The sequence below is a fragment of the Pedobacter cryoconitis genome (assembly GCF_014200605.1).
GTDB classification, from domain to species: Bacteria; Bacteroidota; Bacteroidia; order Sphingobacteriales; family Sphingobacteriaceae; genus Pedobacter; species Pedobacter cryoconitis_B.
Genome location: NZ_JACHCE010000001.1, coordinates 1,095,758 through 1,153,428, shown reverse-complemented (window position 1 = coordinate 1,153,428; position 57,671 = coordinate 1,095,758). Strand labels below are relative to the sequence as shown.

Sequence of the window (57,671 nt, the reverse complement as noted above, 5' to 3'; positions counted from 1 at the left end):
GCAGATAAAATCGTTAATAGTAATTGGTCTGATCATTTTAGAGATTTGGTACAAAGATTCGTAAATATGATCAAATTCTGGAAATTACCTGCTTATCCCTATCAAAGATTAGTTATACTTTACAGTACTGTCATAACTATCATCTATCACTTTATCCTTCCACTCCTGTTTTCTTTCTTCCAAAATCTTAGCAATACTTTCTGTAGTGATACCGGCAGTTCTGTTATATGCGGCAATATAGACTGCTAGTTTTTCTTCTACAGATTTAACACTATTTGTAAAATCCACAAAGTCTTTAATCATCCGTTTACGGCCGGCAGTTGAAGAAAATAAAATATCATTATATCTAAAATACCTGTGTGCCAGATCATTTCTCCAGGCTAACACTTCTCTGAACTCTTCCATATCAATATCATTAATATGATAAGCTTCCTGTAATAAAGTAGTCATCACCCCAATCATTTGTTTACTATGATCATATTTAGCCCATATAGCTTCATAGGCTTCCTTTGACTCAGGTTCATTCTTTACGATATCATCAATAGCCAACATATTGATTCCCTGCTGTTCAAGGGCTTGTCCCATATAAATAGCCCTGCCATAATGGGCATAGAGCAATAATGCCTGTTCGCTTTCTTTTAAATCGTATTCTGCTATTGCTTCCTGATAAGTTGTATGTTTCATTAATCTGTTTTTATAGGTTATTTCTAGTATAACGGCTGCATCGGCTATTATGTTCTGTGTTACTCAATTTTTTATATCTTCGGTTATACAAATTCTAATCATTCCAGCATGAAATTAACGTTTACCTCTTTCTTGTTATCTGCCTGTTTATTTTCTGTTGCCAGCACAAAGACTTCTTTTAATCAAGCAGCTGCGCCTTTTACAAAAACGCCGGTCCTATTTATAAAACCACCCGTTTTTATCAAAAAAAGTCAAACTGAATCAACAGTAGATCAAAGAGTTGAACTGGTAAGTATTATATTCAGGCTTGCAGGTAACCCCGAGTATAATATGAAATTTGCCAAGAATTACATCAAAGATATCCATGATTATTTTGACAAATACAAAAACGAACCGGTCATCAATTTTGCAAGAGAACTTAGCCAGGAAAAGGGCATGGGTTTTTCCAGGGTCATGTTTCTAGTGGTAAACCTTGAATTTAAGGACAACAAGTTTTCTCTGATCAAAGTATCAAAGAACAGTATGGATGGGAAATGGGCTATGGACGATGCCGTAAAATTTGTAAACCTGCTTAATGATTTCTATAAAATCTCTGCTTTTGATATCTTCTTCAAAAATCATCAGGAAAATTACAAACAGGCAACTGATCAATTTAATAACATAACAGCCAGTTTTGATACAGAATGGTATTTAAATTATTACGGTGAACACAGCGTTGATTACAGAACTGTTTTGGGGCTTGCCAATGGTGGTGCCAATTATGGTCCGGACGTATTCCCTGCAGATCAGAAAAAGATTGTCTATGCAATTATGGGTTCATGGATTTTTGATGAGGCAGGAAATCCTGTGTTTTTAAAAAATGATTATTTGCCTACACTGGTACACGAATTTAATCATTCCTTTGTTAACCACATTCTCGATGAGGATGACAATGCAAAATTACTTGCTGCCAGTAGTGAAGTTCTTTTAGATGCCCAAAGAAACGAAATGAAACTTGAAGCCTATGAGGATTGGAAAAGTTTAATCAATGAATCGCTGGTAAGAGCATGTGTTGTCAGGTATCTGATTGATCATAAAAACAATCAGCAGGTTATAAAAGACGAAATTCTGTTACAAACCAATAAAGGTTTCATCTGGACAAAAGAACTGGTTTCTCTGCTGGGAGAATATGAATCTTCGAGAACCCAATATCCCGATTTTAAAAGCTTTTATCCCCGTATCATTACTTTTTTTAATGAAACGGCCCGGGATATCAGCAAAATAAAAGCAGCCTATGTAGACAGACAGCCAAAAGTAACCACTATATCTCCTTTTAAAAATGGCGAACAGGACGTTGCCCCTTTAACAAGTGAAATCGTGATAAATTTTGACAGACAAGTAACCGGTAAAGGTTCTATACGTTATGGTGAATCAGGAAAAGAACATTTTGGAGTTACCAAAGTCGTTGGTTACCTGAATAACAACAGGTCCTGCAGGTTAGCACTGGAATTAAAACCTGATACAACTTATGAATTTATACTATCCGGCGATAAATTTAAATCTGCCACAGGATATTCACTTCAGGATTATTTAATCAAATTCAAAACTAAAAGCAATTAATGTTGTTCTTTCCGCCATGCGCTCCATGCTCCTGTACTCCATAAAGCCCAGATCACCAGTACAGGCTGAAATACTAATCTGATCCCACGGAGTAAATCAGAGTTCAAACCGAAAGCATTAATATGGTTCACATACTGAGAGATATTTCCAGGAAAAACAAGTACAAAAAACAGGGCAACTATCCATCCAATCTTTACACGCTGGCTACTCCAGAGCAGCAAAGCAAGACCAAAAGAAATCTCAACAATTCCGGACAGGACAACCACTAAATCTCCGTTTAAAGGAATCCATGCAGGAACCTGCGCCAAAAACTCAGTTCTTGCCCAGCTCAGATGCCCTGCGCCTGCAATAATAAGTATTAATCCAAGTAATAAACGACCAATAGTTTGCGCTGTATTAACCTTTCTTTGTTCCATTTTGCATTAAATTAATCGCACAGGAAGAACATCAGGACTCTCAAAAAGTTTTGCCCCCTTGCATTTAGGCTGCCGCTTCTCCCCCTTTAATTTCCTTCCGTGTTTTTATTTTCAGAAGCACATAAGATAACAGCGCATAAAAACAAAGCTGAACACATAAGATCGTTGTATAATCACTGATATCGCCCAGTGTACCACTTTGAAATAATAAAATCCTATACCCATTTACAAAGGGCATCATAGGAAAAACATAAGCAAATACCCTCGCTGCCCATCCTGTCTGATCGAAGGGCCAGCTATAACCCGAAACGATATAGACTGTCATAGACAATACCATTAAAAACTGTACTGCCCTCAGTTGCGTCTTAAAAATAACACTTGATACCATTCCCATAAAGGTGGCAGCGGCGATAAACAAACAGAAAATCACTGCTGCATCTAATATATGTTTAGGAAAGGGCTCTCTGAAAATCACATAAAAACAGGCCAGGATACCCGCCAGACCAATAGAAATGATCCAGTAAGGAATAACTTTGATTGTCATCATCATAGATACAGACTTGCTCTTTTGAAATAATTCGCTAAAAGTACCAGCCTCATATTCGGAGGTAAAACTCAAAGCCATCACCACAATAGTTACTGTCTGCAGAATAATAGCCAGATAAGAAGGCCATGAATAAATCATATAATTGGAGGCCGGATTATAGAGCTTAAAAATATTAGAATGAAAAGCCTCATACTGATTTGACGCTACCGCAGCAGGTAAGCCCTGTTTTTGCATAGCCCCTATTTTTATGCCCGCATTCAATGTTCCGCCGGCAGTAAGCAAAGCTCTGGTCACATAACTGGAAGTCATTAAATTTGCATTATTTACATAAGCATTGATTTCAGGGTTCCTGTTTTGTAACAGATCAGCTTCAAACCCATCCGGAATAATAACCGCAGCCATGGCTTTATCATTCATTAAAACTGTCCGCATCTCGACATTCTCGTGTTTAACAGCTACCACCTTCAACACATCCATATCATTGAGCATATCTATAAACCGGGTGCTCATAGCAGAATTATCCTTATCTACGACCATCACAGGCAGATCAGTAAACTTACCTTTCTGATACATTGCACCAAATATAATCCCATACAAAACCGGCCCGCCTATAAACAGCATCACCATAATCGGATTGTTCTTAAACAATCTGAATTCCCTTCCGGTTAATGATAACAATCTTTTAAGTCTGCTCATGATAATTCTGCTGTGGCCTGTGTTTCTTTTGGTGCCTTAAGGCTTTTTCTGATCTTCAACTTGAGCAGTATAAAACTCAATAAGAAATATATCCCTATTAAAATGAGCTGATGCTGAATAAAAGGCATCACATCATGGATATTTGCCCCTTCCAATACTAAAGCCCTTAAACTTTTCAGGTAAGGCGTTAAAGGGATTATTTTACTAAAACCTTCCAGAATTACAGGGGCCTGATCAGCAGGCCATGTAAAACCAGACACCGTAAATGCTGGCGAAGCGATACATAAAAGTAGTTCTGTAGCTTTCAGCTGAGAAGGAAAAATCAGACTATATACCCCACCTAACAGGCAAGTACTGATGACCATTAAAATTTGTGATAAAAACAAGACCCAAGGATTTACCGGATGGGGTAATTTAAAATAAATGCTGAATAAATAGAAAACCAGTAAGGTAAGCATAGAGAGGATCAGATAAGGAAACATCTTCACTATGATCAACTGAAAAGCCGAAGTTGTGCGCCCCAGCAGACCCGCTTTATTAAAAGTATTATTTTCTATTTCCTGCGAAAAACTAACAGCCATTGCCAATAAAAGCAATTGATGCAGAATAGAAAAGATCAGTGCCGGCCATAAAAACACCAGGTAACTTTGTCCCGGATTATACAGCTGAAATAAATTGAGCTGAAAAGGCTGTATTCTTTGTGCAGCAATCGTTGCCGGTAAACCCGATTTTTTCATTGCTTCTATACCAATTCCGGCATTCAGCGTCCCATTACATTGCGCAACTGCAGTCCCTACCGCACCTGCAGCAACAGTATTACTCATATTCAGATAAGTATTCACCTCGGGGCTGCGTTTATTAAATACGTCCGATTCAAACCTTGCCGGGATCACCACAATGGCAATAGCACGGGTATCAAGCATCGTTTGATCCAGATCTATTGTTTCATGTTCTACCTTTAAAACATGCAGGGTTGGATGTTCAGCAAACATATCAATCAGCTTATTGCTCATTGGGGTGTTATCTTTATCTACCACTACAATTTTCAGGTTTTTCACTGCCCCATCCATATAAACATTGCCTAATAAAAAAGCAAGAATAACAGGCATGATCAGAAATGCGACCACAAATATTTTGTTGCTCCAAAACAGGCCAAACTCACGTTTAACCAAAAAGAAGAAGTTATTTATCCGTTGGTGCATCAGGCTTATTGCTATGAATTTATTTAGAAGTTACAGCTGTGCGGGGTAATAAAACAGCCGCATTAAAAAGCAGTAATTCAGACTTTTTAATATCCTCAGGAACCACTTTTATTTCATAAACAGCCTCATCCATTTTGTAATCAGGATAAGCTGTAGTAATATCCGCATATTTAGGCATTTGTTTGATAATGGACACTTTACCTTCAAATGTTTCCTGGTTATAAGGAACTTTCACGGTTACATTCAGCCCCTTTTTGATTTGTGAAATCTGACTTTCCGGCACCGTAAAACGGAACCAGGTACTGCTTGGAATATAACCGCTAAAAATGGCATAACCTGGCGTAGCCAGTTCTCCTTCATGCAAAGTAATCGTTTCTACAGCCATATCATTAGTTGCAATGATATACCTTTCAGAATAAGCAACTTCTGCTTCCTGCAACACTCCTTCTGCCTGTTGCTGCTGTCCCTTAGCCGCTTCTTTTGTCTCAAAACGAGGTCCCTTTTTCGCTTCATTCAACTCGGCTGTTGTAGCCTCCAGCTGTGCTTTAGCACCCTGGTATTTCGCAAAAGCCTCATCATAGGCCTGAGGAGCCATCATGCTGTCGGCATACATGGCGCTGGCACGCCTGAATGATTTCTGTGCAAAAGCAAATTGCTCCGACGTCGCTTTATATTTAGCCTGGATCTGTTTCAGCTGATTTTGCGTAGCCCCGTTATCTGCCATCGTATTTTGTGCAGATGCAGCTTTAACCACACCATGTGCCTGAGCAACTTTCGCCGTCACTTCCGGTAAGTTTAACATAGCCAGTGTATCTCCGCGCTTCACCAAATCACCTTCCTTCACATATATTTTTAATATCCGACCCGCCACTTTAGTCGTAAAAGCTATCGTTTCTCTTTTTATTTTTCCTTCAAAGGCATTATCCAATTTTTTCTGGCTACAAGAGGTAACACCAAAGAAAATCAGACTTAGCGGCAATAAGATTCTGGTATGGTTTATCATCATAAAATATTTAAATCCCTATTTGAATTTGTCTATAGTCAGGTTTCCCGCTGCTTTATGTACTTCAACAGCTGCACGTCTTTGATTAAATACAGTCTCCAGATAGCCTAATTCTGCTTTTTCACTATCGGTTATTGCAGCAATAAGATCGGCAGGTTTGATCAGTCCTGTTCTGAATTCTTTAGTCGCTATCGTCAATGCATCAAATGATACTTCTTTCTCTTTTCCTTTTGCAGCAATCTGAGCACTGGCAATACTATAATCAGTATTCGCTTTAATCAAACCGAGTGACAACAGTTCTTTAGCCTCTTCCTTTTTATTTCTTACCTGCTGTAATTCGATCTTTATTTTTTTGATCTCATGCTTACTTTCAAATCCGTCGAAAATATCCCACTTCACGCCAACTCCGGCAATAAACATGGGGAACATTTGTAATTTGTTCATTTGCAATTTCACATCACCAGTATTTGGCCCTAATGTGCCCGCCTTGTTTTGAAAAACAAGATTAGATAAGTTCATATAAGATACAGAACCAAAAGCAGCGGCTGTCGGGACCAGGTGATTTCTTTTAGCCTTTAGCTGATAATTATAGGCCTTATCCTGAGCTTCAAGTGCCGCAAACTCAGGGCGGTTACTCACATTCTGATTAGGGACCACATTTAAATAAGGTACCAGACTGTTATCAATCAGCCGGAGTGTATCTATCCCGATTCCGGTCAGTTGCTCCAGGCGTTTAAGCACTAAATTTCTCTTTCCATCATACTCTGCAAGTTTTGCCAGTAATTGTGCCCGGGCTACTTCAATCTTTTTATGTTCATATTTAGTAATTAAACCATAAGAAAGGGCTTTATCTGCAATTTTAGATTGCGCCTGGAGCTGTTTATCACTATAATCGAGTACCACTTTACTCTGTTTAAGCAAAGCCAGCATATCGTAAGTTTCACTTACTTTCCCTATAATTTCCTGGCGGTCATTTTCTAAGATTACTGTTTGCGCCTTCATCTTTTCAGTTAATGCCTTTTTATAATTACCAATCTTAAATCCATCAAAAAGTAATGCTTTTACACTTACATTAGCTAACCAGGTGTTATTGTGCATATTAAAAGTTCCGTCCAGCGCCGGGACAGGAATATTTAAGATAGGAAATGTCGAAGAAGGCAAACTGGCATTAATCGTACTGTTTAAGTACGCATAACTCGCCAGACTGCTTACACGAGGTAAATAAGCATCCGATAAAGCCTGTCTGGAATCTTTACTCTGTTCAACATCAAGCTGTTTATTGGCCAGTTCCACGTCTTTATTGACTGCACGCTGCATCAGCGTGGCCAGATCTGGTACTTGCTGGGCCCGAACTGCCGGCAATGCAATAAATGAGACCAGCAAAAAGCAGGAAAATAGGATTTGGTAATAGTTTCTCATATGGAATCTCGGCGATAATTCTAATTTACATCTTAATTAACCCATTTCTATGGATTAATGTTTTAGCTTAAAAACTATCGTTTAAAGTTTTTTCTATTTTAGGTAATAAATTAAAGGCATCTTGTGCAACCTGAGGAACTGGCCTGGCCAGTTTACGCAGTTTGGTATCAATCCATGAACCTTCCACAGTAAGAATTGCCCTCACTTTATCTTTATCATCCGTAAATTCCTGCAGAATGGACCATTTAGCCCCATCAGCACTCATTTTCTCCACTTTAATATTGATAAAAATGATATCTTCAGACTTGATTTCCCTCATGAATGTACAGGACTCTTTGAAAATTACCGGTCCAAAATGCTGTTCCTGCATCACCGTCATCGTCAGGCCAAGCTCGCCTAAAATCTCTAAACGGGATTGGGCAGCCAGGTCATAATAACTACTGTGCCTGAGGTGAAAATTCGGATCTAAATCTGCCCAGCGTAACGCTAATCTTTTTTGGAAATGTACCATGATCTCTCTGATTTTTTATATTCTCAAAGATACCTGAAGCAGTTTTTTAATATACTGACCTATGTTAGGAAATTGATTTACGCAACCTGCTTAAGCTCTCGGGATGAATACCCAAATATCTGGCTATCCGGTGAACCGGGATTTCTTTAATCATTTCCGGTCTGTATTTAATGAGTTCAAGATAGCGCTGTTCCGCATTTTTTGTCAGCGCATCTTTTTCCTTTCTCACCCTTTTCATATAAAGCGCTTCGGTAGCCAGTCTGCCAAACTGATTAGAAAGCAAAGATGTTTGATAGGCCTCATGTAACTGCGCATAAGGAACAACCTCAACAATACAATCTGTCAGACAATACAGATAAACATCAGAAGCTTCTTGCGATAAAAAGGAAGTATAGGAAGAAACCAGGTCGCCGGAGAAAGAAAAATCAATAATTTTATTACCGGTTTCCGCCTCCATTCCTATTTCTATAATCCCCTGCTGCAGAAAATAAATGTTCCTTTCTACCTGACCTATACTGGTAATCACAGACTTTTTAGCATACTCTACAGTCACTGTACGAAAGGGCAAACTTCCATCAGTATTTAACATTTTGCAGATGTATTCATTCAAAGTCATATTCAATAATCGTGTTTATTTTTACAAGTTTAAACTATTTATTGTTTCAGCTGTTCAAATTCCTGCTTATCAATTTAAATAATCAGATCAATGGACAATCAAACTTATCAACTGATCAATGCTTCAAGAACCGGAGATATTGCTCAATTAAAACAGCTCTTAGTAAGCCATCCGAATGTAAATGTGCAGGACGAGAAAGGATATTCACCATTAATTATTGCAGCCTATAACAATCAATACGAGGCCGCTAAATTATTAATTGAAGCAGGTGCCGATATAAATTTTCAGGATTTCGGCGGTAATACCGCATTAATGGGAGTTTCTTTCAAAGGTTATCCCAATATAGCCGAACTGTTAATTCATCACGGCGCAGATCTGAATCTTCAGCATGGTAACGGAGGAACAGCATTGATGTTTGCTGCTATGTTTGGAAGAAATGAATTGTTAAAATTGCTCTTAGAACATGGAGCTGATAAGACCATACTTGATTCCAGGGGATTATCCGTATTTGATCTTGCAGCACAGCAGGGAAATGATATTGCCATTTCCCTGCTGGAACAAGATGTAGCTTATAAAGGAAACTAAGCAGGTATTTTTGCTGCTTTTTCACGTTCCCAGAAACGATGCTGCTGTATTGCTTTTTCAAAATCTTTTACAGTTTTGTCCAGTACTACTCCAGCATCGTTTTTACCTTTAACAGGTATTTTAGAAAGCCCTAAAAACTGAACGCCTTCTTTAGTCGCTGCAATAGCTTTACAATGTCTGAAAGCCTCTTCAACAAAGTGAATTGCATCAGCTTCCGCACTCAATGCATCAACAGATTTTTTACCTCCAGGCACATATACCGCATCAAATAAAACAGATGCAGTTGTCAAAAAGGTAAAATCTACTTTAACAGGTTTACCTGCATCATCATTGATATGCCCGTTATGTGTAGCCACAATTTTTGTCATTGCCCCTGCGGCCTCTAAAGTTTTCTTATAATTATCAAGTTCAGCACCGTTTACACCATCAGTTGCCAGGATTGCGATCTTTCTGCTTTTAATCGTATTTTTTGGCGTATCCTTCATACTAAGTGCTGCGCTCGATTTCAAAGTACTTTTCACAATCTTCGGTTCATAACGCTGTTGATCACCATCAGCAGGAACTCCATGATTAACCGGTTTTTCAGGCCCTGAAGGTACAGCAAGACCTAAACCTTCAGCTACACGTTTAGCCAGGGTAAGATCAATCTGTGTTAAAATGCCAAGCATACGTTTTCTAACCGCTTCAATTTCTACTTTTCCAAGTTCAAACTGCAGGGCCTCAACCAGGTGATTCTTTTCTGTTTCAGACTGGCTATTAAAGAAAAGTGTTGCCTGGCTAAAATGATCAAAAAAACTATCACTGCGTTCTCTGATTTTCTTTGCATCAATCCTTTCCTGATAAGAACTGAAACCACCCTCAGCAACTTTTGCCTGTAGCGGCGAATTTCCACCAATACTATTTGGCTGATAACTGGTACGACTGGTATTAATCGTTTGGCGCATATGCCCGTCTCTTTGATTGTTATGCACCGGCGATATGGGCCTGTTGATTGGGATCTCATGGAAATTCGGTCCTCCTAATCTCGAAAGCTGTGTATCAGTATAAGAGAAAAGGCGTCCCTGCAAAAGCGGATCGTTAGTAAAATCAATACCAGGAACCAGATGTCCGGGGTGAAAAGCAACCTGTTCAGTCTCTGCAAAGAAGTTATCAGGATTTCTGTTCAGCGTCATTTTCCCTATCCTTTGTACCGGCACAAGTTCTTCAGGAATCAGTTTAGTCGGATCTAGCAGGTCAAATTCAAATTTATTTTCATCTTCTTCCCGAACCACCTGAATCCCTAATTCCCATTCAGGAAATGCCCCTGCTTCAATAGCTTCCCAAAGATCACGGCGATGAAAGTCGGGATCATTACCTGAAATTTTCAAAGCTTCATTCCAAACTACAGAATGTACCCCTAATAATGGTTTCCAGTGAAATTTAACAAAATGAGATTTACCTTCTTCATTGATCAAACGGAAAGTATGCACACCAAAACCTTCCATCATTCTATAACTGCGTGGAATAGCCCTGTCAGACATTAACCACATAATCATATGTGAAGATTCTGGCATGAGCGAGATGAAATCCCAGAAAGTATCATGAGCAGATGCAGCCTGGGGCATCTCGTGGTGAGGTTCAGGTTTTACCGCATGGATAAGGTCAGGGAACTTAATCGCGTCCTGAATAAAAAACACAGGCATGTTATTTCCTACAAAATCATAAATGCCTTCCTGCGTATAAAATTTCACAGAAAAACCCCTTACATCTCTGGCCAGATCCGTAGAGCCTCTGGAACCTGCTACCGTTGAAAACCTGACGAAAACCGGGGTTTTAATACTGGTGTCATTCAAAAACCCAGCCTTTGTGTATTCAGACTGCGATTTATATAACTCAAATACACCATGGGCACCTGAACCTCTCGCATGTACAATACGCTCAGGAATTCTTTCATGATCAAAATGAGTGATTTTTTCCCTAAGAATAAAATCTTCCAGTAATGTAGCGCCACGTTCACCAGCTTTCAGTGAATTCTGATCATCATTAACTTTTAGTCCCTGATTAGTAGTTAACAACTGATCCGACCCATCCTCTTTATGAATTAAGAGGTCTTCATTCTTTGAAATTACTTTTGATACTGTTGGTTTTTTCATAAGGCGATATTTTTATCATTATTAATTATTGCAGGAATGGTTTCAATCCGCTGGACAAGCCTTAAAAACTTAGTTTTGGCTTATTTTGAACCGGAACAAACTGCCACCTTAAATGTTTATGATAATTGATAATCAACTGTATTATATAATTAACTTACTTATCGCTGAAAACCACAAAAGGTGTATTTGTGATCTTTCCTTTGGAATAAATCCCGGACTCATATCCCTGTTTAAATATTTTGTAATCCTTTTTAACCCTTTTGGAATAATTAAAGGCATAATCAATCAGTTGCTCCTGCCAGTCTTGCTGCTGACCGAATTCAATCAGCTCATCAGCTATTGCTGAACCTTTTCTACCCGAACTTCTGAGATGAGAATAAGCAGTTAAAGAAGCCATATCGTCAATCACCTGGTAAATATCCCTGTACTGATCCTGGATCAAACGGAACTTAATCTTATCTTCAGTAGGCTGCATTTCTTTAATCACATAACTATCTCCCTTAAAATTAGTATGGCTCAGCAGCGCACAAGGCATATGCTGACAAAGCTCCTGTGCAAAAACCACCCTTTCAGACTCTGTGGCCCATATAGGCTGCTTTACCTTAACAAAAGGGATCAATGCCGATGGCTGTGACTGTTTCATATCAATAATCAGGTACTTACCTCTTTTCAACTCACTCTCCAATAAAAACATAAACCTTTTTGTACCCACACTGCCCGTACCTGCAAGCCGGAATACCGCATCTTTAACTTTATAGTTATAAGGGCTTTTATTGTGCAGTTTAATCCAGTCTGTTAAATGACCGGTCAATTCCTTTTTAAACTCTTCTTCCAGCTCAAAATGACGCTCATCCTTAAGTGAGATAACCACCTTTCTTTTTCTGACTTCAGTTCGTTTCTCCAGAATCCTCGACTGCTTTCTTTTACAAACTGCCTGTAAAAACGTATTTACAATGCCCTTTGCTATTCTGGGTTCAATAGCCAGGGCTTTACCCGTAGTCAGAACCACAGCATAGTTCTTTAGAAAAACCTGCACCATATTCATCGCTTTAACCTCTTCCAGCTCCAAAAAATCAAAGCAAAGAAAGATACTGGTCAGCATCCTGACCAGCTCGAAGGCAACAGGTGCAAGCAATGCTTCATCAAAATCATTCAGATCAAAATACACCTGATCATTGTCAGCTTTATAGCTGCCAAAATTTTCTACATGCAGGTCACCGCAAATCCAGGCCAGAGGCGATGCAGGAAGTTGTTTGAACAGCTTCAGGTCCTGATAAAAGAGTTCACAGGTCCCTCTGAAAAACCGGAAGGCATTTTCACTCATGGCTGTGTACTTTAATTGTACCATTTCGGCCAGCAGCCCTTGATTAGAGCCAATTATTCTTTCGGATAAGCTCATAGCTTAACACCCTTTTTTTTATCTGACATGATTTAAAGATTGATTAGCTGTTAACCATCAGATTCAAAAATGGTTTTGAAATTAGCCGGAAATAAACATAAATAACTACAAATCAAAGCGTTTAACAATTCCGCAAGCCAATATTGAGTTCAAATAAGCAGCTACGAAATGCTTTAAAGGATAATCTTAAAACCCGAAAGATTAACAACTTATACGTTCGAACTATAAATACACAAAAAAAGCACATATATTTGGAGTCAAATTTTACAATTATATTTTTATGGCAAAGGCATCCGAAATCAAAGTAGGAAATATTTTACGTTTCAACGGCGAACTGGTAACAGTTACAGAAATCCTGCATCGTACACCAGGTAAAGGTGGGGCTTTTTATTTAGGAAAGTTTCGCAATATTAAAACCGGGAAAATTGTAGAGGCCCGTTTAGCAACTGACGAGCAGGTTGAAATTTGCCGTGTAGAAACCAGCGATTTCCAATACTTATATGAAGAAGGTGACTATTTTGTCGTAATGGACAATGTTACTTTTGAGCAGTTTAATGTTGCGAAAGCATTATTCGGACCAGCTGCAAAATTCATCAAAGAAGGAATGGATGTAATCGTTTCTTTTGAAAGTGAAGAACCAATTATGGCTCAGGCACCAAACTTTGTGGAATTAGCAATTACTTATGCTGAACCAGCGGTTAAAGGTGATACTTCTTCTGGTGCATTGAAATATGCTACAACAGAAATTGGAATAGAAATTAAAGTACCATTGTTTGTAAACGAAGGTGATAAAGTAAAAGTAGATACCCGTACGGGAGAATATGTTGAACGTGTGAAATAAAATAATTCACCATTCAGCTTCATAAAAAAGCTAAAAAAAAATACCCGGTCCTGAAAGACCGGGTATTTTTTTTTTAGCACTAATGCCAGGCAAACAAGCCGCTGCTTTTAAATCTGCTCCATTACCTGTTCTTTCCCATCTGCAAAGAAACGTTTATGCGAAACTTTCATCGGGTTAAAATCATATTCGACCATAGTTCCATTATTAGGGTTCCCATACAGATCAAAAATTATTTCTCCCAGCAGTTTGCCATCCGGACCAAAATATTTGGCTTTACCTTCATGAAAATAGTCTTCCTGTCTGATCCCTTTCAGATTACCATCATAAATTATTTGTTTAACCCGTTCTTCTTTTTCAAATACTGTAATCAGATCGTAAAGCGTCGGGCTACCTTCTATTTCTGTTCCTTTATAAGTATAAACTGTCGCAGTCTGTTCCTCTCCATCTTTCATAAGTGCATCCTGTCTGAGTCTTCCATCTTCAAAATATGTTTTCGCAGAACCGTTCAAAACCCCATTTTTAAAGATTGACGTTCCACTAATCTTTCCGTTCTCTCCAAAATATTTAACTTCCCCATCAAACTTTTCTTCAGTTTTAGATAAAGAAAGCCCTTCAAACTGTAGTTTACCTGATTTATAATAATCCTTAAAAAGATATTTTCCATTGACCGCTTTAGGTTCAGGCCGGTAATAAACCATATCCTCTTTAGCAACAGGGTTCCAGTCTTCATCAAAATATTGAGTCTTTACCTGGGCAAAAGTATTGGTCACTGCAAATAGCAAAAAAAGCAAAATCGTATTCTTCTTCATAAGGTTAAATTTAATCTATAAATTTATAAAAATCTTAGTAATTCAGCCTTAAAATGGAGATAACAACTCATCAGGTTAATCAAACTCAAATAGCAGAAGTAATTTCAGATGGGATTCTGATTCAAACGCCCGAAGACGGACTTCAATTGTTAGTAGACCTCTACTATCAGGATTTTGATAAGATCATTGTCCGGGAGCAAAATATTACCCCAGCTTTCTTTGAGCTGAAAACAGGTATTGCAGGTGAGATTCTCCAGAAATTCTCTAATTACAGGGTAAGGCTTGTGATTATTGGAGACTTCGCAAAATATCCTGGTAAAAGTATTCAGGATTTCATTTACGAAAGTAATAATGGAAGACAAATCAACTTTCTGGATTCTCTGGAAGAAGCCCTTGAAAAACTCTCCGGATAATATAATAATTACCTCAATTCATGAGCTGAATTAGGAAAAATCCTGTAGTTTTAGGGCGAAAACTAAACAACAGAACCTTAAAGTCCTGATATATTAAAAATATTAGATGTTAACAGTAGAAAAAATTGGCGGCACTTCTATGAGTGCCCTGCAAGATGTTATTAAAAATATAATTCTGTTTGAGCGCACAGGCGATCAGTTATACAATAGAATATTTGTCGTATCTGCCTTCTCTGGCGTCACAGACCTTTTGCTTGAAAATAAGAAAACCGGCGCTCCGGGTGTTTACCACCGTTTAGCCAAACACCAGAATTTTCACCGGCCTTTAAAAGATTTGATTGCCAAACTCAAAGCAATCAATAAAAAATATGTGGAGCTTGGTTTAGATCTTGCCGTAGCAAATCAATTTATTGAAAATCATGTCAATCAGGCGCAGAAATATTTAGAGAACCTAGCGAACATACTCGCTTCGGGTTATGTAAGTAAAGAAGGAATATTACAGGCTGCACGTGAAATCCTTGCTTCTATTGGTGAAAGTCATTCGGCTTTTAACTTTACCAATATCCTGCAGAACATGAACATCAATGTTTCACTCATTGACCTGAGTGGGTTTGATGATCACCGCGCTTTTACAATTGATCAGCGTATCAGACATGCTTTTAAAAATATAGACCTTAAACAGACCATTTGTATTGCCACAGGATATGCCAAAGGTACCGAAGGTATTATGCGTGAATTTGACAGAGGTTATTCGGAAGTTACTTTCAGTAAAATAGCCGAATTTTTAAAACCAGCAGAAGCAATCATCCATAAAGAATATCACCTGTCTACTGCAGACCCGGCTATAGTGGGTCTGGAAAACTGTACCCCGGTAGGTTTTACCAATTATGACATTGCCGACCAGCTGGCTGATGTAGGCATGGAAGCGATCCATCCTAAAGCCTCAAAACCACTGGAAGTGAGCGGTATCAACCTGCGGATTAAAAATACATTTGAGCCTTCTCATCCCGGTACACTGATTACCCGTGAATTTGTTTGTGAACATAAACGTGTAGAGGTAATTACCGGAACAGATAAATTGATGATGATTGATGTTTATGATCCTTCAATGGTAGGCAATGTAGGGAGTGACTTGCAAATTATGCAGGCATTTTACGATCATAAAGTTAGTTATACCTTTAAATCAACCAGTGCAAACAGTATATCTATTGTGATCTGGGCACGTGATTTTAATAAAAAACTAATCAATAAACTGGAAGATGAATTTGAAAAAGTAACCATAGAAAAAGTAGCTATGGTTTGTCTGCTGGGTACCAATATGGATCAGCCTGGCTTATTGGCTAAAAGTGCCTATGCTCTGACCGAAAAAGACATCAACATTAAGAGTGCTGGTTTCGCTTTGAGAAAAGTAAACATCCAATTTCTGATCGCTCCTGAGCATTTCAAAACTGCTATCGTTGCTTTAAACAAAGCCATGAAGTAATTTTCACATGCAGTAATCCTCAAAAGAATTAAAGACCACGTTCCACAGGATAAAAATCCTCACGAACGTGGTTCTTTTACAACAAACTAAACCCTAATTCAAAGTCCATTGACTACTCTCAGCAGTCGCATTAATACTGGTTGACTGTGCAAAACCACTCTGATTTTCCAGATTCAGGTAAGTGCCCTTCCATTCACTCTTGATTCTTTTAAAACCATTAGAATCTTCAATCACCCAGTAACTGCTGTAAAAAGTATCAGGAATTACTGAACTCTCCGCATAACTATACAAATGCTCAATATTCAGGTAATGACCTGTACTCACATTCTTGATCCGGGTATGTCCGTTTACCTGCTCTAAAGACCATTTAGCACGGGCATCCGTATTAGAAGAGCCGTATTTAACCTGTCCGTTATCTTCAAACAAAAAAGTATTTAACCATTTGTTTTTGATTGTAATCCCTGTTCCTGCAGGTGGTTGCGGCGTAGTTCCTCCGCCAATGCTATTCAGTATACTTTCAGCATTGCTGACCTGTTGTTCAGCAAAATAATTAAAAGCCTGGTTAAGCTGCTGCTGAATACCAGAATTCCCTTTATATTGTTTACGATACTGATATAAACGGTAAATCTGTTCCAGTTCATGCTGACCATAAGATACCCCAAGCTTTTGCTGCATGGTGGTCAGGAAACCATAACCAAATTCGGCTGTAGGTTCAATCATAGTCCCCTCTCCGTAGTCATTCCAGGTTGCAAACTGAATGATCCCTACACTAGAAGCCAATGCTTTATCGAGCAGAGAGGAGAAAGTACCCGTGCCATTATAAGCAATCTGCCAGGTTGGCCCGTCGGCTCCCCCGGCCTGATAAAAAGATTTAAAACCAGGATAAACCACACCAATCGAAATTGGAAAATTAGCCGCCTGCGCATAATAATTGTTAACCACTGTAGGATGATCCTGATAAATCCATGGAAATTCACCGCCTGCATTGTTTGCCCCTACCTGATTTGTATTTCCATACAATGGAATCACCTTTGGTTTAGGGTTCAGACCGGTAAGGATCTGGTTCCATTCTGCAGGCTGATGAAAAGTAATCGGCCCAAAATTTAAGACTACAGGTACATTATTCACTTTCAGATAATTGCTCTGATTAAAGTAATTATTCTGCATATATATAAAATCACCATTAGCTCCGCTGGTTTGTCCGGCATCCCAGTTCCGGTCTTCCTGAACGATACTGAATTGTAATCCTAATGCATTTAGCTTAGCAATCAATGAATTAGAATTTGCCAGATTATCCGGATAATCATAACGTACCCTTGTACCCGGCCAGTCGATCATTACCCCGTCCACCCCCGAATACTTCATCAGCAATAACTGATACTCAATAATATCAGGGTCTCCCGATGCATAAGGCCCGGTTTGGGGATAAGCATAAGCTGCGATCTGACGTTTACCATTCACAATCACATCCGGATTTTGTGTGTTCATTTTCCAGTGATAACCCCATGCGCCTTTAGAATCCGGGGTTTCGAACCAAGGCATCCAGTGCATAAAGATTTTCTTGGAAGTAGACTTTGAGATTGCATTCGCTGCCGTGAGCGATTTCGTTTGATTTGCACCCGGTTCATCTTGCTGTTGAGGTGCCGACTTCTTACAGCCCAGCAAGGCCATAACTGCCAGTAAGCAGATAGTTAATTTTTTCATAAGGAGAATATTTGGTTAATATATCCTGAGCATCAAATAGCTTCAGACATTTCTACAAATGACAGCAGTATATTCAACTAATTAAAGGAATCTCAGCTTCGCAGGAAATAATATAAATCTACTTTCAAAAAAAAACAAAATAATCAACTCATAATCAATCATTTAAACCAACAAAAAACACCAACAACACATTGAAGAATATAAATCTGAATTGCCCCCCCGGATAGAAATAAGCCCACAAAAAAAAGAATTAAACAAATAATTTATCAAAACCGAAATGCCCGGACAGCTATTTAGCTGGTTATGTATAAATGATTAATATATTAGCGCATTGCTTTAATCCAAGAAGCAGTAAAACAGAAAAAACCAATTATAAGCTTAACTCTCTTTAAACAGTATGAAATCCCTGGTACTTAATTTATTTTTATTATTTATCGGCTGCCTTAGCTGTGCTGCCCAGTCTCATGAAGGGGAGATAGAAAAACTTAAGCTGGTTCTAAATGACAAAGCTCATTTTGACACGCAAAAACAAAAACGTATAGATCAGCTGAAAGCTGCACTCGATAGAGATCCTGAACTGGATCTAAATGCAAAATATCTCATTTATCTAAAATTATATAATGAATACAAATCCTTTAAATACGATAAGGCCTTTTATTACGCTCATCAATTACAAAAGGTAAGTAACCAGTTAAAAGATCCGGCAAAAATTGCCTATGCCAAATTAAAGCTAGGCTTCATCCTGCTTTCTTCCGGTATGTTTAAAGAAACCTTTGACTCACTCAGTACATTAAGGATCAAACATTTACCAGATTCAGTAAAAAGAGAATATTACTTTCTCACCGCAAGAACTTATTATGATCTGGCCGATTTCGATAAAGATGATTATTATACAAGGATTTATAATACAAAGGCCAGTTTATATGTCGACTCTGCTATCCGGCTTTGCGATATCCATGCTTTTGATTATACCTATTACAGCGGATTAAAATTGATTAAAGCAGGTGACCTCAATAATGCAATCCTCAAATTGAAATCCCTCATCAGCAGCAATAAACTTTCTGAGCATCAGTACGCCATTGCAACTTCTACGCTGAGCGATATATATATTCAAAATAATAACCCCGGTATAGCGATCTCCCTTTTAGTAGAAGCCTCTATCGCTGACATCAAATCATCTACTAAAGAAGCCGCAGCCATGCTAAATCTGGCACAGCTGCTAAATAAAAGAAGTAATATACAAGATGCCTATCTTTTTATCAGAGAAGCAATGGATGATGCCGTTTATTATGGTGCAAGACAGCGTAAAGTACAGGTAAGTGCTATTTTACCCGTCATTGCCAGTGCCAGGATCTTACATGAACAGGAACAAAAAAGGATGTTGTTCTTTTACTCTTCCCTGTTAACCCTTCTTTCTATCACTATTATCGTTTTTGCTGTAATCATTTATAAACAGCTGAAAAAGATTAAAGCGTCAGATAAACTGATCGTCCGGTCCAATGCCGAATTAAGGCTGACTATAGAAAAACTAAATGAGGCCGAAAAAATCAAAGAAGAATATATAGGCTATTATCTGAATGTGATCTCTGATCATATGAACAAACTGGAAAAGATCAAGTTTTCTATTGAACAAAGACTAACCACTAAAAAGTTTGATGAGATCAAAATACTGGTTGGCAATATCAATCTGAAAAAAGAAAGGGAAGAGTTGTTCAGTAATTTTGATAAAGCATTCCTGAAGCTCTTCCCTAATTTCGTGACCGAATTTAACGCGCTCTTCCCCGCAGAACATCAGGTAAAACTTTTACAGCATCAATTACTAAATACAGATCTGAGAATTTTTGCCCTGATTCGTTTAGGGGTAAATGACACCGATAAGGTAGCCCGTATCCTGGAATATTCTTTAAGTACGATTTATAATTACCGCACAAGGATCAAGAATAAATCTAATAATCCAGACGGTTTTGAGGCTGCAATTATGGCAATCAGGGCAGTATAAACGCGCTTCTTTTTTGTATTTACTTTATATTTTTCGCGTTTACACAATATATCAAAACACTGATATACAAAATATTAAACCAAAAACAAGTCCATATTTCTTTATATTCTGATTTGAACGCTTGTCACAGCGTAAATAAACTTCTCTCTTTGAATTGCCAGAAACTTCATACCGCATGAATAACTCTGGCGCGCCAAACCAAATATAAACAACATTCATGGACGTTACTCAGGACATAAATAATCTGTCTGGCCTTCCCGGCTATTGGTCGTCCGCGTAAATACAAATTACACGACAAAAATCAACGCTCAAAATCTATTCAAACATCCAAAAACCAAACCAAATGTATCACAAACAATTACTTAAAAATCTATTTTTAGGCCTTTTCGTATTGCTCTGTAGTTTTACCGCCATAGCTCAGGACATCACTGTGTCCGGTAAAGTAACAGACGAAAACCGGCAGCCGCTTACCGGGGCGACCATACAGATCAAAGGCACAAAAAAAGGGACCAATGCAGATGTTAACGGGAATTATTCTATTGCTGCAGCTCCGGGTGATATCCTTATTTTCTCCATCATTGGTTATACCAAAATTGAAGAACCTGTTAACAAACGCACTACGGTCAATATTCAGCTTATACCCGATCAGCAATCCCTGAATGAAGTCGTGGTAGTTGGTTACGGTACACAAAAACGTAAAGACATTACCGGTTCTGTCGGATCAGTTAAAGGTGATATCTTTAAAAATCAGCCGATCACCAATCCAACCGAAGCTCTTCAGGGCCGTATAGCCGGGGTAGACGTGGTCAAAAGCTCTGGTGCACCAGATGCAACACCTACCATTGTGATCAGAGGATTAGCTTCCCTGAACCAGCCTAATCCTTTATACATTGTTGATGGGGTCCGCGTGCCGGACGGTAACAATATCAACGTACAGGATATAGCGACTATAGACGTTTTAAAAGATGCCAGTTCTGCTGCTATTTATGGTGCAGCTGCAGCCGGCGGGGTTATTGTGATTACCACTAAAAAAGGAACCAGCAGTACCCCTACCATTAACTTTAGCGCCCGCTATGGAATAACGCAGCCTAAACTGGTCAAACTGCTTAATAAAAGCGACTTCATCAGATTAGAAGACATCATCAACCCCACTTATTTTAAAAACACAGACGGTACGCCAAAAGCAGGTATAGATACACTGGCCAACAGCGATTGGGTAAAAGCATTGTATAGAAATGCTTATGAGCAGAATTATAACCTTTCCATTGCTGGTGCCACCCCCACCCTGAATTATCTCGTTTCTGGTTTTTACAATAAACAGAAAGGTATTTATATCAATAACTACTCAAACATTGCAGGTGCAAGGATCAACACAGATTACCAGTTAGCTAAATGGCTGAAAGTAGGTGAGCAATTAGCACTCTCCCAAAGAGTAACAGCCCCTCCGGTAGGCAGTGAAGCACAATTACACAATGCCCCCTTCCGTACTTTACCTATTATCCCTATCGTGGACAAAAACGGGCAGTTTGGTGTCGTTCCCAACGGATATGGTCAGATCTCTCAGTTTGGAGGTTCCAACCCGGTAGGTACCGCTAGTTTTGCAACTGCAATTACCCACAAAAACAATTTGCAATCCAATGTTTATGCCGACATCACTTTACCGCTGGGCTTTAGCTTCAGAAGCAGTTTCAGTTATAACTATTATCTGGAAAATGGTGATTTCTTCCAGGATGCCTATACCATTGGTAAAATCTCATTAAGCAATAACTCGCTCAATAAATACTTCATTGAAAGTACACAGACTTTAAGCAATTATGTATTAAGCTGGAACCGCAGTTTCGGAAAACATAATCTCAATGCTATAGCCGGGTATGAGCAGATTTCCAATAAATACAATAACGTAAACGCTTCGCAGACCTCCATCGGTTTACCAGGTTATTCCTTTATTCAGACTTCTGCTTCCAACCAGTTCATTACCGGTAAAAATGATCAGAACGGGCTAATCAAATCAAAATTTGCACGTGTAAATTACAATTTTGACAGCCGCTATTATCTATCCGGATCTATCCGTCAGGATGCTAATTTCACCGTATTTGGCCCGAATAAACAAAAAGGGGTTTTCCCTGCAGCATCAGCCGGATGGAATATTAGTGAAGAACCTTTCTTTAAAACATTAATCCCTGCAATCAGTGGTTTAAAACTTCGTGGAAGTTACGGTGAACTGGGGAACAGTAACATACAGCAATATTTATACAATTCATCTTACTCTCAATTCCAGGCATCCAATGGTATTGCCTCTGGTGCCCAGAATTTTTCGCCAAATGGCCCGCTGCTGATTGGTACCTCAACCAATGCAATTTCCAATCCTAACCTGCATTGGGAAACCGTAAGAGAAACCAATATTGGTATTGATGGTGACGCACTGCACAGTAAGCTATATTTCACTGTAGAATATTATAACAAAAACACAGTTGATATGCTTTATAATATCAAATTACCTTTAAGCACAGGTTTTACAAGTCCGTTTATTGACAATGTAGGTAAAGTAAACAGCAAAGGTTTTGATTTCCTGGTTGGCTTCCGTAATTCAGATCACAAATTTGGCTACGACATCAGTATTTCTGCCGGTTTGAATAAAAACAAAGTTGTTAGCCTGAGCGGTGCTGCTACAGATGCTATTTATGATGGCTATAATTATTACAATATCGGAGATGCCGGATTCAATATCATGCCTAATCAAACCCTGACCATTACCAAAGCAGGTTTACCATTCGGTTCTTTTTATGGCTATAAATCTTTAGGTATTTTCAAAAGTGATGCAGAAGCCGCGGCCAGTGCACAAAAAGGGACTGCCCGTGCAGGAGACCTGATTTTTGAAGACATTAACCACGACGGTAAAATTGATGACAATGACAGACAAGTCATCGGAAACCCTAATCCGAAACTGATCTATGGTATTAGTGCACGTTTTACCTACAAAGGTTTTGATGCCTCCTTTCTGTTCAATGGTGTAGCAGGTGTTGATATTTTTAACGGAGTGAAAGCTTATGAACAGTATCCTTTTGCAGATGGAAATACAACAAATAAAGTCTTTGGAAACTCATTCCTGGGTTCAAATGGCTTAACCTCACAACCCCGTTTAGGCGTCTTAAATCCTGATGGCACATTCACACTCGATCCGAATAAAAACTATACCTCAGTAAACAGTTATTTTGTGGAGAATGGCAGTTATCTGAAATTAAAGAACCTTCAGATCGGCTATACTTTCTCCAGCAGTACGCTTCAAAAAATCAAGATCAAAAATGCAAGGGTATTTATTATGGGCAATAACCTGTTCACGATTACCAAATATACAGGTCTTGATCCTGAGCTGGGAAGCGCTGCATCGGCCGGAAATCAATATACAGGTAACACCACCCGCGGCATTGATGCAGTATCACAATATCCGCAGACCAGAATCTACTCTATTGGTTTAGATGTAACTTTTTAATTCATGCTAAAAATTACGAAAATGTTCAAAAAACTATATATCCCCCTGCTTGCAATCGCTTTATTTATCGGTTGTAAGAAAGACCTGCTGAATGCCAGTGATCCTTCAGTTTATTCAAACAGTAACTATCCGGCCACTATAAATGACCTGCAAAGTATACTGGTCCCCTGCTATTCCAATTTACGTGATCAGAACCTGTTCGGCTTTCATTTCTTACCCAAAGCATTATCTAATGCGACCCATACCGCCAACTCTGCCTATGGTGGTGATCAGTCCTGGAACGAAATGGCCAATACCAATCTGACTTCTACCAATCAGTATTCTACTGAGGCTTATACCTCTTTATATACAGGTATTAAGAACTGTAATGTAACCCTGGCAGGTGCCGATTCATTTGCGGCTAAATATGCTAAGGCAGAGGATAAACAGAATATTGATTATATCCGCGGACAAGCTTACTTTTTACGTGCCTACTATTATTTCCAGCTGGAAAGCCTGTTTGGCGAAAGTTATATTACAGCTACAGGCGGCACTGATAAAATGGGTGTACCAATTTATGATGGTGTACCTAAAGACCTGGCCAGTACACAAATTGCACGTTCTTCGGCAAGGGCAGTATGGGACTTCATCGCAAATGACCTGAAACAAGCTGCGACCCTGTTAAAAGGGAAAGTATGGACAGGGGTCGATGTTGGCCGTGTCACCGAGTGGTCAGCTAAAGGTCTACTGGGTAAGTCTTACGTATTTACACAAGACTGGCAAAATGCCAGAACAACTTTACTGGACGTGATTCAGAATAGTGGAAAAACCCTGATGCCTTTCTCTAAATATCAGGATGCTTTTAATGGGAACAGCGCCAATGAATTCAATGAAGAATCGCTGTTTGAACTGAATGTAGATCCTGATGCTAAAGGGAATGATTATGGTATTTATGGAGGAAAAGCAGCAAATGCGACAACAATTAACGGATTAATCTGGTCTCCGTGGGCTTTAGGAAATGATGGAACCGAAGGGGCAGCCAGTTCTTTAGGTTATGGTAATGAGATTGTACACGATCAGAATGTTTTACGTTTTGGTTTTAATATTGGCACTTATAACCTGGTTAACAATCCAAACTTTGATGCTTCAAAATCACCTTCGTTCAACAACCCTAAACAGGTTATGGATCCGGTTTATAAACAAAAAGCCATTCAGGCACGTGCAAACAAAACCATTGACCCGCGTTTATTTGTCAACGCCTTACAACCATGGGTAGATGTAGTTAAACCTGATGGTCTGACTGTTTATCCGGCATCAAAACCAAATTTCTATGCTGGTAAACCAGAAACTTATGGTTTCAGTTTCAAGAAATATGCGCCTACCCAGTATAATGAGAATAATAACGGGCCGGCTGATGCCTGGAATTATTACCTGTTGCGCATGGCCGATGTCTATTTATTATATGCAGAAGCCTGCAAAAACACAGGTGATATTACTAATGCAGTGGAGTATCTGAACAAAGTAAAACGTCGTGCCTATGACTATCCAATCAACTCGGCTTCACCAGTTGATTACCTTTCACTGAATGACAAAACATCAGCCATTAACGATCCGGTATTAGGAAACAACCCGCTTTATTATGAGCGCTGGGCAGAATTATTTAACGAAGGACACTGGTGGTATGATGTATGCCGCTGGAAAATCGGTAAATCTGAAGCTACCTATTTCGGTACAGCCCTGAATCTGAACGGGCCTATCCAATGGGATGATTCCAAATCCTATACCTGGCCTATCCCACTGGCTGAAATTAATAGTAACAGTAAAATCAAACAAAACCCTGGTTATTAAGCCCTATCCAAATGAAAAAAGTATTTGCCTATATCGTCGCGCTGTCCTTCTTTAATGTAGCTTATGCACAGGAAAAATCACCTGTGAGTGTCACCATGAATAAAGTAAAACTGGAATTCATGGTAGACCAGGCTGGTCAACCAGCCTATGCCCTGTTTTACAATCAAAAACCCGCTCTTAAAAAATCATTCCTGGGTTTCTCTTTAGCCGATGACAGTACTTTTTATAAAGGCTTTAAACTGATAGGTACAGCTAAAAAACAGGTGGACGAAAACTGGAAACCTGTTTGGGGTGAAGTTAGCACCATCCGTAATCACTATGAAGAGCTCACAGTTCATTTACAGCAGCAAAGCGGCCTGCAAAGAAAACTGGATATTATATTCAGGGTTTTTGAAGACGGTGTAGGTTTCCGCTATGAATTCCCTAAACAGGAGAACCTGAATTATTTTATTGTCACAGATGAGCACACTGAATTCACCCTGACAGGCGATCATAAGTCCTTTTGGATTCCTGGTGATTATGATAGCAATGAATACATCTATACCACTTCCAAAATCAGTGGTATAGATAATCAGCCTGTGGTCAATGCGGCTACGGATATTGCCGTGAGGACCGCACCAGACCGTTATTCAGTACAAACACCATTGATGTTAAAAAGTGATGATGGCTTATACATCAATATCCATGAGGCAGCATTGCTGAATTATCCTGCGATGCAATTGCATGCAGACCGGGGGACTTATAAATTGACCGCCAGCCTGGTACCCGATGCTGTAGGGAATAAAGCTTATCTGAATGCCCCATGCCATACCCCCTGGCGGACCATTATCCTGAGTGATAAAGCAACTGATATTCTGTCTTCTAAATTGATCCTGAACCTGAACGATCCATCCCTGATTGAAAATACAAGCTGGATTAAACCCATGAAATTTGTGGGGGTCTGGTGGGAAATGCAGATTGGTAAAAGTACCTGGAGTTATGCAAAAAACAGAGATGATAAAGATGCAGATGGAAAACTGATCCCAAGCGGCTTACATGGTGCAAATACACAAAATGTAAAACGGTATATAGATTTTGCTGCTAAAAACAATATTCAGGCCGTACTGGTTGAAGGCTGGAATACCGGCTGGGAAGATTGGTTTGGGAACTGGAAAGAGAATGTATTTGATTTTGTAACACCTTACCCCGATTTTGATATCAAAGGGATTAGTGATTATGCTGCTGCTAAGGGCATAAAAATGATCATGCACAATGAAACATCCGGCTCTGCAACCAACTACGAACGCCAGCTGGATACTGCTTACCGTTTGATGAATAAATATGGTTACCCTGCTGTAAAGACTGGTTATGTAGGGAAAATTATTCCAAGAGGTGAACATCATGACGGACAATGGATGGTACAGCATTATGCCAGGGTAGCACAAAAAGCTGCTGATCATCTGGTAATGTTAGATGCACATGAACCGAACAGGCCAACCGGATTACAGCGCACCTATCCCAACTGGATGGCCTCCGAATCTGGCAGAGGAAATGAATACAATGCTTTCAGCACAGGTAATCCGCCTGCACATGAAACCATTCTTCCTTTTACCAGATTAATGGGCGGGCCAATGGATTATACCCCGGGTATTTTTAAATTGAAAGGTTATGCGCCCGGTAATGCAGGCAGACAGCTACATACCACATTAGCTAAACAGCTGGCGCTGTATGTTACGCTTTACAGCCCTTTACAAATGGCTGCCGATCTACCCGAAAACTATGAGGCACATCCTGATGCTTTTCAATTTATCAGTGATGTAGCAGTGGATTGGGATGATACTAAAATACTGGAAGCCGAACCGGGAGATTACCTGACGATTGCCCGTAAAGCAAAAGGCACCGGAGACTGGTTTTTAGGTGCAATTACCAATGAAAACCGCCGTACAACTTCTTTAAACCTTAACTTTTTGGAGAAAGGAAAAAGCTATGACGCTACAATTTATATGGATGCCCCAAATGCAGACTGGAAGACAAACCCGGAAGCTTATCAGCTTAAAAAAATGAAAGTAACCAGCAGTACAAAACTGAATTTAAAACTGGCCGCCGGAGGCGGTGCTGCACTCAGTATAAAGTTATCAAAGTAAATAAACAAAGTCTGTTAACTAATAACATTCAATCAGATTAGTAATTAAACCTTCAAGAGACCTTGAAGGTTTAATTACATAAGCTCTTTCATGACATTTCATTTTCAAAAACAACAGTTCTGTTAGGCACCAGCGAATCGTCACTTAATGGTAAAGTAGCTAAGATCGATCTGTTAAGCATATCAATTCTGACTAAAACTTTTAATTTTGAATTGTGCTTTACAATTTCACAGATGAGTCCCTTAAAAGGGCCTTTATTTACAACAACCTTTTCACCAGGTTCAAATATATTAGAGAAGACCTCTACGCTATCTCCATAGGAAGAAATTATCTTTAATTCTTCAATTAAACTTTCCCTTACCATACTGATTTCTTTACCCGATTTGATAACGTACAATGCTCCATCTGTACTTAAGGCATCAAAGAGTTGCTCCTTATAATCGATTTTAACAAAGAGATAAGAGGGAAAAAGTGGAGAATCAATAATTTTCTTTCTGTCACTCCATTGTTTTAAAAGTTTTACTGTTGGCAGAAAAACAGCTATTCCTTTACGTTTTAATTCATTTGCAATTTTCTTCTCGAAATTTGTCCTGGTGTACAAAACACACCAAAACGATCGGATGTTTATCATATTTTATTAATTTATAGGTGTAAAAACAAGATGCAATTTTATACGAACAAAACAAAACTGCACACAACTACATAATCAACAGGTAGTTGAAAAAAAATTACAAAAAAAACAGGTTTTAGCTCAGCACATCACTGAGGAAAAGAAGAAATCGCCCTCTACATTAAGGAAACCGCGTGCCAAAATATGTCAATTAAAAACTTTATCATAAAAACATGATCAGGGAGACACTAAAAAATTTTTTAATAAAAAAAACGACACTTCAATTTATTTATAATTAATAATTAAAAAACATTACGTAATTTACACATGCATAATGTTTATTAATTTACAGCAATGATATTATAAGGCAAATAAAAAATATTACAATCTCCCTATGATGAAGGAAATAAAATGTTACATTATTGATGACAATCAGGATGCCATTGATATTTTGGCAAGTTATATTGAAAAAACTCCAGGATTAGAATTATTAGGCGGTCAGCTTAATCCATTAACCGCTTTAAATTATATTGAACGTAAACTGATTATTCCAGATATCACCTTTGTGGATATTAACATGCCCGAAATTAACGGAATAGAACTGGCAGAATTAATAGAAGAATATACAAACATTATATTCTATTCATCGTTTACAAATTATGCTATTTCTGCTTTTGAAACTACCGCATTAGATTTTTTAGCCAAGCCACTCAGTTATAACAGGTTTTTAAAATCTGTAGAAAAGATAAAGAAAACACAGGTAGACACCGACCCCAATACTTCTTTTTTCCTTAAAAATCTAAAAGGAAAGGCAGCTTCAACTTTTCAAATCAATTTTCAGGAAATTATATATATAAAGGCTCTTGGTAATTACATACAGATAAAAACGTCGGCAGAAAATCTTCATACTATTTATATGACCTTAAAATCTGCCAATGAAAATTTGCCAAAACAAGATTTTTGCCGTATCAGTAAATCGTATATCGTCAATCTTAAACATATAGAGATTATTAAGGACAAGGTTGTGATCATGAAAGACACCTCAAAACTAAACTTATCAGACAATTTTAAAAGAGAATTTACTCAGCAAATCAATGCCTGGTCAATAGGTTAAAACAAAAGGGCAGTTCAGGACAATTACAAATCGCAATCAGCATCCGAATATTCTGGCACACCTATAAATTTAAGTAATGCTTTGGCCAGTACACGGCTCGGATCAATTAAAGGACATGTACCTATAAAGGTCTCTGTTAAAGCGATAGAAATTTCAGAACAACCTAAAATAATAATCTCGGCCCCCCTGTTAATCAACTCGTCACATGATCTCATCAATATATCTCTGGCTTCCTGAGTCACAGGAGAAGACACCGCTTTTATTCCGAACAAAGGATTATAAATTGCCTCATGGATTTTATCCTGATGTTGAAGATTCTCTACTTCTAATACTTCAAAACCATATTTATTTAATACTGTCTTATAAATCCCGGTTCTTAGCGTCCCGGTAGTAGATAGTACTCCTATTTTCTGATATTTATGTTCATTTAAAAGGGAAACTGCCGTTTCTTCTACCATATCCAGAACCTTCAGGTAACTTCCAGACCTCTTTAGCTCTGCACGTATCAGGTTAAAGATTAATGGAGCATGTGCAGTATTACATGGTATCCCTGCAACAACTGCCCCTGCTTTTTCCAATTGCAGAAGAATTTTACTAATAGGTACTCCGGGATTTACGTTTTCATTTCCAATAAGAAATTCAGTTCGGTCCGGAATTAAATCCGGAAGAGATAAGAGTACAACCTGTACATGTTCCTGATCTTTATGAGCAGGGGTTTCTTCAATTATTTTTCTTACCAGATCAACTCCTGCCAAAGGGCCTACGCCGCCAACTATACCAATCATATATTTATTTGATTAATGTACTGAAAACTAAATCCCTCTTCAGTTCAAGAGAGACCTCTTATTTAATTGTATATCAATTATTCATTTCCTCATTACTGACCAGAATATCATTATTTATAATTTTGATCAGTTCCTCCAGATCTTCATTAATAAAAAAGTGGCCTCCCTTAAAATAATGGAGCTTGAATAATTTAGTGGTACAATCCTCCCAGGCCTTTGCTGCTTTATGTGATATAGTTTCATTCTTGCCTAACAGGATAGAAATATTGCAGTTAAATGGAATTGGCTTCTGACCGGCAAAATCCGTCATTGCTAATCTGAAGTCGTTCCGGAGTAAAGGAAGAAAGATTTTGCATAAATCAGGTTCATCAAAAAAACCGGCAGGCGTGCCACCAAGTTTAATTACCGATCTGATGAAATCCTTATCATTTAAACCAGCGGTTTTATTCTTATTTTTCCTTTTCACAAAAGGAGATCCCAAACCAGAAAAAAACAGATGTTCGGGCATGTTTACATTTTCGTCCCTTATTTTCACCGTTAAGGCATAAGCTAATAAGGCACCTAAACTATGACCAAATAACACATAAGATCCATTTGAGATCTGCTCCTTTATTTTAGCATAAATATCATCTACAGCTTCTTCGATAGTGTTGTATAAAGGTTCATGAGATCTGGATCCTTTACCTGACAATTCAATTGGGATGAGCTCTATTCTCTCATCTAACAGCGTCTTCCATTTATAAAAAACCGCTGCAGTACCTCCTGCATAAGGTATACAAAAAAGTCTGAGTTTATCCATGCTTCAATTTTACTTTGCCATGGAAACTAATACCTTTCTATCACCGGTATACGAATTACGCCCATGCGCAACAATCTCGTTATCAACAACTAAAAACTCATTAATGTTCCAATCCGGATAGATAGTGACCGTCTCTATAGTTTTGTTTATTTCCTTAACAATCTCCTCACTGATCAATGTGTCATCGCCAAATTTTACATAGGTAGGGAATTCCGAAGCATCGTCATACATTAACTTTAATGCATCATAAAGATCTGCGGCCAATTGCGAAGGATGAAATTGATTGATTTGATTAAACCATACAGATTCATTAGAATTCCGATGCTGAATAATACCTTTTGTAGCGTAGATTATACTCAAACTATCATAATCATTCCATTGATAATCCACTCCATTACTACTACAGTATTTCTCTACTTGTTCTTTGTCCTGTGTTTCAAAAGTATCTTGCCATGATGGTCCCATTCCCATACCACCATGTAAATTGCGAATGTACTTTACGCCTTTTCTTCTTACTTCTTCTACAATTCCTTTGTCCATTGCGGCCAGTATTTCCCTGCTGTCAGCGAGAAGCGTTTCACCACCTGTTTCAGCAACGTCCAAACAAGTAAAATAAAGCTGGTTAGGCCATAAAGGAGAATAGGAAAGTTCATTATGCATTGTAATCACCTGACTCTTATCATACTCTGTAGAAGTATAAACATTAGAGGTTAATTTTGTACGCGGAGAGTTTCCATCGATATAATTGATAAATTTATCAGAGATCGAATTGGTAATCTGCTGGAAATCATCAATAGTTTGAAGTGGGACATTCTGGAATTTAACAGCCCCGTACTTTACTAATTCTTTTTCGATCATACCTCTGTTTTCATTATAAAACGCGATAAAGTTTTCAGATTGGCTTTGATTTAATGCAATAACATAGGGTAATAACATATTTCAAAAATTTTAAGTTTATGATGGTTTAAAAAGACAATGTTTTTTAAATACTACGCTCTTATTCAGACTACTTTTTAGCGGTAAGTAATTCCTTTTCACAACTGGCGATGTGAGTATCAATATTTCCGGAAGTAAACTTCAGGTTTCTGGCTGTTTTGAGATAGTCCAGTGCTTTGGCATAATTATGATGTGTCTGATATTCACTCATACCCAGAATATAAAGCATATAAGGCCATTTTTCATTATGCTTATACAATACCTCTGCTACGCTTTCGGCAGTAGCTTTATCACTTCTCATTAACCTGCTCACGAAATACTCAAAATCCTCCGGATCAAAAGAGGGTGTATCTTTTACAATGCGTCCTATTTCCTTTAAAAACTGATCTTTATCAGATTTCCTGTAGGCAATAGATAGAGAATTTAAAAACGCAAGATTTTTGAACTCTACATTGTTAAACCAGACATGAGCCGGAAGCTGTGTACTAATTTTATTAATCTCAGGACTTAACATAATCCCCAGTTCACTGTTTGTTAATAATATATATCCTCTTTTATTCTTAACAGAATAGAGCATATCAGCCTTAAATCCGGTATTGCTTCCTGAGAAGTTCACGAGTTGATCATCCGTGTTTTTTATTGTAAACAGACCATTTGCGATATAATAATCTGCACCAGGCTCGTTATACAATCTTTCTTTTGTGGTGAGCATATCAGTCACACTACGCTCAGATAATCGCGTTTTATCAAAAAAAGAAATTAGAAACTTCGCATATTCAGTTGAAGTGGTATGGATAGAAGATGCAGGAGATGGAACAGCCGAAATCCATTTTTCATTGCGTTTTCCAAATAAGTTATGGCCATAAGAGAAGTCCGGATTTTTATCAACCGAATCAAATTTCAATAATGTATATTTTAAATTAAGCGGGTCCAGAACTATCCTTTTCACATAACTCTCATAAGGTTCATTTAAAATTTTACTGATTACTTTTGCCAGATATTCAAAGCCCTCACCCGAATAATTGAACTTCTTACCTGGTTCTTCAATAATTTCAAGTACATCCTTGTTGTTATCTTCCTGCCAGTTTTCAATTCCAGAAGTATGTTGAAGAATCATCAGGGGTGTAATTAACCGATAACGGGGATCATGTGCCAGCCTGCTGTCTTCCAGGTACTGATACATTGGTTTATTCAAATCAATCAGCCCCTTTTCCCTGAGTATATAAGTAACATATACCAGATATGTTTTTGATAAAGAACAGGCTTCGAATATCGTATTGGAGTCAGCCACTACTTTATCATTAAAATTTTTATAACCATATGTATGGGAATACACGATCTTATTGTTTTCAATAATACTTAATGATGCACCAGGAATTCCAATACTATCCATCAAATACAGGATTTTATTATTGAATTTTTCAATGTTTATATCTTTTCCATTAGCAATAAACATATCAGGCTTCTGTGCACTCGTTTTGAGCGCTCCTAAGAAAAGAATACAACCTGTAAATAATGCAAAAAACTTAATTTTCATAGGATATCAGTTAAGGATTAACAATTTCAATTCTGTTTACTTCTTCTAATTTGCCTTCATTCATTTTGACTACTCTATCTGCTACATCAAAATAATGGTCATCATGCGTAATCGCTATGACGATTTTCCCTTGTGCTTTCATTTCAGGAAGAAGTTCTCTGTAAAAGAATTTGCGGTATTCAGGGTCCTGATCAGCAGCCCATTCATCAAATAAACAAATAGGAGAATCTTCCAGATAACATTGCAGTAAAGCCAGGCGTTTACGCTGCCCCCCCGAAAGATTAATCGTGCTGTATTTTCCATTTGTAATTTTCACCTTATGATCAAGATCTAAGGTTTTCAAATAATCATGAACTACAGAAGTATCGAAATCTTTGTTAAGGCTATATATTTTTTCAAACAGGTAAGTGGGACTAAAAATTGCTGAAAAATACTCTCCTATATCAAAAAATGGAATTTCTTCCTCATCAACTAAGGCCGTGCCAGAATCCGGTTTATATAAGCCTAAAAGTAATTTAGCCAAAGTTGTCTTTCCACTTCCATTACCGCCAATAATGAACAGAATTTCCCCTTTTTCCATAGACAGACTAATTGGACCAACTTCAAATGATTTACCTTGTTCTGTTCCTTTGTATTTAAACAGCAAATCCTTCACCTCAAACTTGTCACAAGTCTGTTTTTTCTGTATAGCAAAACTGTTTGAAACTGAAGAAACAGGAATCTCCTGAAAAAAGCTATTAATCCTGTTCCAGGCTATTTTAACTTTCATCAAATCAGGAATGGATGATAAAATACCATTTATAGGTCCAATCAGGTATAAGAGTATGATGACAAAGCTCGTTACCGTATATAAAGGAATATCATTAAACAATTTATGTAACCCGAAGGAGGAAAATCCTAATAAAATAACCAGCAAAGACTCACCAACCAGGAAAGCATTTACAAATCTGATATCAGCTATGGATTGCTTCTCATTGTAAATTCTGGCACTCCCTATCACATCGTCTCTATATTCCGATTTATGTGACCGGTGTAAACTGATCTCTTTAAACCCATCAATCATTCCGTTGAGTAAACCCATATATGTATTTCGTTCGTTCCTTCCTTCTTCGAAATATATGTTTGTACTTTTTGAAACCAGATAATATACTGTAGAAAGAATCACGATCAGAAAAATAATCAGAAATGCTGCCCAGAATGCAATTGATACTAAATAGACAAATGCTCCTATCACAGTGATTCCACTCGTAATCAAAAGTAAAAACGTATTTGTAGACTGCCCTATAGTGTTTACGTCATTATTTAAGACCGTATAAATCTTTCCACGGTCAATTTTTTCAAAGTGCTGAAAGGAGGTTGAAAATATCCTTTCTACTATTTTTTTAATCTGATCAAATATAAGATCACGCGAAAACAGGATCAATCTCGTTTGTACGAACTTACGGCCCAGTAAATAAACACCCAATAATAAAACGTAGTAAAAAATGATATACTTTAATGCGATATCTGATCCGATTACAGAAGTAACCATAATAACCAGTAATACATTTGCTAATCCTGAGAACACCGACAGCAGAAGTGTGGTTGGTACCGTATTCTTATAGTTGCTTTTGGCTGGAAAAGCCAGCAAAAACACATAGATAGCATAAGTTAGCGTAACAGCCAGTCCAATCACATAAACCAGAACAAGCAGACTGGAAGGTGCCCAGACAAATATCGCTTCCCAGGTAAAACCTGACATGGCCTCAGGAAAAAGATAAACCCCATAGACCAATGGAAGCCCGATAAATATAGCCGTCAGGATTTTATAAGTTTTCTTGAAATTAAAATCAAATTTTCTCTTTTGCTGTATAACTTCTATCAATGAAAATACCAAAAAGCTAAATAACGCGACGAAATACAATCCCGATAACACAATGACAATTGTAAAGGTCTTATCATTGTTATCATCTACTATTGCAGATGCCTTTTTCAGTTTTTTTCCAGATAAAAGCTGAAAAATATCCTTCCCAATAATAGGCGTATAAGGACTATTTGAATTGGCCAGAATAGCCACACCCACTTTATTTTTCGGATTAAAGCCAATATAGGAAGTGAAGTTCGGGTTATATCCGCCGTGCGTAATTTCACCCGTACCATCATATAACACCTCCCAACCCATGGCATAAGCAGCTTGATTACTCACGGGTACAGTTTCATCCCCTACCTGAGTAACCGCAGCCAGTTTATACAAATCAGAATTAACCATCCCTAACTGAAACTTCAGCCACTTACTTACATCAGCTATATCTGAGATTACATATCCAGCCGCATTATTTCCTTTAAAAACCGGTGCTTTATATTCTCTGGCTTCAAAAAAGCTTATTTTATAACCCGCAGACATGTTGCGTTCATCCAGTGGTGCCCCTATTGTTGTCGAATTCAGGTCTAAAGCCTGGAGGATATTCTTTTGTAAATAATCTTCAAATGCAGTATGGGTAACTACCTGTATCACCAGTGCAAGCACATCATAATTGATCGTCGCATATTCAAATTTCTCACCAGGCATATTGGATAATCCCTGACCAGTAAGCGTTTTTACGGTTTTCACCAGGGAACTACTTTCGTCGGACTGAGGTATTTTAGCAATACTGCTCCAGGGTATTCCACTCGTATGGTGTAACAGATTTCTCAGTGTAACTTTAACTGGCCGGCCTTTGTATTTAAAATTAAGCCAGGGCAGATAAACTTTAACTTCATTATCCAGGTTTATTGAACCATCTTCTACCAGCTTCATCACAGCCAATGCAGTAAATGCCTTACTGCATGATCCCAATTGGAACAAAGTATTAGAGGTAACTGGTATTTTATCCTTTAGATTTGAATACCCATAGTGTTTAATCAGTTGAGAATCCCCCTGAATAATGACGACGCTTAGCCCTGGGATATGTCCAAGGGCCATCTTTTTCTCTATTTCCTGATCCAGATAATCAGTTAAAGGATTTTCTTTTTTTTCTAGTGGAAAAGACTCAAAAGAAACAAGACAAAATAGTACAGACAATATCAAACTATACTTGTTGAAAAAATTCATTGTATAAGATGTTATACCAACAGGAAAGTTGATAGATAAGTTAAAATGATCATTTATAAGGAAAAGAATCCGGAAAAATTTTGATTCTTAACCGTTATTCAATTGAAATTGCGCTCAATACACTCAAATTATCATCTAGTACCAGATAATCTGTTTCCAATAGACCTGGCTGTTCTTTAAAATCAGGATCAACAACCAGGAATTTTAGTTTTGAGACATTGATCAGCTGATTAATTTGTTCCACCGGATAGTCCGGATCAACTGGTGTATATGCAGCCCCCGATTTCAGCACACCCATAATACCTATAAACAGCGCAGAAGAATTCTTCATACTTATACCCACAACATCACCAGCAGCTATTCCTTGCTGTTTCAAATAGTCAGCAACCTGATCAGATTTTTCACTCAATTCCTGATAAGTCAGGCTTTTTCCATCATGAACTACCACTACCTGATCTGGATTTTTACTGGTTTGCTCTTCAAACAGATTAATAGCTGTTTGCTTATCAGAGAGGATATCAATATCTGCTAACACGACCTCTGCATTTGCTATAACCGCCGCTACAATACGTTGATAGGCTTCCGCCATCTGCGTAATCGTCTCTTCGGTAAAAATATCCTTTGCATATTCCAGGTTCAGCTGTAAACCCTCTCCATTTTTACTTGCCGTCAGCGTCAGATCAAATTTAGAAACCATCCCTTCATTGTTATAGGCTTCCAGTTTAAGTCCGGGAAGCTCCAGTAGTGACTCTTCCGTATTTTCAAAGACAAACATGACATCAAACAACGGGTTCCTTTCCAGACTTCGCTTCACCTTTAGTTTGAAAATCAAATCTTCATACTGATAATCCTGATTATCAAAATACTGTAACGTCCGGTCTCTTAAATCCGTTAAAAATTCAGAAAAACGGAGATTTCGGGTCGGATAATTTCGTAAAGCAAGGGTATTTACAAACATCCCCAGCATATCTTCCACATCCGCATGTGATCTGCCAGCAGTAGGAACACCCACCACAACGTCCTCCTGGTTATCCAGACGGCTTAACATTACATTGTATATCGCCAGTAAGACCATAAACATGGTTCCACCAGTTTTTTCAGCAAGAGACCTTAACTGCAGCGTTTGCTTTTCACTAAGTCCAAAGCTAACCTGTCCGCCTTCCGGTTCCCTTGACAATGAACGGGGCTGATATAGCGGCAGGTGCAAAGCTTCTGGATATTCTTCATAAACTCTGAGCCAGAAAGACTCCTGGATTTTCAGCCGTTCCTGCCGGGTATCACTTTGCTGCCACTCTGCATAATCACGGTACTGCAAATTCAGTTCAGGTAAAGAATTTCCCTGATAAAACGACATAAAGTCACGGATCAGGATGCTTTGAGAAACGCCATCCATAATAATATGGTGCATATCTACCAGTAACAAGTACTCATTATCGCCAAAATCTATCAGTCCAACACGTAGCAAAGGACCTTTTCCAAGCACAAACGGACGGACAAATTCATCAGTGATCTTCTTTTCTTCTCCATGTTTCAACTGATAATGACTAATCTCAAATTCAAAATCATCCTCCACACGCTGAAAAGGTTCCCCATCAATCAGAAGAAAAGATGTCCGCAGAATCTCATGCCGCACAATTAGTTTCCTAAATGCAGTTTCCAGTAAATCACGGTTCAGCACACCTGTTAACCTGATCATTCTGGCCATATTGTAATGCAAAGCAGACCGGTCAAATTCGTATATAAAATACAACCGCTGCTGTGCAGAAGAAAGTTTATAATAAGTCTGTTTATCCGCTTTCGGAATTTGCAGATATACCTGTTCTTCCTGCCGGAGGATAAATGCGCTCAACCGGCGAATATCCTGGTAAACAAATATATCCCGCAGAGAAATTGATATCTTCATTTTTTTGGAGATGGCATTCATCAGGATCATTGCCCTTAACGAATGTCCCCCAAGTTCAAAAAAGCTTTTTGTAATACTGATTGCCTCTGGCGGAAGCCTCAGGATTTCTGACCAGATATCAACCAGAGCATGCTCAACTTCATTTGAAGGAGCTACATAATCAGCTCCGGAAAGGACATCGGGAGCAGGCAGCAGCTTCTTATCTATCTTACCACCTGCTGTCAGGGGTAAAGCCTGCAGAAATACAAAATAAGAAGGTACCATATATTCCGGAAGCTTAATTAACAGAAAATCCCTAAGCTCATTCGTGCTTATAGCTTTTGCCGAAACATAATAAGCCACCAGGAATTTATCACCGGATCTTTCCCTGCAATCTACTGCAACATCACTTAAATCCGGATGCAGTGATAATTGATGCTCTACCTCCCCCAATTCGATTCTGAAACCACGAATCTTAACCTGATTATCGACACGTCCTATAAAACCAATATTTCCATCTTTCAGTCTCCTTACCCGGTCACCGGTCTTATACATATTCCCGCTTCCAAAAGGATTTGGGATAAAGCGCTCAGCGGTTTGTTCCGGAGAATTCACATAACCCTTAGCAATACCTTCTCCGGATATATATAACTCACCTGGTGCACCAACAGGAAGCAGGTTTCCATGAGTATCCAGAATCCAGGCATACATATTTGAAATTGGCTTCCCGATTGGAATCTTGCCAACCATTTTATCTTTTATCAAATAATAAATACAGCCTATACTTCCCTCCGTTGGACCATACAAATTGATCAGTTTAATAAAAGAATAATGCTTTATAAATCTTTTGGTTACTTTATCAGAAAGCTCCTCCCCACCCTGAATAATATATTTTAATGAATTCAGTTTTGAATTCGCAACATCTTCCTGTTCGCTGGAATAATCAAATAAGGCATTAAATATCGATGGCATAAAATCTGCCATACTCACTTGATGCTGTTCAATCAGCTGACAGAAATTATCACTCGTCATTTCAAAATCTTCAGGAAGAATGATTGTTTTACCACCATTGATTAAAGGCCAGAAAAACTGCCAAACTGCACTGTCATATACATACCTTGTGGTTTGTATTACAGAAAGCGCAGTAGCTGCGCCAAAAAAATCATTCATCCAGAATAACCTGTTCATAATACCTTTATAAGGTATTTCCACTCCTTTAGGTACACCTGTAGTACCTGAAGTATAAATGATATAAATCGAATCTTCAAAATCAATTGGAGTTTTCTCTATATGCACTATACTTTCTATATCCTGGTATGCTATAGCCAGCAGGTTCTCAGCTTTAAATGGCTGGTTATTTTTATGACATAACACCAATCTTGCATCAACCGTTTTAATACATAATTCCTGTCTGTCCAGCGGCCATTTCACATCAATGGGAACAAAAGTACAACCGCCCTTCATAACGGCTAAAAGTGCAGTTAACAGTTCCGGAGAATGGTCAATAACAATTGCAATTCTATCCCCTTTTTGAATCCCATTCAGACGTAGCGTATTTAGTAAACCATTTACCTTTCCAGCTAATTCACCATAACTTATTTCTTCCTCTTTATAAATGGCAGCAATATAACCCGGGTTTTTGATTACCTGTTCTTCAAACAAATCAATGATTGTTTTATCCTTTGGATAAATCACTTCCTCTCCATTAAAATCTATCAGTAAATGCTGACGCTCTTCTGCAGAAAGGATAGCTATATTTTTCAGCAGCACCTCTGCATTTGCTGTAACCGCAGAGACAATACGTTGATAATAACCCGCAATCCGGTTAATCGTATCTTCGTTAAAAATATCCTTTGCATATTCGAAGTTCAACTGTAGCCCATTTCCACTTTCACTTGCCGTAAGCGTCAGGTCAAATTTAGAAATCAGTTCTTCTCTGCTGTATCCTTCCAGTTTAAGTCCGGGCAGCTCCAGCAGCATTTCCTCTACATTCTCATAGGCAAACATGACATCAAATAATGGGTTCCGTTCCAGGCTTCTTTCTACCTTCAGCTGATCAATCAAATCCTCATACTGATAATCCTGGTTATCAAAATACTGAAGCGTCTGATCTCTGACTTCCGTTAAAAATTCAGAAAAACGGAGATTTCCATGAGGATAGTTGCGCAAAGCCAGCGTATTAACAAACATACCCAGCATATCTTCTACATCTGCATGTGGCCTGCCGGCAGTAGGGATACCCACTACAATATCTTCCTGGTTACCCAAACGACTTAATAAAACATTATATATAGCCAGCAACACCATAAACATCGTTCCCCCGGCTTTTTCAGCCAAAGCTCTCAGACGTAATGTTTCTTCTTCACCAATCTCGAAATTAACTCTTCCTCCTTCATGGTTTCGTGCCAAAGGACGGGGCTGGTCTAATGGCAGATTCAATGTCTCAGGAAGTTCTTCATAAACTTTCAGCCAGAAAGACTCCTGGGCTTTTAACCTTTCCTGCCGGGCATCACTTTGTTGCCATTCGGCATAATCACGGTACTGTAAATCCAGTTCAGGCAGAGACTCTCCATAGTATAAAGACATAAAATCACGGATCAGAATACCCTGAGAAACTCCGTCCATAACGATATGGTGCATATCAATCAGCAGCAAATATTCATTGTTCCCAAAATCTATCAATCCCATGCGCAATAAAGGGCCTTTACTCAAATCAAACGGACGCACAAATTCATCGGTAACACTTGCCTGTTCCCCAGGTTTTACCTGATATTGATTAATCTGAAATTCAAAATCATCCTCCACACGCTGAAAAGGTTCTCCATTAACCAATACAAAAGAGGTCCGCAGAATCTCATGGCGCATAATCAGTTTCCTGAAAGCACTTTCCAGCAAAGCATGATCCAGTACCCCGGTTACGCGGATCAGTTCTGGCATATTATAAGAAAGCGTAGTCTTATCCAGTTCATACAAAAAATAAAATCTTCTTTGCATGGAAGAAAGCTGATAGTATTCCTTTTGGGGAGAAACAGGAACTGACAAGCCCTTTTGTTGTTTATAACTGTCCTTAAGAAAGGAAATAAGTGCCGCTTTATTATCTCTTATTTCTTGCAGAACAGCATTATATTCACCTTCCTGAGGAATCTTTAATTCTAAATTTTCTCCGACTACAGAGATATCAATATTATGCAGTATTAATTTATCAATTAGCTCTTTCATCTTTTAAATTATAAGATTAGTTTTATTCTGAACTGCTTTATCATTTTCTTCTGTCACCAATAAACATTCTTCTATCAGCAGGCTAATCGCTCTGATTGTGGGATTAGAAAAGAAAACAGGAATAGTAATGTTAACATTAAACTGCTTTGATATTTTATTGACCAGCACCATTACTTTCAACGATTGACCTCCAAGCTCAAAGAAACTTTTGGAAGTGCTGATTTTGGATTTATCCGTATTTAAGATCTCAGACCAGATTTCTGCAAGTATTTCTTCCGTCATAGTTACCGGCGCACTGAAATTACTTCCGGCAATTAATTCCCCGGGTAACGGAAGTACCTTTTTATCAATCTTACCGTTTGGATTTACAGGAAAATCGCTCAGGTGAATAAAATGTGCAGGGATCATATACTTAGGAAGTCTGGTGCCTAAAAAAGTATTAAGGTCATCCGGCACTGTTCCATCAGCCGAAGTATAATAAGCGACCAGATAGTCTTCAGAAGCAGTCCTTTTAACAAGAACTAAGGAATGAGCAACTCCGGGATGCAGCATCAGCTGAAACTCTATCTCTCTTAATTCGATCCGGTAACCACTGATTTTTATCTGATCATCTTTTCGTCCAAGAAATTCTAACGATCCATCCGGCAGCCATCTTCCAAAATCTCCGGTTTTGTACATTCTCTGGTGCTCCTCCTTAAAAAACGGATCGATAAAAAATGCCGCTTCTGTTTTTGGCTGATCATTTAAATAACCCCTTCCTACACAAATTCCTGAAACATATATTTCTCCAATAATGCCCACGGGACACAAATTCCAGTCTTTATTTAAAAGGTAAATCCTCGTATTCATAATCGGTTTACCCACAGGAATATTATAGCTTAGCGGTAGCGAGTCCATGAAATAAAGCGTCACATCGTCCGCAGCTTCGGCCGGACCATAGGCATTCACAACCACCTTTCCCGGATATAATTTAAACCACTTTTTTAACAAAGCATGGCTAATCTCTTCACCAGTTACCAATAAATAATTTAAGGAATCAAATTGATACTGATGCCTGTTTTCTTTTAAAAAGTCAAGCATTATACCAAAGTAACTGGGTACAATCTGTAGTATAGATACCTGATCGGCATGTAATTGCTTTAGAAACAATTCCACGTTCAGGATAATATCTTTTGTATAAATGATAGTTTCCCCGCCCACAATAAGTGCATTCAAAAACTGCCATACCGAAATATCAAATGTAAAAAGTGCATTTTGCAAAATCTTACTTCCCGCATCTAAATGAAGTTCCTTCCCCATCACCAGCAAATGGTTTATCATGCCCTCATGCGTGACCATTGCCCCTTTAGGCTGACCCGTTGAGCCCGAAGTAAATATCACATAGGCCAGGTCTCCTGGCTGGATACCGGAATTGAAATTTCTCTTCGAAAAATCCTGTTGTTTTTCTTTAAACAGATCCAGAAGTTCTTGATTTATTAAAATCTTTATTTTACTGTTAGACAGGATATATGCTTTCCGGTCTTTTGGAAAATCTGTCTCTATAGGGACATAAGCTGCTCCAGTTTTTAAAACACTGAGTATAGCAACTAAAGTCCAGGCATTCCGTTCTAATTCTATAGCAATTAAATCATCCGCTTTAATTGCTGCTGTCTTTTTCAGGAACCTGGCAAATTGATTGACCAGGTCATTAAGCTCCCTGTACGAAAAAGAAGATTCACCGCAACTTACAGCCAATTTCTCAGGATTCTTTTTAACCTGTGATTCAAACAGACTGATAATTGACCCATCAAAAGGAACAGTAGACGGCTTTTGATTAAACTCGAACAATACCTGATGTCTTTCCTCAGGAGAAGCCAGCTCTACTCCCGAAATGATAACCTCTGGCTCATCAATTAACTTCTCTGTAAGATGGAAATATCTTTCCGCTAAAGTTTCAATATATCCAGGATCAAATTCCCCTTTGTTATATTTAACAGACAAGGTCCAGTTACGATCTGCACGCAGTAAAAACAGCAGGTCAAAATTGATATGGTCATGCTGCACAACCGTATCATCGTTTGCGATAACTAATCCAATTTTTGGTGCAGCATTAAACTCAGGATCTTCTTCATCAAACAAGTTCTGTAGTGTATAGCCTTTATTTTTAAAATCATCCAGCAGATTATTTTTTACTTTTTGAAGGAAATTGCTAAAATTCAATCCCTCAAATTCCGAAAACCTATTCAATACAAAATTCTCACTATTGATCTGATTCTGTTCATTAAGAGTCGAAAGCGGACTAAAAATACCTATATCCTCTGCAGATGAGTACTTATTAGCGAGAACTGAAAGTGACCCCAGCACAATCATTTGTTTTCCTAATATAGAAGAAGACATCTTCTCAATTTTCAGGGACAGACGCTCCGGAAAAGGTATTTTAAATTCGTCATAACCTGATAAAGGCAAATCCAGCCCTAACTCAAGCTCCCGATTGGCCTCAAAATAAGTATTCAGCTGAAAATCTTTCAGGCGATCTGTCCAGTATCTTTTTAATTTTATTTTCTGATTCGTTGCAAGTCTGTCTAAATTCAGATTAGATTCATTTTTCATAGTCATACCGTTATAAATAAAATAATTTAGAAACCTATGTTCAGATCACTAATGATCAATGAATTCTGGTCGTCACTATCATCAATCAGATCAAGTACTGTATACTTTAAATTCGCAGAGATCCTGGTCACAATAGACTGATATCTTTCTATCAGATAACTGGCATCATCGGTGGTAAAATAATCCAGGGAATATTCCAGGTTGAAACGGAAAGAGTCTTTACCTTCCATAATCGTTAAGCTCAGCGGAAATTTAGCTTCCGGAGTACTCAGTTCATAAGTTTCAAAATAAGCATTCTCTATTTCCAGTACCATATCCTGGTTCTGGAAAACGAACATCACTTCAAACAAACCCTGGTTATTATGTTCGCCCGGTTTGTCATTTCTTTTAACTTCAGTAACGATGTCAGATAAATCATAAACCTGCCTGTTATTTGCTTCAACTAAATTTTTATGTGTTTCTTTCACAAAGTCCTCAAACATCAAATCAACATCTAATGATGCTTTTACCGGTATTGTTTTCACAAACATGCCTACTACTTTCTCCATCTCTTCCTGCAATCTGCCAGAAGTATTAGTGCCAATGATAAAGTCATTCTGATTTGTTAACTGCGATAAAAAGGTAACAAACGTAGCAAACAGTACCGATGACGGTGTACAATTATCGGCTTTAAAGCGGTCAACCAACGTCATTATTATTGCATAATCTATCTCAAAATCAAGACTTCCTCCCTGCAATAAAGCATCAGCTTTATTCTTTTTACCACCCAAAGGCCAATCAATTTTACCGGGTCTTTTATCCAGTTTTTTTATCCAGTATTCCCTGTTATTAATATATTTATCTGTAAGTCTGAACTTAGCTTCCCACTCGCAGTAATCTTTATATTGCAAAACCAGTGGTTTTAAATCATCTCCCTGTAAAAGCGACATAAAATCAGAGAATAATATTCCTTCCGAAATTCCATCAGAAATAATGTGGTGCATATCAAATAATAAAATCGGAAGGCCTGTTTCCAGTTCAAGCATACCAATCCTGAACAATGGTCCGTTTGACAGATCAAAAGGTCTGATAAAATCAGAAATCACATCGTCTACCTGTCCTTTGTCACACTTAATGATTTCAAGTGCTACAGGAAAATGGTCTTCAATTTTTTGTCTGACCATACCATCCGTATTCACAAAACGGGTACGTAAGCTTTCATGGCGGTCTACCAGTGCAGAAAATATACTTTCAATACGTTCATAACTGATAGCCTGCTTTAATGTCCAGGCCAGCGGCAAATGATAAGCAAGGCTTGCCCGGTCCATTTCATATTGAAAATATAAACGGCTTTGAGAAGAAGAGAGTGCATAAAGCGCTTTAGGCTCCGCTTTTCTTATTTTATAAGCATCATCACCAGCAGATTTATTAATAAAATTTGCCTGCGCTTTAATTGTCAGTGTGTTAAACAAAACATGCAATGGAAACCGAACATTAAAAGCAGTATAAATTTTTGAAGTCAGGCGCATCAAAGACAAAGAATTACCTCCTATTTTTAAAAAGCTGTCATCAGTTGAAATCGTTTTATCCAAAAACATTTCCTGCCAGATTTCCAATAACTTTTCTTCTACCGGACCATCAGGTATCAGGATTTCTCTCTGGTTACTTAACAGGCCCTGTAAATGCTTATAATCTAATTTCCCATTGCTATTTAATGGAAAAGCATCCAGCTCTATAATATTAGAAGGAATCAGCGCAGAAGGCAGTTTAAGCGAGATAAGCTTTTTGACTTCTACTTCCAATGTTTTCACGTCCAGGGTTACACCAGGGGCTCTTTCCAGAAAAACTGTCAGAAAACACTCTCCTTGTAAATCTCCACTTTCAGCAGTATAGATCTCATTGTTATTCTGCACAATAACCAGGGCCTTGTTCACCATTGGAAATTCTGAAATGACGTTTTCAATTTCATCCAGTTCAATACGAATCCCCCGCAACTTAATCTGCCTGTCTTCTCTACCCAATAACTCTACTTCGCCAGAAAGTAAGACTCTGGCTTTGTCTCCTGTTTTGAATGCTGTCCTGCGATCTTTTGTTACCGGTTCAATGGCAATAAATTTCTCTTCATTCAACAAATCATCCTTCAGATATCCCTTAGATATAAAATCAGAAATGATATAAACATCACCAACCACAAGCTTATTACAGGCCACTAAATTCTTATCAGCTACATAAATTAAGGTATCATCTATAGGTTTTCCTATAGGTATGCGGCTCTTACTCACATCTTCTTTTTTAATCCGATAAAAGCTGCTGATCAGGGTAGTTTCTGTTGTACCATATAAGTTGACCAGCTGAATGCGTTCTCCCAAAATTGAATACCAATCTTTCAATTCCGCAGGGTAAATTCTTTCACCGGATAAAAGCACAAATTTCAATGCCGGAAAATTATCAGCTTTGAGCTGATCTTTTTGGTTCAGCGCCTTAAAAACACTAGGCACACAATGAACAAAATTGATTTCTGAATCCTGCAACCACGAAATAATATTTTCAGGAGACCATATTGCAGGTGTGAGTTCTGGAATACAAATACATCCGTTTACAAACACCGGAACAAAAACATCTCTTAAAAAGGCATCAAAATAAGGTGTTATCAGCTGACTGAACCTAAAAGAATCATCGATATTAAACTCTTTAATCTGCCACTTCAGATAATGAACTAAACTCGCATTTTTACCGACAATCCCTTTCGGTACGCCAGTAGATCCAGAAGTAAAATATACATATAAACTATCATTCTCCTCAAAATCCGGATAAGATGGCAAACTATCATTTTCCTCTTTAAAAATATCTTCTATAAAATACTGGTTTGTTATTGCTAAATCCAGACGTTTATCCAGGTTTGAAGTAATGATATGAGCCAGGTCCAGCTTTTCTTTGATCAGATTTAAGCGTTCTGCAGGCAAAGCAGGATCAATAGGAACAAATACACATCTTGAATTAGAAATCCCTATTAATGAATAAATAACAGATAACCTGTCTGTTAGCATAATTCCAATAAAAGTCTCCTTTTGTAAGTTTTTCCGAAGCAAAAAGCTGGTTATTTTATTAGCATTGGCAAAAAGTTCAGCATAAGAGACTTTCTCTTTTCCAAAGGCTATAGCGGTTCTTGTGCCTCCGTTTTTAAGGCATTGAATAAGTTCATTTTGAAAAATCATATTCTTTTTTTCTAGGTCAGGTTAAATAGTTTATTCAAAAAAGGTTTCGTGGAGAATACCGAAGGTTAAAACCGTGATCAGCAGATCATTTTCATAGGGGGCATTGATGGTAAAATCTGGCTTCCTGTATTCGTTTTTAAGGGCCTCAATTTTATCAGGATTAAAGAAACCCTGCTTTTTGATCAAATCAAAAGAGAGTAAGTCATTAAAATATTCAATATCCTGTCTTAATAATTCAGGACTTCCGGGTGCAATAAAATGGAACTTCTCTTTATTTACAATTTGTTCCGGAACAAACTTTTCAGCCATTTTCCGAAGGATGTATTTTTCAGTGAAACCATTTAATTTAAGGTCACAAGGCAGTCTGGTAGAATATTCAATCAGATTTTTGTCCAAAAACGGATATCTGACCTCAATTGAATTTGCCATCGCCATTTTATCTCCGTGATCTGAAACTAAATGATCTACCAGCCTCAGCTTATAATCTATATAGGCTCTTTTATTTACAATACTTCTGTTTGCAATTTTACTTTTGTCAATTATAAAGTGATTAAGACAACGTACATCCTGGTAAACTTCTGCTACTGCAGCTGAATAGATTTCCTTTTTGGCCGCTTCAAAAGAAGTGTAATCTTTCTCATAAAAAAGATCAGTATCACCCCAAAGCGCCCGTCTGATTTCCAGCTCCTGCTCAGAAGCCGTATTGGTGATCAGCTTTTCTTGTCTCATTTTATCAAAACGATAACCTACATATCCTGCAAAAAACTCATCAGCGCCTTCTCCAGACAGCACGACCTTCATTCCCCTTGCCCTTACGCTTTCAGATAATACCAGCGAAGAAGTATTATAGGTTTCTTTAATCGGGCATTCACTATGATAAATAGACTGTTTCAATCTGGTAGTGATATCATTAAACTGAAACATTTTCTGATGAAGATTTACATTGGTACTTTCCGCTATAATTTTCTGATACTGTGATTCTGAATTTAAAGAATCAACAAAATCTATAGAAAAACCTTCCAGCTTATTACCAGACAAAATACTGCTCGCTTTTTTTAAGATCATAGAAGAATCCAACCCCCCGCTTACATAAAATGCAGAGGGTACATCTGCCCGGAGCCTTAAAGCAATAGAATCTTCAAATAATTGTTCCAATTCTTCTGTATACTCACTTTCTGATTTATTCCCATATTCAATTTCTCCTTCCGGGTAGATCAGATCCCAATATTCAGTGTTTGCTATTTTCCCTGTCTCATCTACTTCCAGATAGTGACCGTTCTCTAAACTATGAACCCCTTTAAACATCGTCCGGGGACTAATTAAACCAGCAAAAGTAAAAACCTGATCAAGTCCTGTAAGATCCACCTGACGATCAAAACCAGGAAACTGCAGAATTGCTTTGATTTCAGAAGCGAAAATGAAAGTGTGATTGAATGACGTATAATAAAATGGGATAATTCCAAACTGATCACGCGCACAAAACATCTTTCGTTTTTTCTTATCGTATATAACAAAGGCAAACTGACCATTCAGCTGATTGAGAAAGTCCATCCCCTGTTCCTCATAAAGGTGAAGGATAACTTCCACATCCGAATTTGTCCTGAAACGATGTCCCCGCTGTCTTAACTGCTCTCTTAACTCTATGTAATTAAATATTTCACCATTACAGATCAATACCACTGATTCATCTTCATTGGCAATAGGCTGCATTCCATTGTCTATTCCAATAATGCTCAATCTGGTAAAACCTAAAGAAATATTATCGAAAACCATTACCTCTTCTGCATCCGGTCCGCGATGCTGCAATTTCTCAGTCATTTTTCTGATCACATGCTTATTTGTCTCAATATCACATCTCTCAAAATTTATGAATCCACATATTCCGCACATTTGTCTTAGTATTTATATAAAAAATTAGGTTTATTATCAAACGGATATTATAGTGCGATATCACCAATTCTAACCAGCCTGTTACTGGTAATGGCTGCTGTAATGTTCTTAAAGTACAGGGTAAAAATCTGGATGAACTCCTGATCATAAACCTCATTGTCATAAATGAATACCACATCAAAGTATCCTTCAGCTTCTCTGATCTCTATCTTTAGTTCATATTCTGTCGTTGCCTGAATATCTAAATTTAAAGGACTGATCCTTAGCTCAGTCAGTTGTGCCTTCGCCGTAAAAGTATTTGAAAAAGAAAAATGAACGTCAAAAATCGGGTTTGCGGTCAGCAATGATTTTTGATCTGCCAGTTCAATCATTTCATCAAATTGAACATCCTGATTTTCATAAGCAGCCATCACCTGATGTTTCACCTGATTTAAAAACACATCGAAAGTATCTTCCTCATCAATTCTGTTCCGCACAGGTAGTATATTCACAAAAGTGCCTACGATATTTTCAAATTCAGGGATACTTCTTCCCGAAGCATCAGTACCGATAATGATCTCCTGATTTCCAGATAACTTCGATAAAAGCACACTACTGATGGCCAGCAGCAACATAAAGTCGGTGGTCTCACTTAACCTGGATAGCTTTTTGGTTTCCTGATACAGTTCTCCATTTATCCGCAATGTTTCGCTGGATGCCTGATGTGCAGAAAATATTTTTTCCTCCGTGAGTTTAGGGAAATTTAGCTGTGGTAAATCACCTGAAAGCTCTGCTTTCCAATAAGCCCTTTGTTTATTAAAATCTAAATTTTCAGCTTGCCAGATGGAATAGTCAATATAATTCATACCTGGTGCAGGCAATTCTCTTTTCAAAAAGAGCTCACAGAAATCACGGATCAGAATATTCAGAGATAAACCATCACAGACCAGGTGATGTACGTCAATAAATAAAATACTGGTCAGACTTTCTTCTATCAGTCCAAAGCGAACCAAAGATCCACCAGATAGGTCAAAAGGACGAACAAAAGTCTTAAAGGCTTCTTCTACATTTTTAAATTTCCCTGTTAAGTTCTCAAAATCAAGATCCCACTCCGCCTCAATCCGTTGTAAAAGATCTCCGTTTTCCAGTTGAAAGCTGGTCCTCAACCCCGCATGTCTTTCAATTAACCGATCCAGAGATTGAATCAATTGATAGACATCAATACTTTTTTCAGTTTTAAGCGCAGCTGAAATATTAAATATTGTACTTGATTCGTCTAGTATCTGTTGAAAATATATCCTTTTCTGAGCTGGAGAAGCCGTATAACGGCTTGCAGTCTGGTCCCGGTTCAATAAAGTATTCAAACTATTTTCCGGCACTTGCTGATGTGCTTTAACCAGTAAAGACAAATCATAGATTACAGGGTTTTCAAATATTTCATTCACAGATATATTAACCTTCAACTCATTATATATTAAATTCTTAAGTTGTATAGCTGTAATAGAATCACCACCAATTTCAAAAAAATTCTCAAAATGACTGATTCCTTTGCGGCCAAAAATCTTTTCAAACAGCTGTTGTATAATATCTTCAGGTGCAAGATCAGTTTCCTTTGAAAGCTCATCTGATCCATTAACAGAGGCCTTTTCCCCTGTCAACACAGCTGCTGTTTCTTCAGCACTACCATTGAATTGAGGGGCCAGTGTTGTTCCGGCTCCAAAACCTAATATTTTCTCAATATCGATATCAGCTTCAAACGCTGATCTGGCAAATGAATAGGTCGGCAAAGAGATTCTTGATCTTTTTTCCTGAGCGGCAAAACCAGACCATTTTATTTTAACGCCATTTAGCCAGAGCTGACCAATTTTTCCATACAGATATTCCCTGTCATCACAAACCTGTTTTCTATTGCGCACCGTATTGATCAGCGTATGCGTTTTCTTGAGCAGATTATTATCTCTGATAAAGTTCGTTAAGGTATTACCAGGTCCCAATTCAATGAAAATTGTATTTTCCATAGCCATGAGCCCATTTATTCCACTCAGAAAATTAACCGGTTTGCGTATTTGTTCTTTCCAGTAAGCTGAATCGCTAACCTGTTCATGTGTTGCTAAATTTCCGCTCACATTTGAAATAAACTGTATATCGGGTTTCCCCATCGTCACAGACTCAAAATTTAGTTCAAAGTCATTTAATATATCTTCCATTAAATGAGAATGAAACCCATGAGAAGTCAGTAACCTTTTTGTCAGATATCCTGCTAAATTTAATTTCCTTTCCAGCTCTCCAATTCCACTTTCCGTTCCGGATACTACCACAGATAGTTCACTATTAATCGCAGCAATTTCTACCCCTTCAAATTCGTTCAGATATCCAATTAATTTTCCAGCCCCCGTTTGTACACTTAACATAGCACCCGATGCTGTTGTAGCAATTAACTCTCCCCTTGCAATAACTAAGCGGATCGCCGTATCCAGTGTAAAAACTCCGCTTAAACAAGCAGCAACATATTCTCCTAAGCTATGTCCAATCATGTAATTGGGTTGTATACCCCAATCTATCACCAGCCTGGCAAGCGTATATTCAAAAATGAAGAGTAAAGGTTGCGTATATTGAGTCTGATGAATATCATGGAGTCCACCATCCCGATCAGGTCCAAGCCAGATCTCATATAAGTCAGCATTTGTATATTTCCTGGAAATTTCAAAACATTGATCTGCCAATTTTTTAAAATCAGGTTCCTGATCATAAAGCGCCTTATACATTCCGGTATATTGTGTACCTTGTCCAGGAAACATGAACACAATATTTGGCTCCCTGTTAATTTCAGGCAGGGGTTCACTAAATAAAAATTCAGGGTCAGTCAGTTTTAACATCGCCTCTTCCTTATTATGGCATACCAGCATTTTACGGTAATTGAAATGCATTCTACCCACCTGCAGGCTGTAAGCAAAGTCTGCCATATCTACCAGATTATCCTTTAAAAAATGACTATATGATTTAATATGGTTACCTAAACTCTCAGGAGATTTCGCTGAGATCGGCAATAAGAAAACATCGTTGTCTTTCTCCTTTTTCAAGACCACTTCACCAACAAATTGTTCCAGTATCAGGTGAACATTTGTTCCACCAATACCAAAAGAGCTCACACCTGCTCTGAAAGGGTTAGCAGAAACAGGCCAGTCCTGTAATTTATTATTGACATAAAAAGGTCCAGATTTGAAATTTATCTTCGGGTTTGGCGCTGTAAAATTTACGCAGGGTGGAATCTTTGAATGTTTTAAGGCCAGTACTGCTTTAATAAAACTGGCTATACCCGCTGTAGTATCAAGATGTCCGATATTTGCTTTTACAGACCCGATGGCACATTGGTTAGCCTTTAAATTACTACCGTTCAGTTGAAAGGCTTCATTTAAAGCTTCTATTTCTATCGGGTCCCCTAAATTAGTAGCTGTCCCATGTGTTTCTATATAGCCTATCGTATCTGGATGAACATTTGCCATCCGCTGGGCTTTAACTATGGCATCTCTCTGGCCTTTTATACTGGGTGCTGTAAAACCAACTTTATCATTTCCATCATTATTTACTGCACTTCCCTTAATCACTGCATAAATATGATCACCATCTGCTATGGCATCCTTCAGTTTCTTAAGGATAACCACTCCACTTCCCTCACCACCAATAGTTCCGCTAGAATCCGCATCAAATGGTTTGCACCTGCCATCTTTAGCATAGATCATTCCCTGTTCATAAAGATAACCCCGTTTCGAATTATTGATTAAGCTCACTCCGCCGGCTATTGCCAGAGAACATTCTCCCATCAATAATGCAGTACATGCCTTATTAATGGCAAGTAAGGAAGAGGAACAGGCAGTATGTACGAATAATGATGGTCCCCTTAAATTGAGTTTATAGGAAACCCTGGAACATAAATAATGAATACTGGATAATAAATCAACACTATACTCATCCAGCATCAATTCCCTGTTCTTTAAACGGGCATATATTTCCCATCCCAGATTATTACTGCCAGTTCCATAAAGTCCGATTTTACCGGGATAATCAAAACTGTTATATCCGCTGTCTTCTAAAGCTTCCCAGCAGCATTCATGGAATATACGAATCTGCGGGTCAAGTAATTCGGCCTCATTAGGCTTATAATCAAAAAACTTGTAGTCAAAATACTTTTTATCAGCAAGATAACCGCCCGATTTGATATAAGATGAATTGTAAAGCAGTTCAGGAGCTACACCAGCCTGCAATAGCTCCTCATCTGTAAAGTCGCTAATACAATCATCTCCATTTTGTATATTCTGCCAATACTGAGCTATATTTTTTGCCTTTGGAAAACGGGCTGACATTCCTATAACAGCTATTTCTAATCCTGAGTATTTTGTCATATTAATTATTTTCTTCGTTTCTGCCAGCTAATAGTGCAAATGTGTCCTGCATCTGATCGATCTCTTCTTTGACCTCAGAATTATAGTTTTCTACTGAAAAATTATCTGGCTTATCGATTAAACTGGCTAAAGAGGATACGGTAGGATACTTGAACATTTTTGCTACCGATAAATCGAGGTTAAATGTTTGGTTAATTTTATAGGTAAGCTTCAGCAGACTTAAAGAATGTCCGCCCAGATCAAAAAAATTACTCTCTGTCCCAATCATATTCTGATCGATATGAAGCACTTCAGACCATAATATGATAAGTTTACGCTGGGTTTCATTTTCAGCGGCAGTAGTTATTTCAACCGCGCTTAAAACTACAGGTGGTAATAGTTTCGTATCGATCTTTCCATTTTTGTTAACTGGAAATTGGTCTAAACGCAAATAATAAGCGGGAACCATATAATTTGGAAGTATTTCCAACAAGTAGTTTCTCAGTTCAACAGGCGGTATTTCAAGGATTGAAACATAATAAGCAACCAGGTACTTCTCACCAAACCGATCTCCCGAAGAAACAATTACATCTTGTATCCCCTCGTATTTTGACAATTTTTTCTGGATTTCATTCAGCTCTACACGAAATCCTCTTATTTTGATCTGATTATCTTTTCTACCAAGAAATTCTATATTTCCGTCAGGCAGCCATCTGGCCAGATCACCTGTTTTATAAAGTTTTGAATCTCCATCAGTTCTAAATGGATGGTCTACAAATTTATCATTTGTTAGTTTTTCATTGTTCAAATATCCCCTTGCCAGCCCAGCCCCGGAAACACATAGTTCACCGTAAGTAGAAGTTGGACATAAATTCATGTTTTTATCCGTGATATAAACAAACCGGTTTGCTATCGGCCTGCCTAACAAAGAGATATCTTCTTCAGTGGAAATCTTATTATAAGTGATACATACTGTAGATTCAGATGGGCCATAAGTATTATAGAGTTGATAACGACCAATCAAATTACTTACATGCTCTTTCTGAAGCAGGTCCCCGCCACTGATAATAATGCGGAGATTACTCAATTCATCCCAGCGGCTGTTAATTTCATTGATCACCAGAGGAACAGAACTCAGCACAGTGATCTGGTGGATTTCTATCGCTTCAAAAAGCGCATCAATATCTAAACCTCCATTCGGAAGAATAACCATTGCTCCACCCGAAATTAAAATGGGGAAAATTTCTTCAATACAAGTATCAAAAGATAAAGAGGCTTGCTGTGCAATTTTATCCTGCTCATTCAGCCCAAAGTAGTTTTTAAAGGTGAGCGAATAATCCAGTAAAGAGGAGTGGTTAATTAGTATCCCGTTTGGATCACCTGTACTACCCGAGGTATAGATAATATAAGCAGGCTGATCTGCAGCAACAACAGTTTCTATCCGTCCTTTTGAGAGCGTCTGATCATTTAAATGAGAGTCCTGACTTACATGCAGTACAGTAACCGGTATCACTGAAACATCAAATTCTATATCCGTTAGCAGCAAGGTCATCCCAGATTGTTCAGCGAACTCTTTTACCCTGTTCTGAGTGGTATGCGGATCTATGGCCAGAAAAGTTCCGCCAGCTTTCAGTATCCCCAATAAATAAACAATCATCTGAGGTGATCTTTGCATATATAAACCTGCAATGTCTCCCAGAGTAATTCCATTTTTTATTAAATAATGGGCAACCAGGTTAGATTTTTCCTCCAGTTCTATGTACGTCAGGCTTACATTTTCACCAATCACAGCCAGATGACCAGGCGTCTTCCCGGCCTGTTCCCCGAACAGTTCTATCACTGTTTTATTTGCCGGATAAATAACAGCCTGCCCATTAAAATCTACTAATAAACGTTGACGCTCCTGTGCTGAAAGTATTTCAATATCACCTAACAATATATCTGGTGTTGCAGTAATTGAGGAAACGATTTGCTGATAATATCCTGCCAGCCTGTTCATCGTTTCAGTTGTGAATAAATCTTTTGCGTATTCAAAATTAAGCTGCAGCTTTCCATCTCTTTCACTAGCTGTAAAAACAAGGTCAAACTTAGCAACCAATTCTTCGCGGCTATAGCTTTCCAGTTGAAGTCCTGGTAGCTCTAAAACCATTTCTTCCAGGTTTTCGTAGGCAAACATTACATCAAACAGCGGATTATGATCTAAACTCCGCTCTACTTTGAGCTCGTCAATCAAATCTTCATACTGATAGTCCTGGTTATCAAAATATTGAAGGCTTCGTTTTTTTACATCTCTTAAAAACTCAGTAAACCGTAGCTCCCCTATCGGATAATTTCTCATCGCCAGGGTATTTACAAACATGCCCAGCATTTCTTCTACATCCGTATGCGGCCTGCCTGCAGTAGGTACACCAATGACAATGTCTTCCTGGTTGCCTAAACGGCTGAGCAGAATATTATATAAAGCGAGCAAAACAATAAAAAGCGTACCGCCCTGCTGCTCTGCCAGTAATTTCAATTGTTGTGTCTGTTTACTGCCAATTTCAAAAACCACCTTAGCACTTTCTCTGTTCCTGTCTGCAAGACGTACATAGTCTAGAGGCAGGTTCAGTGATTCCGGTAGTTCTTCATATACATTAAGCCAGAACAAACGCTGATCTTTTAACCGCTCCTGCTGTCCATTATCCTGCTGCCATTCTGCATAATCACGGTATTGCAAACGTAGTTCAGGAAGCTGGTCTCCATTATACAAAGCCATAAAGTCACGGATCAGAATACCCTGAGAAACCCCATCCATTACGATATGGTGCATATCAACCATCAAAAGATAATGATCAGTATCCAGTTCAATCAGTCCTACACGTAACAGAGGCCCCTTTCCAAGGTCAAAAGGATGAATAAACTTATTAATCACAGCTTCTTCCTCCCTGATAGGACAAGTATATCTGGTAATCTCAAAATCAAAATCTTCAACGATATGCTGATAAGGGTCCCCTCCCACAAGCACAAAAGAAGTGCGAAGAATCTCGTGCCGAAGAATCAATTGACGAAAAGCCCCTTCCAGCAGCTGAGGATCAAGCTTACCTTTTAAGCGGATCACTCTGGGCATATTATATAGTAAAGAAGCACGGTCAAATTCATAGAGAAAATATAGCCGGTTCTGAACAGAAGACAAGCGATAATATTCTTTAACCTCAGACTTAGGAATAGAAAAGAAATGGTCAGCTTTATCTTCTTCCTCTTCAGCAGTTGTTTGCTGGGATTTTATAATTTCACTCAGATCCAGCACCGTTGCATGATCAAAAAAATCTTTGATAGAGATATTGGTATTAAAGTTTTTTTGTATCCTGCCAATCAGCGTAAGTGCCTTCAAAGAATCACCACCAATGTCAAAAAAGTTGTCATTTAAACCAATAGATGGTTTACCAAAAAAGTCCTGCCATAATCTGAGCAGTCTTTCTTCCATAGAAAGCAGTTTATCTGCCTCCTGATTCAAATTATATTCATCTGCTGTAAGATTGTCTTCACTATCATTCAGAATATATTTTTTATCAATCCAATTCTCTATTTTAACATGCAGGTCAGTTTTAGAGATAACTACTTGCGGCAGATGTCTGAATCCCAGAACTTTCTCCAATACACGAATTACATCGTCTTCATTAAGATGACTGTTTACCGCCGAAAGACTAAAATCTAAACCATCCAGATTCACACTTATCCAATTCTTGTATTTACTACTGGATTTGTGTGCATTAATATAAAAATCCATATAGGTATTGGCCGGGACATATCCCGCAAAACCTAAACCACCCAGAATAGAAGAGATAGAAGAGATTAGTATACAAAAATCCAGATCTTGTTTTTTGTATATACTGGCCAACACGTTTAAACCCTCTACTTTTGGTTTAAACTGATCCTGAAAATCAGCAGTGGTAAACTGAACAGTTTGCCTTAAATGATCAGTCTGTGTAGTTTCAGTGATACCTGCTGCATGAAATACACCATTGACTTTTCCTAAAGTTCTTTCGATCCGTTCATTGACTCCGGTAAAATCACTTGCATTACCAATATCGCATTTAAAATAAAATACTCTGCCCGGCAATTGTTTAAGCGCCGTTAATCTCTCTATTTTTTCATCTACAGCTTTTTCTATACTTGCCTTATGTTCGTCTGTATATTCCGCTACTTTTTCT

At 38.1% G+C, this 57,671-nt stretch carries 35 protein-coding genes (2 of these 35 running past the window's edge); 10 read left to right on the top strand and 25 right to left on the bottom strand.

Going from position 1 to position 57,671, the window contains the following annotated elements; genetic code table 11:
- Both mnmH and HDE68_RS05045 read right to left on the bottom strand, forming a co-directional pair.
- Window positions 1-36, bottom strand: partial view of a tRNA 2-selenouridine(34) synthase MnmH gene (mnmH, locus tag HDE68_RS05050; protein WP_183879527.1) — the start only. The gene continues 1,002 nt to the left of window position 1, outside the view; only the first 36 of its 1,038 coding nucleotides appear in the window; the start codon lies at window positions 34-36; its stop codon lies beyond the left edge, outside the window.
- A 72-nt stretch (window positions 37-108) separates the two neighbouring features.
- Complete coding sequence (locus HDE68_RS05045; RefSeq protein WP_183879525.1) at window positions 109-684, bottom strand: hypothetical protein; 576 nt, start codon at window positions 682-684, stop codon at window positions 109-111.
- A gap of 108 nt (window positions 685-792) precedes the next feature.
- On the opposite strand from HDE68_RS05045, the gene HDE68_RS05040 reads away from it, so the two are divergent.
- The gene (locus tag HDE68_RS05040; protein ID WP_183879523.1) at window positions 793-2,283 is read left to right on the top strand and encodes a DUF4932 domain-containing protein; all 1,491 of its coding nucleotides are present in this window, start codon (window positions 793-795) and stop codon (window positions 2,281-2,283) included.
- Here HDE68_RS05040 and HDE68_RS05035 read toward each other — a convergent pair.
- The 7 genes from HDE68_RS05035 to HDE68_RS05005 all read right to left on the bottom strand — a co-directional run bounded on the left by HDE68_RS05035 (window position 2,280) and on the right by HDE68_RS05005 (window position 8,693).
- Window positions 2,280-2,699 (bottom strand): hypothetical protein, encoded by a 420-nt coding sequence (locus tag HDE68_RS05035; protein WP_183879521.1) that lies wholly within the window; start codon window positions 2,697-2,699, stop codon window positions 2,280-2,282. The two genes, HDE68_RS05040 and HDE68_RS05035, sit on opposite strands and share 4 nt — an antisense overlap.
- A 64-nt stretch (window positions 2,700-2,763) precedes the next feature.
- Window positions 2,764-3,942 (bottom strand): ABC transporter permease, encoded by a 1,179-nt coding sequence (locus HDE68_RS05030; RefSeq protein WP_183879519.1) that lies wholly within the window; start codon window positions 3,940-3,942, stop codon window positions 2,764-2,766.
- Window positions 3,939-5,144 (bottom strand): ABC transporter permease, encoded by a 1,206-nt coding sequence (locus HDE68_RS05025; protein ID WP_183879517.1) that lies wholly within the window; start codon window positions 5,142-5,144, stop codon window positions 3,939-3,941. Before HDE68_RS05025 ends, HDE68_RS05030 begins: the two co-directional genes overlap by 4 nt.
- 19 nt (window positions 5,145-5,163) lie before the next feature.
- The gene (locus tag HDE68_RS05020; protein ID WP_183879515.1) at window positions 5,164-6,150 is read right to left on the bottom strand and encodes an HlyD family secretion protein; all 987 of its coding nucleotides are present in this window, start codon (window positions 6,148-6,150) and stop codon (window positions 5,164-5,166) included.
- Between the two features lie 15 nt (window positions 6,151-6,165).
- Entirely contained in the window at window positions 6,166-7,566 is a 1,401-nt protein-coding gene (locus HDE68_RS05015; protein ID WP_183879513.1) for a TolC family protein, read from the bottom strand.
- 67 nt (window positions 7,567-7,633) lie between these two features.
- Window positions 7,634-8,077, bottom strand: coding sequence for an acyl-CoA thioesterase (locus HDE68_RS05010; protein ID WP_183879511.1), 444 nt, complete (start codon window positions 8,075-8,077; stop codon window positions 7,634-7,636).
- A 64-nt stretch (window positions 8,078-8,141) separates the two neighbouring features.
- Window positions 8,142-8,693 carry a Crp/Fnr family transcriptional regulator gene (locus HDE68_RS05005; protein ID WP_183879509.1) on the bottom strand — a complete coding sequence of 184 codons (552 nt, stop codon included), beginning with the start codon at window positions 8,691-8,693 and terminating at the stop codon, window positions 8,142-8,144.
- Window positions 8,694-8,783: 90 nt separating this feature from the next.
- Here HDE68_RS05005 and HDE68_RS05000 point away from each other — a divergent pair, with 90 nt between their 5' ends.
- The gene (locus HDE68_RS05000) at window positions 8,784-9,278 is read left to right on the top strand and encodes an ankyrin repeat domain-containing protein (RefSeq protein ID WP_183879507.1); all 495 of its coding nucleotides are present in this window, start codon (window positions 8,784-8,786) and stop codon (window positions 9,276-9,278) included.
- On the opposite strand, the gene HDE68_RS04995 is transcribed toward HDE68_RS05000, so the two are convergent.
- Window positions 9,275-11,410: a catalase gene (locus tag HDE68_RS04995; RefSeq protein ID WP_183879505.1), complete on the bottom strand. Its 2,136-nt coding sequence runs from the start codon at window positions 11,408-11,410 to the stop codon at window positions 9,275-9,277. The genes HDE68_RS05000 and HDE68_RS04995 overlap by 4 nt on opposite strands.
- Before the next feature lie 154 nt (window positions 11,411-11,564).
- Window positions 11,565-12,809 carry a DUF2252 domain-containing protein gene (locus HDE68_RS04990; protein WP_183879503.1) on the bottom strand — a complete coding sequence of 415 codons (1,245 nt, stop codon included), beginning with the start codon at window positions 12,807-12,809 and terminating at the stop codon, window positions 11,565-11,567.
- 280 nt (window positions 12,810-13,089) lie between these two features.
- Here HDE68_RS04990 and efp point away from each other — a divergent pair, with 280 nt between their 5' ends.
- Window positions 13,090-13,650 (top strand): elongation factor P, encoded by a 561-nt coding sequence (gene efp / locus HDE68_RS04985; protein WP_183879501.1) that lies wholly within the window; start codon window positions 13,090-13,092, stop codon window positions 13,648-13,650.
- A 107-nt stretch (window positions 13,651-13,757) separates the two neighbouring features.
- On the opposite strand, the gene HDE68_RS04980 is transcribed toward efp, so the two are convergent.
- The gene (locus HDE68_RS04980) at window positions 13,758-14,459 is read right to left on the bottom strand and encodes a hypothetical protein (RefSeq protein WP_183879499.1); all 702 of its coding nucleotides are present in this window, start codon (window positions 14,457-14,459) and stop codon (window positions 13,758-13,760) included.
- A 53-nt stretch (window positions 14,460-14,512) separates the two neighbouring features.
- Between HDE68_RS04980 and HDE68_RS04975 the strand changes: the two genes are divergently transcribed.
- Together HDE68_RS04975 and HDE68_RS04970 are read left to right on the top strand one after the other, a co-directional pair.
- Window positions 14,513-14,872, top strand: coding sequence for a DUF4180 domain-containing protein (locus tag HDE68_RS04975; RefSeq protein WP_183879497.1), 360 nt, complete (start codon window positions 14,513-14,515; stop codon window positions 14,870-14,872).
- A gap of 106 nt (window positions 14,873-14,978) precedes the next feature.
- On the top strand, window positions 14,979-16,355 hold the full coding sequence (locus HDE68_RS04970) for an aspartate kinase (protein WP_183879495.1): 1,377 nt from the start codon (window positions 14,979-14,981) through the stop codon (window positions 16,353-16,355).
- Window positions 16,356-16,448: 93 nt separating this feature from the next.
- Here the strand turns inward: HDE68_RS04970 and HDE68_RS04965 are convergent, their stop codons facing one another.
- The gene (locus tag HDE68_RS04965) at window positions 16,449-18,059 is read right to left on the bottom strand and encodes a glycoside hydrolase family 71/99-like protein (RefSeq protein WP_183879493.1); all 1,611 of its coding nucleotides are present in this window, start codon (window positions 18,057-18,059) and stop codon (window positions 16,449-16,451) included.
- Window positions 18,060-18,456: 397 nt separating this feature from the next.
- Between HDE68_RS04965 and HDE68_RS04960 the strand changes: the two genes are divergently transcribed.
- The 4 genes from HDE68_RS04960 to HDE68_RS04945 all read left to right on the top strand — a co-directional run bounded on the left by HDE68_RS04960 (window position 18,457) and on the right by HDE68_RS04945 (window position 27,498).
- The gene (locus HDE68_RS04960) at window positions 18,457-20,058 is read left to right on the top strand and encodes a DUF6377 domain-containing protein (protein WP_260171618.1); all 1,602 of its coding nucleotides are present in this window, start codon (window positions 18,457-18,459) and stop codon (window positions 20,056-20,058) included.
- Between the two features lie 343 nt (window positions 20,059-20,401).
- Window positions 20,402-23,548 (top strand): SusC/RagA family TonB-linked outer membrane protein, encoded by a 3,147-nt coding sequence (locus HDE68_RS04955; protein WP_183879491.1) that lies wholly within the window; start codon window positions 20,402-20,404, stop codon window positions 23,546-23,548.
- A 21-nt stretch (window positions 23,549-23,569) separates the two neighbouring features.
- A complete protein-coding gene (locus tag HDE68_RS04950; RefSeq protein WP_183879489.1) occupies window positions 23,570-25,375 on the top strand; it encodes a RagB/SusD family nutrient uptake outer membrane protein in 1,806 nt (601 codons plus the stop codon).
- 11 nt (window positions 25,376-25,386) lie between these two features.
- Entirely contained in the window at window positions 25,387-27,498 is a 2,112-nt protein-coding gene (locus HDE68_RS04945) for a glycoside hydrolase family 97 protein (RefSeq protein WP_183879487.1), read from the top strand.
- An 88-nt stretch (window positions 27,499-27,586) separates the two neighbouring features.
- Here HDE68_RS04945 and HDE68_RS04940 read toward each other — a convergent pair whose 3' ends face one another.
- Complete coding sequence (locus HDE68_RS04940) at window positions 27,587-28,129, bottom strand: UpxY family transcription antiterminator (RefSeq protein ID WP_183879485.1); 543 nt, start codon at window positions 28,127-28,129, stop codon at window positions 27,587-27,589.
- A 373-nt stretch (window positions 28,130-28,502) separates the two neighbouring features.
- On the opposite strand from HDE68_RS04940, the gene HDE68_RS04935 reads away from it, so the two are divergent.
- Entirely contained in the window at window positions 28,503-29,222 is a 720-nt protein-coding gene (locus HDE68_RS04935; RefSeq protein WP_183879483.1) for a LytR/AlgR family response regulator transcription factor, read from the top strand.
- A gap of 23 nt (window positions 29,223-29,245) precedes the next feature.
- On the opposite strand, the gene HDE68_RS04930 is transcribed toward HDE68_RS04935, so the two are convergent.
- The 11 genes from HDE68_RS04930 to HDE68_RS04880 all read right to left on the bottom strand — a co-directional run.
- Window positions 29,246-30,007, bottom strand: a complete 762-nt coding sequence (locus tag HDE68_RS04930) for an aspartate/glutamate racemase family protein (protein WP_183879481.1) — start codon at window positions 30,005-30,007, stop codon at window positions 29,246-29,248.
- A gap of 73 nt (window positions 30,008-30,080) precedes the next feature.
- Complete coding sequence (locus HDE68_RS04925; protein ID WP_183879479.1) at window positions 30,081-30,806, bottom strand: thioesterase II family protein; 726 nt, start codon at window positions 30,804-30,806, stop codon at window positions 30,081-30,083.
- A 9-nt stretch (window positions 30,807-30,815) separates the two neighbouring features.
- A complete protein-coding gene (locus HDE68_RS04920; protein WP_183879477.1) occupies window positions 30,816-31,742 on the bottom strand; it encodes a TauD/TfdA family dioxygenase in 927 nt (308 codons plus the stop codon).
- 70 nt (window positions 31,743-31,812) lie between these two features.
- Window positions 31,813-33,279, bottom strand: a complete 1,467-nt coding sequence (locus HDE68_RS04915; RefSeq protein WP_183879475.1) for a serine hydrolase domain-containing protein — start codon at window positions 33,277-33,279, stop codon at window positions 31,813-31,815.
- A 10-nt stretch (window positions 33,280-33,289) separates the two neighbouring features.
- Entirely contained in the window at window positions 33,290-36,349 is a 3,060-nt protein-coding gene (locus tag HDE68_RS04910; RefSeq protein WP_183879473.1) for a cyclic peptide export ABC transporter, read from the bottom strand.
- A 94-nt stretch (window positions 36,350-36,443) separates the two neighbouring features.
- The gene (locus HDE68_RS04905) at window positions 36,444-41,450 is read right to left on the bottom strand and encodes a non-ribosomal peptide synthetase (RefSeq protein WP_183879471.1); all 5,007 of its coding nucleotides are present in this window, start codon (window positions 41,448-41,450) and stop codon (window positions 36,444-36,446) included.
- A 3-nt stretch (window positions 41,451-41,453) separates the two neighbouring features.
- The gene (locus HDE68_RS04900; RefSeq protein ID WP_183879469.1) at window positions 41,454-44,039 is read right to left on the bottom strand and encodes a non-ribosomal peptide synthetase; all 2,586 of its coding nucleotides are present in this window, start codon (window positions 44,037-44,039) and stop codon (window positions 41,454-41,456) included.
- A gap of 26 nt (window positions 44,040-44,065) precedes the next feature.
- Window positions 44,066-47,233 carry a condensation domain-containing protein gene (locus HDE68_RS04895; RefSeq protein ID WP_183879466.1) on the bottom strand — a complete coding sequence of 1,056 codons (3,168 nt, stop codon included), beginning with the start codon at window positions 47,231-47,233 and terminating at the stop codon, window positions 44,066-44,068.
- 30 nt (window positions 47,234-47,263) lie between these two features.
- Entirely contained in the window at window positions 47,264-49,123 is a 1,860-nt protein-coding gene (gene asnB, locus HDE68_RS04890) for an asparagine synthase (glutamine-hydrolyzing) (RefSeq protein WP_183879464.1), read from the bottom strand.
- 47 nt (window positions 49,124-49,170) lie between these two features.
- Window positions 49,171-53,502 carry a type I polyketide synthase gene (locus HDE68_RS04885; RefSeq protein WP_183879462.1) on the bottom strand — a complete coding sequence of 1,444 codons (4,332 nt, stop codon included), beginning with the start codon at window positions 53,500-53,502 and terminating at the stop codon, window positions 49,171-49,173.
- A gap of 1 nt (window position 53,503) precedes the next feature.
- Window positions 53,504-57,671 carry the 3' portion of a non-ribosomal peptide synthetase/type I polyketide synthase gene (locus HDE68_RS04880; protein WP_183879460.1) on the bottom strand. Its footprint extends 3,527 nt past the window's final position, so only the last 4,168 of its 7,695 coding nucleotides appear in the window; the start codon falls outside the window, past its right edge; the stop codon is at window positions 53,504-53,506.

Bases quoted from the DNA above. Each gene is read 5' to 3' on its own strand.
- HDE68_RS05045 (WP_183879525.1), bottom strand. From the start codon at position 684: ATGAAACATACAACTTATCAGGAAGCAATAGCAGAATACGATTTAAAA.
- HDE68_RS05040 (WP_183879523.1), top strand. From the start codon at position 793: ATGAAATTAACGTTTACCTCTTTCTTGTTATCTGCCTGTTTATTTTCT.
- HDE68_RS05035 (WP_183879521.1), bottom strand. From the start codon at position 2,699: ATGGAACAAAGAAAGGTTAATACAGCGCAAACTATTGGTCGTTTATTA.
- HDE68_RS05030 (WP_183879519.1), bottom strand. From the start codon at position 3,942: ATGAGCAGACTTAAAAGATTGTTATCATTAACCGGAAGGGAATTCAGA.
- HDE68_RS05025 (WP_183879517.1), bottom strand. From the start codon at position 5,144: ATGCACCAACGGATAAATAACTTCTTCTTTTTGGTTAAACGTGAGTTT.
- HDE68_RS05020 (WP_183879515.1), bottom strand. From the start codon at position 6,150: ATGATGATAAACCATACCAGAATCTTATTGCCGCTAAGTCTGATTTTC.
- HDE68_RS05015 (WP_183879513.1), bottom strand. From the start codon at position 7,566: ATGAGAAACTATTACCAAATCCTATTTTCCTGCTTTTTGCTGGTCTCA.
- HDE68_RS05010 (WP_183879511.1), bottom strand. From the start codon at position 8,077: ATGGTACATTTCCAAAAAAGATTAGCGTTACGCTGGGCAGATTTAGAT.
- HDE68_RS05005 (WP_183879509.1), bottom strand. From the start codon at position 8,693: ATGACTTTGAATGAATACATCTGCAAAATGTTAAATACTGATGGAAGT.
- HDE68_RS05000 (WP_183879507.1), top strand. From the start codon at position 8,784: ATGGACAATCAAACTTATCAACTGATCAATGCTTCAAGAACCGGAGAT.
- HDE68_RS04995 (WP_183879505.1), bottom strand. From the start codon at position 11,410: ATGAAAAAACCAACAGTATCAAAAGTAATTTCAAAGAATGAAGACCTC.
- HDE68_RS04990 (WP_183879503.1), bottom strand. From the start codon at position 12,809: ATGAGCTTATCCGAAAGAATAATTGGCTCTAATCAAGGGCTGCTGGCC.
- efp (WP_183879501.1), top strand. From the start codon at position 13,090: ATGGCAAAGGCATCCGAAATCAAAGTAGGAAATATTTTACGTTTCAAC.
- HDE68_RS04980 (WP_183879499.1), bottom strand. From the start codon at position 14,459: ATGAAGAAGAATACGATTTTGCTTTTTTTGCTATTTGCAGTGACCAAT.
- HDE68_RS04975 (WP_183879497.1), top strand. From the start codon at position 14,513: ATGGAGATAACAACTCATCAGGTTAATCAAACTCAAATAGCAGAAGTA.
- HDE68_RS04970 (WP_183879495.1), top strand. From the start codon at position 14,979: ATGTTAACAGTAGAAAAAATTGGCGGCACTTCTATGAGTGCCCTGCAA.
- HDE68_RS04965 (WP_183879493.1), bottom strand. From the start codon at position 18,059: ATGAAAAAATTAACTATCTGCTTACTGGCAGTTATGGCCTTGCTGGGC.
- HDE68_RS04960 (WP_260171618.1), top strand. From the start codon at position 18,457: ATGAAATCCCTGGTACTTAATTTATTTTTATTATTTATCGGCTGCCTT.
- HDE68_RS04955 (WP_183879491.1), top strand. From the start codon at position 20,402: ATGTATCACAAACAATTACTTAAAAATCTATTTTTAGGCCTTTTCGTA.
- HDE68_RS04950 (WP_183879489.1), top strand. From the start codon at position 23,570: ATGTTCAAAAAACTATATATCCCCCTGCTTGCAATCGCTTTATTTATC.
- HDE68_RS04945 (WP_183879487.1), top strand. From the start codon at position 25,387: ATGAAAAAAGTATTTGCCTATATCGTCGCGCTGTCCTTCTTTAATGTA.
- HDE68_RS04940 (WP_183879485.1), bottom strand. From the start codon at position 28,129: ATGATAAACATCCGATCGTTTTGGTGTGTTTTGTACACCAGGACAAAT.
- HDE68_RS04935 (WP_183879483.1), top strand. From the start codon at position 28,503: ATGATGAAGGAAATAAAATGTTACATTATTGATGACAATCAGGATGCC.
- HDE68_RS04930 (WP_183879481.1), bottom strand. From the start codon at position 30,007: ATGATTGGTATAGTTGGCGGCGTAGGCCCTTTGGCAGGAGTTGATCTG.
- HDE68_RS04925 (WP_183879479.1), bottom strand. From the start codon at position 30,806: ATGGATAAACTCAGACTTTTTTGTATACCTTATGCAGGAGGTACTGCA.
- HDE68_RS04920 (WP_183879477.1), bottom strand. From the start codon at position 31,742: ATGTTATTACCCTATGTTATTGCATTAAATCAAAGCCAATCTGAAAAC.
- HDE68_RS04915 (WP_183879475.1), bottom strand. From the start codon at position 33,279: ATGAAAATTAAGTTTTTTGCATTATTTACAGGTTGTATTCTTTTCTTA.
- HDE68_RS04910 (WP_183879473.1), bottom strand. From the start codon at position 36,349: ATGAATTTTTTCAACAAGTATAGTTTGATATTGTCTGTACTATTTTGT.
- HDE68_RS04905 (WP_183879471.1), bottom strand. From the start codon at position 41,450: ATGAAAGAGCTAATTGATAAATTAATACTGCATAATATTGATATCTCT.
- HDE68_RS04900 (WP_183879469.1), bottom strand. From the start codon at position 44,039: ATGAAAAATGAATCTAATCTGAATTTAGACAGACTTGCAACGAATCAG.
- HDE68_RS04895 (WP_183879466.1), bottom strand. From the start codon at position 47,233: ATGATTTTTCAAAATGAACTTATTCAATGCCTTAAAAACGGAGGCACA.
- asnB (WP_183879464.1), bottom strand. From the start codon at position 49,123: ATGTGCGGAATATGTGGATTCATAAATTTTGAGAGATGTGATATTGAG.
- HDE68_RS04885 (WP_183879462.1), bottom strand. From the start codon at position 53,502: ATGACAAAATACTCAGGATTAGAAATAGCTGTTATAGGAATGTCAGCC.